Below are 56532 nucleotides of genomic sequence, written 5' to 3'. Positions count from 1 at the left end.
GGTGGGGTTGGAGATATTCGTCTGCTGTGTCTTCATGGAACCCATCGAAAGCAGTCCATAGATCAATTACAGCCACAAACGCAACTGATCTCCGAAGTTCCTGTTTAACACCCGGAGAGGTATCGGTCATTATTATTATACTCTCAAGTTGTTTCGCATTGATAGGTCTCGCAGGATTGGTTGTATGGTATCTTGTTACGAGATGTTCGACACAAGTAGATTAGAATAGTTGGGACTTGTCACAATGGGGACACTGTGTGACGCTCTTTGCCCCAAGAGCGGTCGCGCTCCCAGCCAGTGCGGCACCAACTCCAGCTCCTGTCGCACCTCCAGGAACCCATCCCGAGACCAGACCAAACCCACCTCCTACCTTCGCCCCGACCCCGGCAGCAGTAACAACAGCAGCCGCCTTTGCTTTCTTGTTCTTGTGTGGTGAAAATTCTGAACTACAATTGTTACACTCAATCTTAGTTTTTCCCATAGTACCAGATGATGGCAGATATTTATAAAATCTATGTAACATATTTGAATCAACAATTCTTGATTAGGTGACCCACCGGTACAACCTAAATAGAAGGAGAATATGTAGACAACATGGACATTCCTGGAACAGAAAAAGAGTACAAAAAAGAACTAACATCTATACTTTCTCAAAAATATAGCCCATCTGAGTTCGACATACAAAAATTCTCACACGTATCTCAAAAAACTCACAGTAAGATGCTCGGAACAAGATATGAATTTGTTGGGCTAATGGACGACCGTAGTATTACACCCGAATCACTCCAAGATTCATTGCCTGAATTTCAAAAAGAGGTCAAAAAACACCTTACTACGTGGCAATATACATCATTTCAGCCCTATTTAAATGTAGTAGGAGTCACTGATGAGATCACAACAGCCACCAGAGACTATCTCTCAGAGGGACCCCCAGAATCTCATATTGAATGCCCTTTTTCGATTTATGTTGTAGATGTGAAGTCTGGTGGATATCTTGAGTACAATTGGCAGAAGTTTTCCAGTGAAGGGGGTGATTTTAATGAATACATCATACAACCACTTGACTGAAGCTACTCCGTTCTATAAATTGGATTACTTGAACAGACATAGTAAGAGAATTTTCAACAAAATCATCGTTAGTATTTAATCAGAGTACAAATCAACATCATAGTATCCGTTCTCTAAGTCTATCTTCAAATCTAACGATAAATGACGTTCGTTCTCGTCTCAATGAAACAATTCACCGAGCCTTCAGTCAAGATGGAACCACTCTCGTTGAAGCTCTCCCTGCGATGGGAAAGAGCTACCACGCCGTCAAGTGGGCTGAAAGTACAGGGAATCCGCTGACGATCTTCACTTCTCGGCGAGAATTGTACGGACAGTACGAGAAGTGGTGTGGGGAACAAGGATTAGACTACCTCGTACTGCCGGCGTTTCAACATGAGTGCGAAACCATCGGAGAGGACTACCACATTGAGGGGAGAATTACTGAGCTGTATGAGTCCGGTATTTCGGGAGCAGAAATCCACCGAGAAGCACAACGGTACTTTGGCAGAGATCTCCCGTGTCAGCTTGACGGCCCCTGTAGGTACATGGAGAAGCGGGAGTTCAATCCCGAAGACTACGACGTCCTGATCGGCCACTACCTCCAAGCTCACAATAGAGACTATCTCGAAGACCGCTATGTCGCGATTGACGAGTTCCCTGGTGACTCTTACTTCTTTGAGCCGACTCATAACGACGCAACAAGAGCGGTGAGTAACTACCTGAAAAGTGAGGATGCTCTCCCATTCAAGAACTGGAAAGATCTCCATCGTCGGCATGATAACGAAGAACACGAGCAGGTTGTCTCCGAGTGGAAGGAGGAGTTGGGGTTCTATTCCCACCGGGATACACGGGTCGTCCTCCAACAGAGTCCACACTTCCATGCTCACGCGCCGCTCCTAACTCATGCTGCTATCAAGTTCGACCTCTTAGAGAACGAGTGGGAGTATGCCGAACTTGGTTCCGGTCGAGTGGCGGTCAGAAGTCCTGAAGACGAGTGGACTGTTCTGATTCCTCCGCCGTTCTACGCCGCAGAGAGTGTCGTCGCTCTGGATGGAACACCTACTGTCTCGAAGTGGCGAATGGCCCTTGGAGAGAACTGGATAGAACATGAAGAGGTCTTGGACTCGGAAGAGGAGAAGCGAGCATACCTCCAAGAAGTCCTTGAACTCGAAATCAAACAGACAGACGCTGGATCGAAGCCATATCAGAGTGGGTCTCACGTCAATGTCGACTCTGACGGCGCACTCTTAGAGAGTATCCATGAGGAGGAAGGCTCTCGGCCAGCTGTCATCACCTCCAAGCAAGCAAAGGAACAGTACGAATCGACTGGCGTACAAGAACACATTGAGGTCGCGGAACACTATGGGAACCTCAAAGGGAGTAACAAGTTCGCAGAAACACGGCTTGGGGTGATCATCGGTAGTCCCCACCCTCCGGAGGGGGAAGCAGTGATCCGTTGGGGAGCGATCGATGGTAAAGCGGTTTCACGAGAAGAGGACAAAGATGGAAACGTCAAGAAGGGTGTGAAGTTGAGCTTCGGAGACTTCGGTAACGCACTCTTCGCAGACGTCGTCGAGAAGGAAGTTCTACAGGCAATCATGCGCTTCGGCCGGACTCCAAGTGATGGGGAGAAAGGTGCGACAGTATATGTTCACACTTCGCGCTTGCCCTGGTGGGTGGAAGCTGACGAACGCTTGGAGGTCAGCACTTGGTCTAAGGGGATGGTCGAAGTTGTGAAAGCGATCCGCGACTCCGAGAAGTGGCCCGATGGTGAGTGGAAGAACGACGAGATCGCGGAGGAAACGTCAGTCGGAGATCGACAAGTGGGCGAGCTGATGAAGGAACTCGACGAAGAGGGATACGTCACTCATCGTCGCGGCGGCCGCGGGAACGCGTATCACTGGTCGAACCAGCGCCTCGATGAGTTCACGCGATACGGGCGCGTGGTGTAGTGTTTCCGAACTCTGACGTACTTAGACTATACGTGATACTTCGGAAAGATCGTTCACAGAGTAGTACCGCATTGAGTCGGCACTATTCTCTGCCGTAATTCGCGGCGAATTACTGATTACGACGCCACTCATCATAGTGTTCACGAGGGGCTTTGTGGACAGTACCTCGTCCAGGGGCCTTCGAGCCGTGATGAACATATGCGACATGACTCAGTTTGACTTCCACAGCGGGATCCCCACAGTACGGGCACTCATACACCGGCTCCTCGACAAGTTCCTCGGGAAAAATTCCTTCCCACTCTGCTGCCTTTCGACAGTCTCCACAGAGGTTTGAGCTGCTACCAAGGAGTACCGACCACTCTCCCGCAGAGATATTCTCGACTGGCTTGAGAGATTCTGCTGTCGATACGTTAACCCCATAATCGCACAGTGCTTCTCCGCCATCTACAATATGATCACGAGGGCTGGGGTTGAGAGCAGCCCCTTCTCGATAATAGACATGGAAGCCTTCGACTGGTGGGCATACCTCATCATCTGGGATCTGGTTCTCTTTCTGCTCATCCTCTACGAACTGTTCGGGGACAATCTCTCCCCGTACTGCGAACTTCCGACACGAGGTACAGAGGTCGGAATTGGAGTTGAGAAGTGATGACCACTCTTCATTCGAGATATCATCGAATGGCGTCAATGAACTGTCTTCGGGGACGTCAACCGAGTGAGAACAGATAGACCGGCCATCAGATACGACGTGGTTAGCACGGTCATCCTCTGTATCGCGGTAATAGACACAGTGATCAGCGGTCTGATCTAACCGGAGGAACATACCATTGATACGTGCTTCACCCACTTAATACCTATCAAATAAATTACTAAAGGATTAAAGAGGTCGTCTTAATTCATTGATTCTTACTCGCTTCCTGGGTGAACATTATATGATTCTGAATCGCAAGCGTTGCTCACGGATAGCTTCGCATTGAGTCGGCATATCCCCTTCCGTGTTCACTGTCGAGATCTCTATTATAGCACATAACTACCAGAATTATACAATATAACTTATTCTGATAGGTAGGCGGATGACACTCATATTGTGCTTCGTTCGCGGCCGGCAATTGTCTGAATACACCTTCCGCGTGAGTGAGTTCCATACAATCATCCGTAGTTACGCTCCTTTGAGTCGGAGTGCCGTTCGGAGCCATCTCACACGGCATACTGAAGCCGTGATAGCATTACTTAGTGACACCACACCGCTCGGCCTCGCGCGCGCTGCGGCACAGCACAGCAACAGCAGCGCCCGCACGCACACGCAATTACAGCACAGCACAACAACAGCTACCACTACAGCAACTGCTACAGTACTACTACCTCCCCTCAATGCGTTATAATATACAATTCATACTATTATAGCTAATAGTAAGGTGATTAGACTCACTACTTCTTCCCCCTCAATGCGTTGTAATTTGGAATTATAATAGACAAATACATACTCGTAGATTTGGCCGGTCAAGATCTTGCCAAGTGTAGCTCGCGAACGGGAGCCTGATAGCGAGAAAGTGTTCTATGTGTCAGTTCGATTTTACGGTGTCTGGTAGGCCCGCAGTTGGATTCCCCCGTGGTATGAATGGTTGTGTTCGTCACGGTGTGAAAACCGCTCCTGAGTAGTCTGAGAGCATCGACCCACAGACCAGCTGCCAGATATATTTAATATATCTTATGTGACGCACATCATACCAGATAATATAAGATAAGTTGGAACATTCGTCGATCTTCTGAGCGCGTTAATAAGTGACCGTCTCTCAGAGATTTTTGGTTTGAGGTGAGAAAATTTGGGTCAGTCAATGTGCCGGATCTTGTGGATATTGTGTCTCGGATAATGAGAGCGTATGGATGATATTAGATCAGCAGATTTTGTTAATAATAATGCCCGCCGACTACTTCAAACATCACCATCCCTCGGTGAATCAATATATAAAAACCCTTGGAATCGGGACGGAGTAGAGAGGCTGTAACGGCTATCCTGTAAGGGTATATAAATCCTTTACCATTAATAACAGTGGAGGAGGACAGAGGCGAATCCTTCTCCTGAATCTACTATGCGAGAAACTACTATCAGCGTCAGCCGTGCCGAAAAAGACGCACTCAATGAAGCACGACTTACGATGTACAATACCGACGAAATACCCTACGGAGCTGTAATTGACGAACTCGCTGGCCGGGTAATTGACGACAAGGAATAGCGGCAGCTGCTGAATTCTACATCTTATGTCGATTTCTAAATCTAACGAGCAGAATCCATATTGTATCGGTGAATCGGATAATGAACGATCTTGTACCTACTGGACCCAAAATGACCGTGACTATTTCATAGATCCAGACGGGGATATGCTGAATCTCTCACGGTTGACTGCCTACGCAGAATATGGCGAAAAAGTCCACGATGCTGAAGTCCATCATGAAATACCGGCTATCAAAGCAGACGTTCCTGAGTTCTTGGACCCCGTTCCTCTGAGAAAGCACAGACAATCTCACTCTGATCCTACGATAGTCGAGATCGACGGAATACCGCGACTTCGTGTTGACAGCTGATGGTAGCCGAGACGACTATGGCGGACACCACGAAACCGAACCTGGCGACCCGTCTAATCCAAATCACGCAGCTCGCCAAAAGCTACCACTCGCACCTCCATCGGTCAAGGTAGAACGACTACCAGACCCACTCACAGAGGACGGGGAGCCACTATCCATTGAGGAGGCACGAGAGGCGTACCTACGTACTCAACGAGCTTCATGGAACGCTACCGGCCGTACATCGAAGTACGAACGCCATCGGTATCATCTCTATCCAAGGATTCTCAGCGCCGATCGTCACTTCCAATCGGAGTACAAAGGGTTGACTACGGCGATGTTCTCGCGGCGGCTTTCACCTATCGACGAATCTGGAAATTGGCTCACTCCGTGGGAGTGTAACGAAATGCTACATGGAGGCAGCATTCATCGATCGGTTCGGGAAGCCGTTGACTACCAACTTGACGGGTTCTCGTACGAATGGGTCGCAGTTACAGCGCCGACTCAAAGTGCTGGTACTCCGCACGAACATCTCTACTTCTGGATTGACGATCCGGACAACGAGGTGACGACAGAGTACTTCGACACGGGACTTGAGAGACACTTGGATCACTGTGTTAATGCCTGCCAAAAACATCACCAGTATCGGACTGATGGATCAGGTGGAGCGATTACAGTCCAACGCTCCCCCGAAGTTGCCACAGAATATCCGGACAAGCTCGATAATATTCTCGAAGAGAGTTCGCCACGTCCGAATACGCTGGGAGCGCAGTATCTCGCCTCTCAGCTCGCTCATCTTTCTGTTGGAGACGTCTACGATGGGGGCAAAGAGAATCCACCAGAAGCTCTCCTCGACGGGGCGGCATTGTCATGGGCGAGTCCACGGAACTGGTTCCGAGCAAGTCGGGGAGTGCCGTCGTTGTAGAGTTTCCGTTGGGTAGGCCATAGTCATCTTGGTACATCTGCTGGATGAGAAACGTGCCATATGAACTGCCTCCAAGGTTCGATTTTGAAAGACGAGACGACTATGGACTGTTGCCAGGAATCGATATTCAGAGATCTCGGATGATATCTTCAGTCTGCGTGATTAGTCGATCTACCTCACTCAATGTGGGTTCATCTTCATCAGCGTGAGCACACTTGTTCCGTAATTTCCCTAAGTACTCAATTTGTCCGTGTTGTGTTTTTGAGATGGTGTCCGCCTCATACAAAGCATCGGCTAACGCTTTGATGCCGTAATCATATTCGTACTCAACGTCACGCCCAGTCACCTCACATTCTGTGAGTAAGTGTCGCTCAAGCGCGACACCTGTAACTACCCCCGCTGGCCGAATCAAGTCTCTTTCAAGCAACTGTTTTGCTTGGTGAATCTCCTCATTAGTAATTTCTGTAGAGATGCCTTTTCGCACACGGAGTTCCTCCGCGTCAATTTTCGGAGGGATAGAATTAAGCAGATTTTGTTGAGTTGTGAGATTCCTCCGTAGCGCTGTATTGTAGACTCCCAACCTTGTGAACTCACAATCATCAAATTGGATCACCGATGAGAGGGTGTTATATGCCTGAGCGAAGTCCGCTTCTCGTTTTGGGAGGTATGTTGAAACAAGCGTGAGTGCTTGGTTATACCAAATCTCGTATTCCTCCATGAGATCTTCAACTTGTACCCAATCCACTCGTTCTGTCTTGATTTTGCTACCAGAGGTACTGTCGTCGGCAATGTTGTATGCTTTAGTGGCGAATGAGTCAACTTGCTCACTAAGAGAACTGATTTCTGACTCAAGCCGCTCCCGATTCATGTTGCCACGCTATTGTTGTTGAACGTATATTACTGCCGCCCACCTACACTCGAAGATGGCAGTTCAACTCCTGGAGTTGTTTTCCGTGGGGTAGCTCATAGTCGTCTCTGCTGAGACAGAGTGAGAATTATTCTCTTCGTTAGCAATATTCCCCCTCCAAGGCTTGCTATTATCCAGCCAAATTATAAGCTACCCGTAAGGTTATATATCCATCATGTGTTGTCTGTGAGCGGATGGCACCCCAGACACAGACGATAACTGTTGACCGCGTCAGTAACAGCGGCAACGCCATCGCTCACCAGCAGCACGCTGGTAAGACCGTCCTCGTTCCTGCCGGAGAGGTCGGTGTAGAATACGACGTGCGGATGGTCGATCAGGGATCTCACTTCGAGGCCCAACTTGTCGACCGTACTGAGCAGACTCAACCCTCGCAACCGAGCATTAGTCCCGACACGAGTAACATCGGGAAGGGACGCGGGAAAGACTCTCACTCTCATACGATCCAGTCGTCGCCAGCTGGTGGGCGACTGCGTGGGATTCCTGGTGGGTCTGGGAAGGAGCAGCGTCGACGTATGTCTCAGCGGAAGAAGTAGGGAATGCGAGCGGAGCGATTATTTTTTGGATCATTTCTGACGCCGAGCTACAGCTGGAATATAAGTCACCTCAAAGGATTGGTTCTTCGACAAACCAACTCTCAAGGCTTCTGTCAAAGACAAAGATCGGTCTTTAATTCTTTATATAAATAAATTTATACTTCTGGAGATACTACGATCATACAGAAATGATTGCCGAAGCTGAACTCCCCGATCAAGTAGACCGAACTGATATAGATCTCACCGATTCAATACTGGGGTACGATATATTGATCGACGGGCACTGTGTTGGAGCCATCGAGGGAGTACCTGGCGACATACAGTATCTCATGGTAGAACCTCCACACCAAGGTAAGGGAGTAGCACGAGCTACACTCAATGCGTTCATTCATCGGAGTCAATTAGAGGGAGCCTCTGAGGTCACGACGAACAACGTGATCCATTCTGCGATGGAACACATCCTTGAGACCGAAGGGTTCGAGGAGCGAACCGACGAGATAGGTTGGGTGAAAGAAATCTGAGGACGACCAACCCTCAGCTCATTCGAACAGGTCCACCGATTCTGGATCGGTCACATGGGAGCCGGAATTAGCTGATACTTCTGAAGCGGGAGTGTATTCGTCATCGTACTGGCTCAGAACAGCATCATTTTGGGCGATAATCCTCTCGACGGTACGGACCATCGAGTCGATCTCGGAGGTCGATTGACTGTCCATCTGCCAGGTCTTTCTGAGGCGGCGGCCTCAAAGTACCGAAACTCCAACCCGCTCTGAGCTGTTATTCGAAATCGTCACGGGTTATCGGTTCGCCCGCTGTGAAATCTTTCCACGCATCAGGGTCTTGGAAGCCCATCATGTCGGTCATACTGACTCCGATACCCCCAACACCGAAGGCAAAAATCGGGGTTGAGTGTAAGTACGCTCCAAGGAGTGCGATACACGGAAACATAAGAACGCCCCCAGCAGTTGCTTTGACCTGTCGATTGCTCATTTCGTGTGGCGTTCGAAAGTCCACCTGAGTCGGGACCCTTAACCAATATCGAGAGAAGAACGTATTTCCTCCGAATATACGCCCAAATAGAAAATGCACCAACTCATGAACAAATAGACCGGCACCATAGAATCCAATCATGACGACCACATCTTGGATGAATCCGATATTCATAGGCCGCTTTCTACAACGAACTCTTCCGTCTAATACCCGGAGGGTGTTTCGGGGTAGACCTGCTGTTAAAACACTTCCAGGTAGTCTTCGATAACGTCTCTTTCGTCTTCAGTCAGTTCAAACAGGTCGTACACAGTTTCGTCTATCTCCGCTTCCAGCTCTTCGATACTCGTCTCTTCGACAGCCTGTCGATCGGCCTCCAGCGCCTCAATGAGTTGTTGGACCCCTTCGTTCGACCTTGGAATCGGAATTGTCTGTTCTTCTCTCTTCTTCATACTCCGACCGTCTACGGCAGCATGAACATACTGCGCTCGAAGCTTGCGTTCCTCACGATCTCCTTGATCCATGAGGGGGTCGGTGATCTCGTCGGAGCGACCAGCGGTAACGGCGAACCGGCCTTCTGTTCCTTTCTCCTGAATATCTGCGTTCACCGGATAACGTCGTGTCTGCCACTCATAGTCAATGTATCCGAGTTCGCCATCGAAATCGCCGAAATACGCTTCGGGGAACCGCTCTGTCTTGTTACTCAGATCGACGATTTCGATGATGTTCTCGACTTTCGACGAAATGTCATCAGACGTTTTAGTCTGATCAGAGGACAAATATGGTAATTTTTCGACAAACTGTGCGCGATATTCATACGCTCCGCTGATCTTGAGCGCCGCAATATGCTTGAAATAGAAATTAAGCGCTTTCGAGTTGAGTTGAGCTGCTAACACCGATGTCTGGTCCTCCAGGTGAGGCTCGGCCTGAATACCGTATCCGGTCTTGAAGTACCAACTCCCGGTCTCGTCGAACATGAACCGAGAATCCATAGAGATGGCGGGTGCTATTAATTTCAACCGCTCAAACCGTTCATGACTCTTCGGATACGTAAACCCATACCAGTCATCTCGCCCACGCATACGCCCTCCTTCCCGCGATTCGAGAGAATCACGATGGTCCTCAAAGTAATCCCATGTGAGAGGAAAGTTCTCACGCATCTCATCAGGATCGTATAGCTGTGCGTTTCGCTGATCTCCCTCTCCCTCGACGTAATATGGCAGAATAACGTGCTGACCAGACCAGTCACCACGCCACCGTCGAATATCGTTTCCTTGGAGCCAAGGACGCAGAAGATCCGTCTCGACTTCGTATGTCCGCTCCTCTCCAGATGGTTTGACTGTGACAGTACTACCACCATCTGAACTATCTATCCGATCAGCATCAACGGGGGTGACAACGTAGATCTTATTTGCTCCAGTTTGTGTCCCAGCGAACACTGAATCAACAACATCAGATATTCTCTGGTCGGCATTTCGTTCAAGCTTCTCGAAGATCTCCAGCTCATGCGGTGGCATCAGTGCCCAGTAATCATCTGCCGTGAGACGGTTCTGGGGGAAATCAAAAACATCCATATACTGGTCGCTATATCCCGCGTGTCCACGTTTCTCACTCACCAAGTCAATAACTTTCTCGTCAACCGCACGGCCAGATTCCTTGTCGATATTTGATTTTACTCGGATGCTGCGAATATCATTTTCACCCCTCAAGTCTGCTTTATCCTCTTCTTCCAGAATGAAGATGGCAGGACAATTCATAGCATCCTCAAAGACACCCGAATTGCGGAAATCGTACATCTCTTCGATTGACGTCCGCTCCAATATCTCCGCCCTCATTCCAGCACCGTAGTCCGTATGCATGAACTGGTTCGGGACGATGTATCCGAGCCGACCCCCATCGTCCAGAAGATCGATTCCTCGTTCGGTGAACAGACAATATAAATCATAATTTCCTATCGCGGAGTCATAGAGCTGATCAAGGTACTCTTTCTGCCGGTCAGGAAGGTTTTGAACGCGAACGTAAGGTGGGTTTCCGACGACATAATCGTAGTCCATGTAGTTCTTCACGACGAGTGCGAGGACAGTATCCTCGAACATTTTGAATAGCCGGCCATCACCGTGATCCTCCTGTAGATATCGAACGGTCGCGAGAATGTCGTTAACGTACGGCTCGAAGAACTCCTCGACGCCCTCGTACTCGCGAGTCGTGTAGCGATGGATTCCTTCTTCGAGTCCACCACCGTACTCCCACCAACTCTCCTGCATATGGAATTTCACCACGTCGAGTACGCCTTGTAGGGCTGCGTAGTACTCACCGAAGTTTCGAACACCGGCGTTCACTTTGGCCGTATCGTACTTCGGCATCCGCACTCGCTGGACGAGGAAACCGTCCTCAAGTTCGGAATCAGCTACCTCATCTTCATCGACCTCAATGGGTAGGGGCACGGGGATCTTCACGTCCTGACTGTCCTCCGTGATCGAGTCAAGCGTCATCTGCGTCTGCCCGTCATCCCCAAGATCGATTCCCGTTAGTTCGCGCTCGTTCCGCAAGGAGTCAGTTCGGAAAATCGGAAGCCGTCGTATAGTGAAGTTTTCAGTCTCTTGCTTCGCTTCCCGGTATTCAGGGAGGATAGCGACCATGAAGCGAATCTGCGCCATCAACACCGCGAACGGGTGAATGTCGAGTCCGACGATATGCGGTGTCGTACACAGTTCGGTGAGATGTTCTGACCAATCAGGATCGTCGTTGTACCGACGTACGTCCTCAAGATAACGATTAACCGCTTCGACGAGGAACGTCCCAGAACCGCACGATGGATCGATGAGACGCTCCTCTGATACGCCGACGTCGTACTCCACGCCGTCCATGATGTAGTCGATGACCGGCTGTGGCGTGTAGAACTCTCCAAGCGCCTGCCGGGTCTCGGGATCGAAGTACCGCTGGTAGAGATCGCCGAGCGGGTCGCCCTCGATCTCTGCGAAGTCGAACTTGAGGACCGCAAAGGAGACGTGAGCGATAGCGCGACTGAATCTCTCACGGGTTGCTGGACTTACCCTGCTAACCTCGCTTCCCTCCTTAGCCACGTCACGGAAGCGGTTATACGGGTTCTCGTGTTGACTCGCAGTTTGTTCGCCGTAGCCGTCCGTCCACCAGATGAAAATGTCGTCCTCGAACAGACTCTGGACGAGCTGATTCCGCATATCCTCGATCATCCCGTTCGCTGCGACGGGATATGCGTCAAGTTCGATGTTCCCGCTGAAACCACCGATTTCATCGAAGTACCGACGAAGGCCCTTGCTGTTCGGGAAGAAGTCGTGATCGTCGGTCGCCTTTGCCAGCAGTAGACGTGCCAGGAGAGCGTGACCGGACTCCAGACAGAACATGAAATCCCGGAGAGACTGGTTACCCTCAATGAACGGTTCCCACGAGTCGGGTGTCTCGTCTGGTTCGCTGGCGTAGCTTGCCTCCCAGAAGTCGTATGCTCCTTTCACGAACTTTGCCTCCTGTTCGTCACGGAGTTCAACGAGTAGGTCCATCATCGCCGTCACGAGATTAGCGAAGGGGCTGTCCTCCTCCAGCCGGAACGTCTCGAAGAAGTGTTCCTGTCCGAGTTGGCCGTCGAGTTCCACTTCGTCGAGACCGTCGAGGAAGACTGTAACACTCTCGGGATCGGTAATGTCCCACTCCGGTTTTCGGAGTGCTGCTTCGAGATCGGCGGCGTCGCTCTCTGTTGCGTCTTCGAGAGAGATCGTCAGAAGTCGAGAGTGTTCTTCCCGCCGATAGAGTCGGATTTCATTCCCGTTGGTGAGGACACCGTAGTCAGCTTTGAGTTCGTCTACGTAGTGGAACAGTTGCTCTTCGTGAGGACCGAGTTCACGACCGCTCGTTTTGAACTCGTAGACCGCTGTGACTGACTCGTTGCTGTCAAGAGTGACGTAATCCGGACGCCGGTTGTCGGGAAGCGTCCATTCGCTTCGGAGATCGTGTCCGGCTCCCTCGTATCCAAGGAGGGTGTAGAAGTTTTCATTGAGGAAGGTATTCTCCACGTCCTTTTCGCTCATATCCTCATTCAAGCGGGAGGAAATCCCATGGAGGGCGTCGAGAATCCCCGAGCTATCAGTCATATCACAGCCGACACATTCGGTAGTGAAAAGTGTTCACGACGCGATGCGAGGAGGAATCTTTCGGGACCGTTCGCCAGAAACAGAGATCGTTAGTTGGGCTGTTCTTTCTTCTGTTGTAACTCCTCCTTAATGCGTTCTAACACAGAGGAAGCATGACTTCGACCCTCAAGGTCTCGGTCCTTTGAGTCGACTATCTTCTCCATTTCATGCTCAAGGAAGACAAGCTGGCGGAGAGTGAGATCCATATAAAGAATAGGGACCGTAGGTTTATAAAAGACGGTGAGACTATTCCATATCGAACATCTCTCGCCGCAAGTCTCGCTTCTCAGATTCAGTCCGAGCGTCGTAGTGTTTGTCCAGCGTTGGGATGCTGACGTTCATCCGGTCGCTGATTAGCTCCTTCCGGTGTCCCTCATTGAGCCAATGGGTGATAGCCCCTCGTCGCATCGCGTGGGGCTTGTGAGATCCAGGACATTGCGCTGCCTTGTTGTACTCTTGGACAGCGACACACTCGGACTGTTCTCGATCGTGGGGACACTCTCCGGTGTAGTGACACGGACGGGTCAGTCGGCGGATGTGGGTCCGGAGATTAGACTTCGCCATGCGACCATGCTTTGAGGCGAAGAGAGGATTTCGACCGTAGTCGTCCTCCACTTCGATGTGGTTCATCCGCAGATAATCATCGAGAATTTCGCACACCCAATCGTGGAGATTTACTTCTCGTTCGGCCGGTGCCTTGTTTTTCTGCGGAGTACCTTCGTCGGGATCATGAGACACCTCAATGTATTTCTCTTCGGGATAGTAGTCGTCAACGTCTAACGACCGAGCGTTTCCGAGACGCATTCCCGTGTCCCACAGGAGAGCAAAGAGGGCGTGTCGAGTCGTGGCGTACTCAAAGTCGTCCAAGTATTCGAGAATCTGGTTCGCCGTCTCGGGGTCAATCTTCTCCGAGCGGACCTTCTCGTCGGGGTCGTTGAGGACCATGTTCTCGACAACCCACGAGTCGATCAGTCCCATCGAGTTACACCACTTGAGGAAGCTACGGAGTGAGCAAAGGTCGTTGTAGAGCGTCATTTCATTGACCCCACCTTCCTCTCGGCGGTGCTGCTTGAAGTCGGAGATGTGAAAGCCGTCTATATCGCAGATGTTGTCGAGGTCAATCTCCTCGCAGAAGTCGCGGAATATCCCAAGCGACGAGGCGTTGTTGTAGTGGGTCGACTCAGCCCACTCGGGCTTCTTGTCGGTGAGGAATCGTTCGATCGCGCGTTCCGGAGCCATCTGAGTTCGGGATTCGGACATGGTGGATACGAACCCCCCGATGGTGGCTTGGGAGAGTATGGGTAGCCGGATTCACACTCCTGCGGTGCTGCGCCGGAGTGCGTGTGAAACCGCACGACGGCGGGCAGGCCGGCGGTTCGAATCCGCCCCAACCCATACGTTCCCCGGTCGTTCTTGAAGGAGACAACCCTCGTCAGCTTATGCGATTTGGGGAGTGAATCTACTTTCGACCATAACAGGTCGGCGTGTTCGGGTCCATCACGGCCAGCGGTTACGACAACGTAAAATCGCCGGACGAGTAAAGCGACGAAGGTGTTACTCCTCGCTTTCGTACGGCTCACCGACCGCAGAGGGCGTCTGTGTGGAGCCCCAGACGGTGAGCACGAGAATCACGCCGGCGTACGGGAACAGGTTGACGAGTCGGTTTGGAACGTTGATACCGACCGTCTGTAACTGGATCTGGAGCATATCCAGTCCGCCGAACACGAGTGCCGCGACGGCTGCCCCGATGGGGTTGTAGTTCCCGAACAGGTAGGCGACGATGCCGATCCAGCCGCGGCCGCCGACCATCGTCTCGCCGGTCCCGGTGAACGATCCCGCTTGCGCGAGCAACACCGCACCGCCCAAGCCGGCCATCACGCCCGAGAATATCACCGCGGCGTACCGAACACGCGTGACGTCGATGCCGGCGGTGTCGAGCGCTTCCGGATTCTCGCCGGCCGCCTGGATCCAATACCCGTATTTCGTATCGTTGAGGAACTTCCACGCAGCGACGGCCAAGACGGCGGTGACCATCACCAGCGGCGACGTGTCGAAGAAGATCGGACCGAGCACCGGAATATCCGCGAGCACCGGCACGGTCAGGTCGTTGATGCTCTCGAGGCTCGGGCTGTTTCGGCTCTCCCAGACTAGGACCGCCATGAACGGACCGAATCCGAGACCGATGAACCAGAGCGCCAGCCCCGCGACGATCTGATCTGCTTCGTACCTGATCAGCAGGACGGCAAACAGGACGGCTAACACCAGACTGACCAGTACCGAAGCGAGGATCGCCAGCCAGACGTCGCTCTGGCCGGGGGATCCTCCGCTGATGATCCACATCATCGTCGCCGCGGTCGCTGCCCCGAAGATCATGAACCCCTCGACGCCGATGTTGAAGACGCCGCTTTTCTCCGCGTACAGCCCGCCGATCGCCGTGAGGGCGATCGGGGTCGCAGCCTGGAGCGAGCGCTCCACGAATCCGATCGTAACGATTTCCCAGAACGGCAGGTCCATCGCCACGGCTGCTATCGCCGCTCCAGCGACGAGAACGGCGATACCCGCGATTCCGAGGCTGTTTCTCTTGGCGTATTCGGCGAAGCTCATCACCGGTCACCCCCGAGACCGGTCCGCACGGCAGCCATGCGGAACAGCTCCGGCACGGCGACGAAGAGAATGACGAGTCCGATGACGCCGTCGATGAGCTGTACGGGAACGTCGGTGTAGATCCCGATGTGCGATCCGGCGGACTCGAGACCACCGAACAGCAAGCCGGCCGGAACGATGCCGAGCGGATTGTTCGCGGCGAGCAGACTCACAGCGATCGCGTCGAACCCGTACGTCCCGATGCCGCTCGGGTCGGTGTAGTACCCCTGAATCATAACTGCGAAGACCGCCCCGGCGATTCCCGCCACCATCCCGGAGAGGGTCATCGTCAGAACGACCGTCCGCTTGGCGCTGACGCCCGAGTACGTCGCCGCCGATTCTTGGTGGCCGCTCGTTACCATGTCGTACCCGAATCGGCTGCGTTCCATCACGATGTAGATGACCGCGACGGTCGCGAGCGCGATGGCTAACCCGACGACCGAGAATCCGGAACTGTCGAACACGACACTGGGAAAGGAGACGTACTCCGGAATCCGCTCCGTGTTCGGTGCCGCGTTCCCTTCACCGCGAAACGGGTTCTGGACCAACCACCCGACGACGCCGGTCGCGATGAAGTTCAGCATGATGGTGGTGATTATCACGTTCGCGTCCGCGTACGCCTTCAGCGCGCCGGGTAACGCACCGTACACGCCGCCCGCGAACGTTCCCGCAACGAAGCCGATCAGAATCAGTCCGGCGCCGCCGACGGTCCCTTCCGGTAACAGCGGCGCCGTCCAGATGATCGACATGACGGTCGCGATGCCGCCAACGACGAACTGCCCTTGGACGCCGATATTGAACACACCGGCTCGGAACGCGACCGCGACCGCGACGCCGGTCAGGATGAACAGCGTCGAGAACCGCAGCGTTCGTGCGATAGCCGACTCTCCGCCGACCGCTCCGTTGATCAGGCTGACAAGAAACTGGACCGGGTCGTAGCCGGCCGCCGCGACGATGGTAACGCCGATCAGCAGCGCCAACGCCGTCGAGGCGGTCGCGATCGCTAATCGCTCGACGACCGAGGCGCGCAGCATCCGTCCCGCCGCCCGATCGACGACGTCGCGGAGACGTCCCGACAGGCGGCTCACGAGTGAACACCACCGCTGGGTTCGCTGTCGCCGTCGTCGGTGCCGGCGTCGTGGCCGGCCATCAGCATCCCGAGCTCCTCTTCGGTCGTTTCCACCGGGTCGACCGCCCCCGCGAATTCGCCCTCGTACATCACCACGATCCGATCGGAGAGCTTCCGAATCTCGTCGAGCTTCGAGGAGACGACGAGGATCGCCATCCCCGCCTCACGCAGTTCCAGTAGCCGATCGTGGATGAACTCGATCGAACCGATGTCGACCCCTCGCGTCGGGTGGGACGCGATCATAACGTCCGGATCGTGTTCGATCTCCCGCCCGACGATGAACTTCTGCTGGTTCCCGCCCGACAGCGACTTCGCCTCGGAGCGTTCGTTCGGAGGCTGTACGTCGTACTCCCGGATGATGTCGCCGGCGTGGTCGTGGACGGTCTCCCAGTCGATCAGCCCGCTGTCGACGAACGGGTCGACGGTCTGGTTCCCGAGTAGCGCGTTCCGAACGAGAGTGTAGTCCTGTACGAGTCCCTCGGTCGTCCGATCTTCCGGAATGTACGCGATGCCGGCGTCGATACGCTGCCGGCGGTTCGTGTCGGTGATCTCCTCGCCGTTCAACCGTACGGACCCGGACTCGACGTCGCGGAGCCCGGTCAGCGCTTCGACCAGCTCTGTCTGACCGTTCCCCTGAACGCCGGCGACTCCGAGGATTTCCCCTTCCCGGACGGTGAGGTCGACGCCGCTGACCTGTTCGAGACCTCGGCTCCCCCGTACGTGGAGTTGCTCGACGTCAAGCACGGCGTCGCCTTCCGGTGACTCCCGAGGCGGGCGATCGAACTGGATCTCTCTCCCGACCATCATCCGCGCGAGTTCCGTTTCCGATGTCTCAGCGTCGTCGACCGTCCCGATGGCCGCTCCGTCTCGCAGCACGGTGATCTCGTCGGCCGCGCCGAGCGCCTCCCCCAGCTTATGCGTGATAAATATGAGCGAGTGGCCGGCGTCCGCGAGTTCCCCCATCAGGTCGAGCAGATCGCTGATCTCCTGTGGAGTGAGAACCGCGGTCGGCTCGTCGAGGATGAGGATATCCGCGCCGCGATAGAGGCTTTTCACGATCTCGACGCGCTGGCGGGCGCCCAGGTCGAGATCTCGAATCTTCGTGTCGAGGAACTCGTCGACGTGGAAGTCGTAGCGCGAGCAGATATCTTCGATATCCCGCCGGGCGGTCGCGGTATCGACGAACCCGTTATCGCTCGGCTCGTGGCCTAGAATGATGTTCTGTAGCACGGTCATCGTCTCTACGAGCTGGAAGTGCTGGTGGATCATGCCGACGCCCGCGTCCATCGCGTCTCGGGGCGATTCGAACGTTTTCGGCTCTCCGTCGATGTGGACCGTCCCCGCGTTCTTTTCGTAGAACCCGTAGAGGACGCTCATCAGCGTCGTCTTGCCGGAACCGTTCTCACCGAGGAGCGCGTGTATCGACCCCTTCTCCAAGGTGAAATCGACGTCGTCGTTCGCCACGACATCGCCGAACCGTTTCGTGATACCCTCCATGCGGACGGCGGGTGGCGTCTCCTTAGCTGTCATTGTCTTTTCGTAGTACGGTGATCATAAATGCCAACGAGCGACCGCGACGGCCTTAGTTACAGCCGGACGCGGAACACGGAACCTCGATATCGCCGCTCGTGATTCCGTCCTTCGCGTCCTGAATGTTCTGCGACACGGCATCGGGCATCTCGCCTTCGAACGCCTGCCCGATCACGAGGTCGACGCCCTCCTCGTCGAGACCGAGCGTGTTCGCGCCCGTGACGCTCTCGAAGTCGCCCTCGGCGACCGCCGAAGCGACCTCCTGGGTTCCCTCGTTGATGTACTTGACCGCGGAGCCGATGATGACGTCTTGGAACTCTTCGAGGGTCACGGACTGATCCGCGTCGACGCCGATCGCGAAGCGGTCGTTCTCTTGGGCAGACTCGAAGACGCCCTGTCCGGCCGCCGCTGCGGCGTGGTAGACGATGTCCGCGCCGTTGTCGTACTGCGAAGAGGCGATGCTGGCAGCGGTGTCCGTGTCGCTGTAATCGCCGATGTACCCGACGTCGACGGTGACGTCGGAGTTGACCCACTCCGCGCCGGCGACGTACGACCGCTCGAAGGCGTTGATGAGCGATCCGTCGACGCCGCCCACGAACCCGATGTGGGCGTTGCTCGGGTCGTTCGAGTTGCCTTCGTGAGAGAGTTCCTCGGTCGTCATCGTCCCGCCCAGGACGCCTGCGAGGTAGGACATCTCGTGGTTGGCCCACGTGTACCCGGCCACGTTGGGCTCGTCGACGTGCGCGTTGATGAGCATCCAGTTCTGGTCCGGATACTCCGCGGCGTTCTGCGTGAGGGCCTCGGTGTGGTTGTACGAGACCAGCACGATGAGGTCGTAGTCGCCGCTCTCGGCGAGGGTCGACTGCGTGGACTGGTAGTTCGACTGCTCGGTCTCCTCGACCTGATTGATCTCGATGTCGTACTCCTCCTGTGCGGTTTCGAGCCCGTCGACCGCCAAGTCGTTGAACGCGTTGTCGTCGAACCCGGCGGGACTGGAGACGATCGCGATATTCGTCGTCGATTCCGATCCGCCGTCGCCGCCGTCGCCGCCGAGACACCCGGAGAGAGCCGTTCCGGCAACGACGGTACCCCCGGTCGCGAGCATGGACCGACGACTGATCACGGGCTCACCGTGCGTATTCTCGGATCCATCAATATTTTTCATGTTGGACATGACACTCTCGCACTCGATGCTTCTACATTAAAAACCTATTTGTAAAAATATATTTTTACTGATGTTTTCTAAGGCCCTCCGGGTCTCGGTGAAATTGCGTGACGGGGAGGACGTCGAAACGGCAGCAGCCGCCGCGAGCGCCCGGCGCACCCGGTACCGCAGCGCCGGGCGGCGGGTTCGAATTCTCGCCAACCCGTACGGTCGCCCGCTGGCTTCGAAAGAGCCGAACCGCGAGCGGTCGGAGCGGTCGGCGCTGTTCCGGTCGTCGACGGCGCGGGTCACTCCATCGGCCGGTCGCTCAACACAAGAGGTAATTCGGTGGCACCGAGTGAGGGGGCATGGACGACACGCCGCTACACGAACGCATGAAAGCCTACGAGGCGTCGGCGAGAGAGGCGGCCAGGGCCGGGAAAAAGCGCGACCGGATAGCCGCGAACGTCGGGAAGCGACTGGCGGCGGCGGTGACCGACGCCGTCGAGCAGGACGGGGCGAACGTCGAGGTGACGGGGCGGTCGGGCGACGGGCACCGGTATCGGTTCACGGCGCGGCTCGATCGGGCGGCGCTCGTCGCCACGCTGACGGAGACGCTCCCCGACGGGTTCGTCGTCTCGCACGTCAACGACGACGGATCGCTCTCGATCGAGTGGACCGGCGCCGACCGGACCCCCTCGAAGCGCCAACACGGCGCGGTCCTGAAGGCCATCGTCGCCGAGGAGATGGTCTTAGACGACGACGGGCTGGTCGAGTCGGTTCCGACCCGCGATCGGGTGCTCGCGCGGGCGGTCGAACTGGGAATCGACGAGGACGACGCGACTTCGCGGCTGCGTCGGCTGGCGACGCTGGACGTCGTCGACCTCGACGACGGGTACGTCTACCCGGACGACAACTTCTCGCGGTACTGAACGCGACCCACGGCTCCCGCGGGGCCGCGGTGGCGCTCCCGCGGGCGACCGGTAAGACCCGTCCCCGCTCGGAACGTGATGATCTCGTAGTCTCCGTCGACCAGCGAGCGGATGCTCGAGTGACCGTCGTGCTCCGCGAGAGTAGCCAGCCCGGCGTCGGCGACGGCGTCCGCGACGCCGAACGCGCTCGAACAGTAGTCACAGACCTCGGCGTCGTCGCGGACGGCCCGAGGGAGCTCGTGGTAGTCGCTCTCCTCGTCTCGCGAGCCGGCCCTCACCAATCGCGCGACACCGGCGTCTCGCTCGCGTCGACGTTCTCCAGCAGCCACGCCGCGGCGTCGTCGAGCGCGTCGTCGTCGGTCGCGGTCACCTTCAGCCGGTTGTGGTCGGCCTCGCGGTCGGGGTAACAGCCGACGGCGACGTCGAAACGGTCCATCGCCTCCTTCAGCGCGGGGATGATGTTCGACTCCGGCTCGACGGTGTAGAGGAACCGCGAGCGCCGGTCGCCCGCGAACTCGTCGGCGACCGTCTCGAACGTCGCCTTCAGCTCGTCCGGGATCCCGGGCATGACGTACGCGTTCTCGACGACGCAGCCCGGCGCGAGCCCCGCTTCGGTCACCAGCGGGCGGCTCCCCTCGGGGACCGACGCCTCCGCCGCGACGTCGACGTCGAACTCGCGGTCGGGCACGCGCTCGCGGATCGCGGCCAGCCGGCGCTCGACCGATTCGCGCGTGAGCTCGGTCGGGGCCATCTCGCGGTCGAACGCGTCAGCGACCCCCTCCATCGTCACGTCGTCCGGGGTGCTGCCGATCCCGCCCGTGACGATCACGGCGTCGAAGTCGGCGGCGTACTCACGGACGCGCGCCGCGATCTCGGCCCTGTCGTCTGGGATCGAGAGGATCCGCGCCACGGCGACGCCGCGCTCGCTCAGCTCCGCGGCGAGCCAGTTGGCGTTGGTGTTCACCGTGTCGCCCGAGAGCAGTTCGTCCCCGACCGTGATCAGCGCGACCTCCATCGACCCGGCTTTCGGTCGGGCGACGGATGTACGTTTCCCGCCCCCGGTCTAATCCAAATTATAATGAGGTATCGGGGCCTCGGTCGGGAGGTGACACGCGACACCACGCGCCGCGCGGTCCTCGCGAGCGTCCTCGCCGCTGGGACAGCCGGGCTGGCGGCGAGCGACGCGGCCGACCTCCTCGACTCGTTCGCCCCGCTGTCGGGCCGGGCGTGGGACGCGGCCGACCGCTCGCTCCCCGAGACCGTCGAGAGCCCGCACGGGCCCGCGACCGTCGCCCGCGACGAGTTCGGCGTCCCGCAGGTCGAGGCGGACGCCGAGCCCGCGGCGTACTTCGCGGTCGGCTACTGCCAGGCGTTCGACCGGCTGTTCGCGATGGACCTCCAGCGCCGCGTCATGCGCGGCCGTCTCTCGGCGGTGATCGGCGAGGCGACGCTCGGCAGCGACGAGTTCAACGTCGCGATGGGGTTCGCCGACGCCGCGGAAGCGACCTGGGAGGTCGTCGCCGAGACGCGCGCCGGCCCCCTCGTGGAGGCGTTCGCCGACGGCGTCAACGCGGCGATGGACGACCTGCCGCTCCCGCTGGAGTTCGAGCTGATCGGCTACGAGCCCGAGCCGTGGACCCCCGTCGACTCGATGTTGATGGAAAAGCAGATCTCGTGGACGCTCACGGGGAGCTTCAGCGAACTGCGACGCGCGCTCGTCGCCGACCGCCTCGGCGCGGACCGCGCGGAGACGCTGTTTCCGACGCGGTACGACCACGACTACCCGATCCTCGACGGGACGGAGACGCGGCTCGGAGACTCGAGAAGCGGCGAACTGGCCCCAGGCGAACCCGTCTCGAACGGGTCGACCGACCCCGTCGACACCGCCGACTCCGTCGACGCCGCTGACCCCATCGACGCCGCTGACCCCATCGACGCCGCCCTGACCGACTGGCTCTCGGGCTTCGAGTCGCCGACGGGCGTCGGCTCGAACAGCTGGGTCGTCTCCGGCGAGCACACCGCGAGCGGGACGCCGATACTCGCGTACGACCCGCACCTCTCCCTCCAGGCGCCGCCGCTGTGGTACGAGCAGTCGGTCGACACCCCCGAGCGGTCGGTGCGGGGCGCGACGTTCTCCGGCGTCCCGTTCGTCATCGCCGGCGCGAACGACCGCGGCGCGTGGTCGTTCACAAACCTCGGCGCCGACGTCCTCGACTGCTACCGGTACGAGATCGACGACGCGGGCGACCGCTACCGCTACGAGGGCGAGTGGCGCGACTTCGAGACCGACGAGCGCGAGACGATCCCGGTCGCCGGCGGCGAGGACCGCGAGCTCCGCGTGCGCCGCACCGTTCACGGTCCCCTGATCGAGCGCGAGGGACGGACGGTCGGCGTCGCGTGGACGGGCCACACCGCGACGCGGACCACGGCCGCCATCGAGGCGTACGGGCGCAGCGAGGGGATCGACGACCTGCTGGCGGCGACGCGCGACTTCGACCTGCCGACGCAGAACCTCGTCTACGCCGACGCGGACGGCCGGACGCTTTACTTCGCGACCGGTCGGCTGCCGATCCGGCGTATCGACGGCGAGGTCGTCGACGGCGACCGGATCTTCGACGGCTCCGCGGGCGAGGGGGAGTGGCGGGGGTTCGAGCCGTTCGGCGAGTCCTCGTGGGAGGGGTTCGTCCCCTTCGAGGAGAAGCCGCACGCGATCGATCCCGACGCCCTCTCGACGGCCAACCAGCGCCCGATCGACGACCCGGTCCACTACGTCGGCGTCGACTACGCGACGCCGTACCGCGGGGCGCGGATCGCCGACCGGCTCGACGACGCGATCGGCGGGGGCGGCGACGCCGAGGCCGGCGGGGGCGACGACGCCGATGCCGGCGGGGAGGGACCGACCGACCCCGACTTCCACCGCGCGCTCCAAAACGACGTGCGCGACGGCCGCGCGGCCGAACTCGTCCCCGAGCTGGTCGAGGCGGTCCGCGACCGGCACGGCTTCAGGCCCGCTGTCATCGACGCCGCCAACGACCTCGACGACTGGGACTACCGGATGGAACGCGACTCGCGCGCCGCGCTGATCTTCGCCCGCTACCTCCCGAAATTCCGCGAGCGCGTCTTCGGGCCCGCGTTCTCGGACGCCGACCTCGGCGAGTCGTACTACCCGAACGACCGGACGCTCGCGCGGCTCCCCGACGACGACCCGCTCTTCGACGGGCGCTCGCGGGGCGACCTCGCGGTCGCGGCCCTCCAAGACGCGCTGGATGAGATCGGGGCGGCCGGCTCGGAGGACTGGGACCGGTACGGCGACTACAACACCACCCGCGCGATGGCGCACCCGCTGGGCGGCGAGGCGCCGTTCCTGAACTACGAGGAGCTGCCCGCGGACGGCTCGCCCGCGACGGTGAAGAACTACCGCGTCGAGTCCGCGATCGGGTCGAGCTGGCGGATGGCCGTGCGGCCGGGGACGGACGCGACCGCGGTCCTGCCGGGCGGCAACTCCGGCGACTACTTCTCGGCGCACTACGACGACCAGCTCCGGCGCTGGCTCGACAACGACCAGCGGCCGATGCCGCTCGGGGGCGGGAGCGACCCGGTGGTCCGGTTCGAGCCGTCAACGGAGGGGTCCCGATGAGCGACGCGTCGGAGTCGCCCGGGAATTCGGAGTCGAACGTGCCTTCGGAGTCGACCGCGCTCCGCGACCGCGTCAGGACCGAGCCGGGACCGCACGCGGTCGCGGTGGTCGCCGCGCTCGCCGCCGGCGTCGGGCTCGCGTCGCTCCACTGGCTCGGGCTGATCGCCGCGGGCGCGCTCGCCTCGCTTCCGGCGCCGACCCTGCGTCGGGGGGCGGGGTACGCCTTCGGCGCCGGCGTGGCCTGTCTCGCCGCGTTCGCGCTCTCGCTCGGGCCGGCGGCCGGGGCGGCGTCGGACATGTTCCCGGTCGTCTACGTCACGGTCGGCGCGGGGCTGGGGCTGCCGCTGTTCGGGTCGCTGGCGCGGGCCGCGGTGGCGTGAGGGTCAGTCGAGGCTCTTCAAGTCGGTCACCGTCTCGTCGGTCTCGACGTCGCCCGTGTTGCGCGTCTCGCTCGGCTCGAAGAGGACGATTTCGGCCTCGGGCTCGGCGACGGGCCGGTGTTCGGTCCCGCGCGGAACGATCGTGAACTCGCCCGCCTCCAGCACCGCGTCCGCCTCGTCGCGGAACTCGATCCGGAGTCGACCCGCGTTGACGAGGAACAGCTCGTCGGCCTCCGCGTGGCTGTGCCAGACGAACTCCCCGTCCGCCTTCGCGACCTTCACCGCCTGCCCGTTGAGCTCGCCCGCGAGCCGCGGCGACCACGTCTCGTCGAACGAGTCGAACGCCTCGGCGAGGGACACCTTCTCCATACCGACTGTCGGCGTCGGAGCGGTAAAATCGCTGCCCCCCGGGACCGGTACGAGCGACCGCGGCCGCAGCCGGCGGGGACGGCGAGGGGAGTATATACCGCTCCGGAGCGGCCCGGACGTCTCTGCCCTCCGCGATACCACTCATATAAGCGCTTACGAGGGGCCTCGACGTGCCGCGACGTATGGCAGCGACTCACGCGGACGAGGGGAGCGACCCGATCCGGGCGGCGCGGGCGAAGCTCCGGGTCGAGCGGCGTCGAGTCGTCGACGAGCGGGAGGCGTTCCGAGCGTTTCGCGGCCGGGTCTCCTCGATCCCGAACGAGAGCGGGCGCGTCGACCCGACGGACCCGGGCGCGGGCGGAGGATTCGCCGGCGCGGGCGGACCGGCCGGCGTCCGCGGCGCGATCGGGGGAGCGACCGGGGGAGCCGACGGTGCGGCGCCGCCCGGGTCTCGGCTCGTCGCGGTGCGGGACGCGTACCGCGCCACGGTGATGTCGGTCCCGCACTACGAGGCGGAGTACGACGACACCTACGAGCGGAGCGTCGCCGAGGAGTTCGGTCCCGAGCTCGCCTACGTGCTCACCCGCACGGACTGCTTCCACGAGGAGTACAAGCGCTCGTTGCTGTGCGCGGTCGAGACCGCCGTTCAGGAGCGCGAGGCGTTCCTCGACGCCGTGGAGTCGGAGATCGAGTCGGTCGAGCGCGCCGGGTCCCGCCTCGAACCGATCCGGACAGAGATCGGGGCGATCGAAGCGGAGATCGGCGGTGAAGGAGACGACTCGGCGGCCGCCGGGTTCGGCGCGCTCGACGCCTGCCGGACCCGGATCGGGGTCCTTCGCGACGACTGCGACCGGATCGCGGCCCGCCGCCAGCGCGTGCTCGCAGACCACGAGCGCCGGCTCGCGCTCGGCGACGAGCTCGACCTGCCGGGGTACTGCTACCAAGACCTCGACGTCACGTATCCGGTTCTCGCGGCCGTTGGTGCGGTCGGCGACCAGCTGGAGATGCTCAGGGAGCGGATCGAACGGGCCATGACGCGAGCTCGCTGATCAGTTGATTCGATCCGATGAAGTACACGCGGGCGGCCGCATTCCGGTCGTATCGTGGAGGAACTCCGACGATATTTATAAAAGAGGACGGGCCGGGAGTAGGCCTCCAAATCCCCAGTCGCTCGCTTATAAATAGTTGCTTGCGGAGCGGCGGCGAACACCGCCGAAGCCCCAGCCGCTCGTTTATAAATACTCGACCACGAACCGTTGGAACACACCTCCAAAGCCCCAGCCGCTCGGCTGTACGTGATCTCTCGCTCTGCGGTGACCGCCTCCAAAGCCCCAGCCGCTCGGCTGTACGTGATCTCTCGCTCTGCGGTGACCGCCTCCAAAGCCCCAGTCGCGAGGGCGGCGTACGCTCGCTGCGCCCCTCGCTCAGTCGCTGACGCTCCTTCGCTGCGGTGCTTGCGTCGCCTACGCCGCCCTCGCGACTGCCCCTTTGAGCCCCACCCCGCCCCGCACAGCACCGCACCTCACGCCTCCCCAGCCTCGCGGTTCGCGCTCTTCGAGCGCTCACCGCGTCCCTCGCGCGTGCGACTCGCGCCCTGACGGGCGCTCGTCGGCACGCGCCACCGAACTTCGTTTATAAATGATGTCGCAGCCAATCGGAGTTCAGGTATCGATCGAATCCCGCCCTCGGCCATCGTCGTGGGCTCGTACTCGACCCGGTAACACCCGTGTCCGCACCGATTCAAGTCCCTCCGGAGCGTATCTGGAAGTATGACAGACGAATCCGACTCCGCAGGCGCCGGAACCGAGGACGGCCCGACTCCCACCCCGGGAATCCACCACGTCACCTGCGTCGCGGGCGACCCGCAGCGCAACCTCGACTTCTGGGTCGAGACGCTCGGGCTCCGCCTCGTGAAGCGCTCGATCAACCAGGACGACCCCGGGACGTACCACTTCTTCTACGGGGACGCCGAGGGCACGCCCGGCACGAGCATGACGTTCTTCCCGTGGACGGACCTGCCGGAGGGCGAGGTCGGCGCCGGGCAGGTCTCCCGCACCGCGTTCCGCGTGCCCGAGGGGAGCCTCGACTACTGGGAGGGGCGGTTCGACGAGCGCGGCGTCGACTACGACGCCCGCGAGGAGCGCTTCGGCGAGACGGTCCTCCCCTTCCGCGACCCCGACGGGCTCCCGGTCGAGCTGGTCGAAGTCGAGATCCCGGACGACGACCCGACGACCGCGTGGACCGCGCACGTCCCCGAGTCGGCCGCGATCCGCGGCTTCCACTCCGTGACGCTGTGGCTCGACGACGCCAAGCGGACCGAGCGGCTCCTCGAAACGATGGGGCTGGCCGAGACCGAGTCCGCGGCCGACGCCGCGACCGGCAACGACCGGACTCGCTTCGCCGCGGGCGGCGCCGTGGGGAAGTACGTGGACGTCGTCGAAACTGATCGGCAGGGAAGCTCGGGGCGCGGCACGGTCCACCACGTCGCGTTCCAGACGCCGACGGACGCCGACCAGTCCGGGATGCGCGACGCGGTCGCGTCGATGGGCCTCCGCCCGACCGAACAGATCGACCGCCACTGGTTCCGGTCCGTCTACTTCCGGGAGTTCGCGGGCGTCCTCTTCGAGCTCGCCACCGCCGACCCGGGGTACGCGAGCGACGAGCCCCTCGACGCGCTCGGGGACCGGCTGGTGTTGCCCGGGCGGTTCGAGGACCGACGCGAGGAGATCGAATCCGGCCTCGCCGACGTGACCGTCCCAGGGACCGACACAGAGTTTGCGGCGAACCGCGCCGACTGAACCGCGCCGACTGAACCGCGCCGACTGAACCGCGCCCCGGCGCGCCGCGACGAGCCTCCCGCGGTCGCCGACCGCGCCGACCGCCACGGACCGATCCTTCTAATCGCGCGCGGCCGAACCATCTCGCATGACAGAGGACCTCGGCACGCCGGTGCTGGACAACCACCTCCACCTCGACCCGCGGCACGGCCGCGGGATCGAGGCCGTCGAGGAGTTCGCGCGGCTCGGCGGCACCCACCTGCTCGTGGTGAACAAGCCCTCGTGGCTGCTCGGCGTCGAGCCGGACGAGCCGGCCGACTTCCGGGCCGTCTTCGAGGAGACGCTGGAGACCGTCGCGGCCGCGACGGACGCGCTCCCGGGTCGCGCGTGGCCCGTCCTGGGCGTTCATCCGGGGCTGATCAGTCGGCTCGTCGACGAGCGCGACTTCTCGCCCGACGAGGCCCGCGACCTCATGCGCGGCGGGCTGGAGGTCGCGAGCGAGTACGTCGCCGACGGGGACGCGCTCGCGCTGAAGTCCGGGCGGCCCCACTACGACGTGAGCGACGCGGTCTGGGACGCGTCGAACGCGGTGACGCGGCGCGCGTTCGAGCTGGGCGCCGACGTCGACTGCGCGGTCCAGCTCCACACCGAGGCCACCGAGGACCTGACCGACCTCGCCGCGGTCGCCGAGGATGTCGGCCTCGACCCCTCGCGCGTCGTCAAACACTACGCGGCAGGCGAGCTGGCGGGCGTCACCCCGAGCGTGATGAGCGACAAGGAGCGGCTGGAGCGCGCGGCCGAGGCCGGCGAGCCGTTCCTGATGGAGACGGACTTCGTCGACGACCCGGAACGACCGGGGATGGTGCTCGGACCGAAGACCGTCCCGCGGCGGGTGCGCTGGCTGTTGGAGGGGGAACACGACGAGGCGGTCCGGCGGGCGCACGTCGAGACCCCCCGCGCGGTGTACGGAATCGACACCGAGGCGACGCTCGAACGAGAGGTCTGATTCCGGGATTCTCACGCGTGAGACGCTATCTCGGGCGGCGATCGATAGGAAAGGCATTTGAGTAGTCCGGGCGACGTACGGGACATGACCGACGACGACGCCGTTGAAACGTTCTATACCGACGAACGCTGGCAGAACTGGCTCGACAGGCTGGCCGAAGAGGAACTCGACCCCGAGAACGAGGACTCCGCGCGGCTCCTCTTGAACCTCCAGGACGACGCCGCCATCGCCGTGGTGAAGGTGCTCGCCGCGTTCGACGAGGACCGCATCGACGAGGAGCGCGCCGTCGAGGAGGTCCGCGACATCCGCGAGATCGTCCTCGCAGACGTCGAGTTCGACGACGAGGACAAGGTGATGCTGATCGACGGCGTCCAGACCTCGCTGGTCCCCGTCTTCTACGCGGCCGAGGAGTACGTCGTCGGCGGCGTCGTCGACGGCGACGTGAGCGAGTTCGTGCGCGCGGCCGCCGAGGCCGAGGAGGGCGACGACCTCGACGCCGCGCTCGGCTACGTCGTCCAGGCCGGCACGCGCGTCATCGACGGCGAGGCGCTCGACATCGAGCTCGTCGAGGACCTCGAGTACGGCCTCGTCTCCGAGTGGGTCAACGGGCTCGACTCCCTCCAGTCGGCCATCGAGGACCCGGAAGTCGTCGAAGAAGAAGACTGAGCGGGGTCGGCGGACCCGCTCCCGTCGGGTCGACCGTGGTGAAGTGTTTTCAGCGCACGTAGCGTCCGTTCCGTATGGTGACTCTCGCGGCCGGACTGGCGATCGCGCTGCTCGTCGTCTGGACGGCCAGCTCGTTCGTCCCGCTGGTGCCGGGCGGCGTCCTCGCGGCGCTGACCGTCGTCGGCTACGCGTACACCACCGGGTTCGCGGCACCGAGCCCCGCCGTGGTGGTCGCGCTCGTCGTCGTCTCGCTGCTGGCCTCCGCCGCGGACGTCGCGTCGGGGATGGTCTCCGGGAAGCTCGGCGGCGCGTCGACCCGGACCGTCGTCGTCGGGACGCTGGTGGGAATCGCCCTCCTGATCCCGCTCGGCCCGATCGGGCTCGTCGTCGGACTTGGCGGCACCGTCTTTCTCGCCGCGCTGAACGAACGCGACGGCGACACGCGCGAGGCCGCTCGACGGGCGGCCTACGCGGTGGTCGGCGCGCTCGCCAGCGCGTTCGTCCAGGCCGTCCTGCTCGCCGGCGTCACGGTCGCGTTCGCGCTGGCGGTCCTGTGAGGCGACCGGGAACGCGCCGCTCGGGCTCCCTCCTCACGCCGCCACGGAGAACAGCAGCAGGTTGTGCGCGGCCGGGCCGAGCCCCATCGCCGCGACGAAGCCGAGGAGGAGGTACCCCTCCGCCGGCTCCTCGCGGACGTAGGCCGCGAACAGCCACACGACCGCGCTCGCGACGGCGAGCTTCACGAGGAGGAACAGCCCCCCCTCGCCGATCACCGGGAGCGACGGCAGTCCGCCGATCTCCAGCAGGATCCGCGAGAGCGGCGTGCGCTCGCCGAATCCGAGCTGGGTGGTCCCCACCGCGGTTGAGACCCCGTCGAGCGCGTGCCCGAACACCGCGAGGGCGCCGACGGAACCGGTGACCGCGGCCTCGGGCCGGAAGCGAGTCAGGCCGACCCAGGCGGCGGCCGCGATCGGAATCGCGAGCGCGAGCGCGACCGCCGACCAGCGCGCGCCGATCGGCGAGAGGCCGGTAGCGACCGCGAGGGCGACGACGGGGACGAGCAGGAGGACGCCGGCGGCCGCGAGCGTCGCCGCGACGCGGTCCGGGCGCGCGGCGTCGGCGGCGAGCCACGCCGCGCCGGCGAGCGTCCCCACCGTGAGGTAGACGGTCGGCGAGCCGGCGAACGGCGCGAGCGAGGACGGGAGCGCGTCGACGACGTAGAGGACGTGGGCCGCGGAGCCGAGCGCCATCCACGGGGCGAGCGCGAGCACGCGGCGGGCGGTCACCCGCGGTCGCCGGCGCCGGAGCGCGGCGACGACCGCGCCGGTCGCGAGCAGGACGACGAGGAGGTGGGGGAGGGGAGGAAGCGTCGTGCCCGCCGGGAGGAGGCCGCCGACCATCAGACCGACAGAACGGGTTGGCTCGCGTACAGGAGGACGTACTCCGCGGCCTTCCCCAACACCTCGCCGGGGTCGCCGGAGACCGGCTCGCGCGGGACGACGATGAAGTCGGACTCAAGCTCCTCGGCCGTGTCGAGGACGACGCTCCCGGGGTGAACCGTCTTCACCGACGTGGAGAAGCCGTAGGCGATGGAGTTGCTGTGGGGGACTCCGGCGGCCTCCGCGCGGCGCGCGACGGAGTCGGTGAACGCCTCGGAGTCGTCCGCAACCTCGCTCTCGTCGACCACGCCGTGGTCGATGGCGCGGACGACCTCCTCGTCGAGGACGTACAGCGCGTGGACGCTCGCGCCGTACTCGCTCGCGACCGCGATGGCGTAATCGACCGCCTCGTGCGACTCCTCGCTGCCGTCGACGGGCACGAGGACGAGGTCGATGTCGAGATCGGTCATACCCGACCACTCGGCGGGGGAGGTCAAAAAGCCCGCCCCATCGCCGCGGTCCGCGACCGGAAACCGACGGCGGCGACCGCGGCACGTGCCGCCCGGCTGCCCCGATCGTGGCCGACTCAGTATCCGGACAGTTCCCGCTGACCGACCTCACGGCGCTCGGCCGGCGGGACGTTCGTCGCGACGATCTCGTCGACCGCGTCGCGGTTGTCGGCGTCGCTGTTGATCGCGCGGGTCGCGCCCTCGCGGTCGACGCGGAAGCCCGCCTCGGCGTATGCGTCGTACATCACGCCGCTGTTCGAGAGCACGACCCACACCCCGGCGTCGTCGAGCTCGCCGGCGACGTCGAGCAGCCGGCGCTGGTCCTCGCGGTCGAACCCGGCGGCGCTGTACTCGTTGAAGCTCGCGGTCGCGCTCATCGGCTCGTAGGGCGGGTCGAAGTAGACGAGGTCGCCGGGCTCGGCGGCGTCGAGGACGTACGCGAAGTCCTCGTTGCGGACCTCCGCGTCGGCGAGCAGGTCGCTCGCCCGACGGACCCGGTCGCGCTGGACCCAGTCGGGGTCGGCGTACCGACCGATCGGGACGTTGAACCCGCCGTCCGCGTTCTCGCGGTAGAGCCCGTTGTAGCAGGTCCGGTTGAGGTAGAGGAGGAGGGCGGCCTCCTCCAGCGGGTCGAACTCCCCCTCGTACGGCCGGCGGTTGAACCGCGCGCGCTGCTGGTAGTAGTAGGCCTCCACGTCCCGACCGCGCGCCGTCTCCTCGGCGTACGGGAGGTCCGGGTCGGGATCGCTCTCGGGATCGTCGAACGCGGCCAGCCGCGAGAGCAGCTCGTCGGGGCGGTCGCGGACCTGCTCGTAGAAGTTCACGAGCCGCGGGTTGGCGTCGTTGACCGTCGCGCGGGCGGGTTCGAGGTCGAAGAAGACGGCCCCGCCGCCGACGAACGGCTCGTGGTACCGGCCGAACGCCGACGGGAACCGGGCGTACAGCTCGTCGAGCAGCTGCCGCTTCCCGCCGGCCCACTTCAGGATCGGCTCGGCCATGGCTGTCGGGTGTCGCCCGCGCCCGGGGATAAACGTCCCGGGCCGCGTCCGCGATGATCGGCCTCCGGGCCGCGTCCGCTCGGCCGGCCGCGACGGTCGGTCGACCGCGCCGGTCAGTCGTCCGAGGGCTCGACGTCCGGCATCGGGAGGTCGTCGACGTGGCCCGCGGCCTCCTCGAAGTTCGGGCCGGGCCTGATGGTGCCGGCCTCGCGGTCCCACTCGATGTAGCCGGCCTCCTCTAAGGCCGGAAGGTGCGTCTCGCGGAGCTCGGCGGCGATCTCGTCGGCCCGCCCGCGAACACGCAGATCCGCGACCGTCTCGACGGTGCCGTCGGCGAGGCCGGCGACCACGCGTCTGCGCTCCGGCGCCGAAACGACGACCGTTGGGTCGGTGGTGGGAGTGTCGAGTGTCATCGTGTGTATCTGTCCGTATCTACGAGAAGAGTCGAAGCGAAATAAAAGCACCGCCGGGCCGCGTCTCGGGACCGTCCCCCTCCGCCCGGGTGAGCGGATTCGACTCCGGGGGCGCGAGCGCGGTCCGCGGCGGGCGACTCCCTGCGACCGGGGCTTCGACGCCGTCACCGATATTAACTCACAGATTTTTGAGAGGTGTACTAATGAGTAGCATGGTACAGCTTACACCGCATGAACAACCGTTTCAGTTGTTTTACGTACATGGTCCGTGGTACCGTTTCTCAAAACATATTTGAGAAGTGAAATGTTTTAGTCGGCGGAGCGCGTACGGTGAGATATGTACCAAGGTTCCATCACCTCGGCGGAGGCGCACCGGCCGATCGGCTCCGAGTCGCCGCCGGGCAGTCGCTCGCCGCTGGGAACGCTCGCGTTCCTCGCGCTCATCCTCGCACCGTTCGTCGCGCTCGCGTACCCCGTCGCGACCGTCGCGCTGCTGACCGGCACCGTCGCGCTCGCCGTCCTCTCGCGGTCGGTCCTTCGGACTCTGCGCCGGCGCAGCGGGCGCGTCCAGACGCTCACGCTCCCCGGTCTGGGGACCGTCGAGTACCGCATCACGACGAACTAAGCGCTCCGGCCGCGGATCGGTCCGCTCTCGAATCGCTCTTTCAGAAAAGACTCGTTCCCCCGGCAGCGACGCCGCGGTCGACCGCGGCGGCGCCCCCTGTTTTCAAATACCGTACGCGACGCGCTCGCCGACGTCGAGCCCGTTCGCGATCGCGGCGTGGAGCCGCCCCTCGCCGGCGACCCAGTCGCCGAGCAGGTACAGCCCCGCGTCGCGCGCCGAATCGACCGGCCCGCGGTCGACGCCGCCCTCGGGCAGCGCGTAGCGCCACCCCTGATGGTCGGTCCAGGCGGGGTCGGCCAGCCGCTCGTCGCCGACGATCTCGGCGACGTGGTCGGCGAGCGCGGCGACGTTCTCCGCCGGGTCGTCGTCGTACTTCGCGTCGGACCACGCGTCGTTCGCCTGGACGACGAGCAGCGTCTCGCCGTCCGGGACGTGGCCGGCCTTACACTCCTCGCGGGAGATCCAGCCGACCGCGTGCTCCTTGTCGGTGTTGACGAGCGCGTAGTAGGGGACGTCGAGCGCGAACGGGTAGCGGAGGACCGCGGTCCAGACGCTGCGGTACTCGACCGCGCCGACCGCCTCGACGAGCGTCTCGCGGAGCGGGTCGTCCCACTCGGCGGTCCGGAGCAGCTCGGCCGTCTGCGGGGCCGGCGGATTTAGGAGAAGGACGTCGAACGGGCCGTGGGTGGCGCCGTCGGCGTCGTCGAGTTCCCATGTATTCTCGGGCTCGACCCGTCGAACCGTCTCGACGCGGGTCCGTCGGTGGACGGTCGCGTCGGTGCGGCTGAACAGGCGCTTGGCGATCTGGGTGAGGCCCCGCCGGTAGCTCCACTTGTGTTCGTCGGCGTCGCGGCCGGGGGACACCGCCCCGTCGGCCTCGAAGGTGTACACCGGGTCCGTCACGTCGACGAGCCCCTCGTCGTCGAGCGTCTCGGTTATCAGTTCGACGACGCGGTCGTCGTCGCTCTTCAGGTAGTTCGCCCCGTAGTCGTACGTGAGGTCGTCGTGGCGGCGAGTCGCGGCTCGCCCGCAGAGCCCGCCGGACTTCTCCAGCACGGTCACGTCCGCGTCGGGTACGGTGCCGTCGACCACGAACGCCGCCGCGGCCGCCCCCGCGCCCGCGCCGACGATGCCTACGTCAGTCACACCGATCGTTGGGGTTCGACCCACTTAACCGGTCGTCTCGCGGCCGCTAGCAGCGACACGCGCGGCGGCGAGTGAAAGGCGGTCAGTCGTCGGCGCCGACGACCAGCACGGGCGCGGACGCGCCCCGCTGGACCCGGGTGGGAACCGTCTCGGGGTGGACGAGCCGGTCGAGGCCCGTGCGGCGGGCCGAGCCGACCACGATCAGGTCCACGTCGTGGGCGTCGGCGAAGTCGAGGACCTCCTCGTGGGGCGTGCCGTACCGGAACCGCTCCGCCACGTCGACGCCGACCGCCTCGCCGCGGGCCGCGGCGTCCTCGACGAGCGCCTCGCCGGTGCGTTCGCGGCGCTCGACGACCATGTCCCAGCCCTCGGCCGTGTCGACGACGTACAGCGCGTCGACCGTCGCGCCGTGGGCGGCGGCGACGTCCAGTCCCGCGTCGACCGCGGCGCGGCCGGCCTCGTCGTCGCCGGTGACGACGAGCACACGATCGAAGACGGAGCCGACGCGGTCGCCGTCCGCGGCGAAGCTCTCTGCGGGCTCCGCGGCCGCAGTCGAACCGTCGGACCCTGCGGTCGCGGTCGGATCGGCGGCGTCGGCAGCATCGGTGGCGTCGGTGGAGTCGGTGTCGATTTCGGCGGACATGTGTGGGAGGCCTCGCCCGTTTGCGGAGGGCAGTTGTGTTCGCCTCACCCTTCGAGCGGACGCCATTTAACGATTTTCGACAGTATAGACGATTATCATTATCTATACGGTCGTACTCCGGAATATAGTACAATATTCTATCATCTATCCCGATATTTCTTCATAAACGTCTATTCAGCTGAACGGCGAATTCGAGAACTATCGGACGCTTCGGCCCGAGACCGATCGAGGAGCGTGTCGCCGCGGCGGTTACTGCTGGCCACTCGGTTCGGTTGACGGTGCCACTGGCTACCGAGGAGTCGTGCTCGGCTGGAGTCGTTCGCGAGCACCCCGAGTGTGGCTTGGCGCAACAGTTCTTCACAGTGGGTGCCGATACATTAACCATGACCGACGAATTCGACGTCCCAACCGAGCCGCGGGCTGCGGTCGACGCGCTGGCGACCCACTTAATTGCGACCGCAGATCGCCCGGTACCGCCAGCGACGAACCGATGGCTCGGAGAGGCCGAAGCCGTCGCCCGCGATGCCACCAGTGACGATCTTGACGCGCAAACCAGACGGAAACGGGTTCGCCAAGTTGCCACACTGCTCGAGTCGGCCGACGAAACGGACGACACCGTCGCTGACCGTCACATCGAAGCGGCGATCGCGTGCTGTCGAGTCGTTCTCGCTACAGAGTGACGGTGATCCCGTTCGTGCGGAGTAGCCCTCTTGCCACATAGTAAATTCTATCAATTAGAGAAACCAAATTAAACCTCGTAGAGTTATTCTCTTTCGTTAAAGAAACCTGTATAGGTTACAAATGTGTGTTTTAGCGCATCACACTTATATTCGTAGTCTCTGAAGAATACGTTGATGAGTTCACAACAAGACGATCTCAAGGAGACGAACACCGAGGCCCGATTCGAGTTCAAGAAGGAGGAGAACTCCGCGTTCAAAAGCGAGAAGGGCCTCACCGAGGAGACGGTCCGCGTCATCTCGGAGGATAAAGACGAACCGGAGTGGATGCTGGAGCGCCGCCTGCGCGCGCTCGAGCAGTTCCAGGAGATGCCGATGCCGACCGACTGGCCCGGCCAGCCGGACCTCTCGGAGGTCGACGTCGACGAGATCATTCCCTACATTCGGCCGGACGTCGACGTCCGCGCCGGCGTCGACGACTGGACGGAGCTCCCGGACGACATCAAGGACACCTTCGACAAGCTGGGCATTCCGGAGGCCGAGAAGAACGCGCTCTCGGGCGTCGGCGCGCAGTACGAATCGGAGGTCGTCTACCAGAACATGCAAGAGCGGTGGGAGGAGAAGGGCGTCATCTTCTGTAACATGGACGAGGCCGTCCAAGAGCACGAGGAGCTCGTCCGCGAGCACTTCATGACGAACTGCGTCCCCCCGAGCGACAACAAGTTCGCGGCGCTTCACGGTGCCATCTGGTCCGGCGGTTCGTTCGTCTACGTCCCCGAGAACACTACGGTCGACATGCCGGTCCAGGCGTACTTCCGGATGAACTCCGAGGGGATGGGCCAGTTCGAGCACACGCTCATCATCGCCGAAGAAGGCTCGGAGGTTCACTACATCGAGGGCTGTTCCGCCCCGAAGTACTCGAAGTTCAATCTTCACTGTGGTGGTGTCGAAGTCTTCGTCGACGAGGACGCGCACGTTCAGTACTCGACCGTCCAGAACTGGTCGAAGAACACGTACAACCTGAACACGAAGCGCGCCATCGCCGAGAAGGGCGGGCGCATGGAGTGGATTTCGGGGTCGATGGGCTCGAAGGCGACGATGCTGTACCCCTCGACGATCCTGAAGGGCCGCGGCGCCTCCGACAACCACATCACCATCGCCTTCGCGGGCGAGGGCCAGGACATCGACACCGGCGCGAAGGNGCCTCCGACAACCACATCACCATCGCCTTCGCGGGCGAGGGCCAGGACATCGACACCGGCGCGAAGGTGTACCACAACGCGCCGGACACCAAGTCCACCGTCGAGTCGAAGTCGATCGCGAAAGATGGCGGCCGCACGAACTACCGCGGCCTCGTCCACATCGCGGACGGCGCGGAGAACTCCTCGACGGCCGTGGAGTGCGACGCGCTGATGTTCGACAACGAGTCGACGTCGGACACGATGCCGTACATGGAGATCAACGAGTCGAAGGTCGACGTCGCCCACGAGGCGACCGTCGGCAAGATCGGCGACGAGGACATCTTCTACCTCCAGTCGCGCGGGCTTGACGACGACGACGCCAAGCAGATGATCGTCTCGGGGTTCATCGAGCCGATCACGGAGGAGCTGCCAATCGAGTACGCCGTCGAGCTGAACCGGCTCGTCGAGCTCGAGATGGAGGGCTCGCTCGGGTGATTTGATGCCGGAATGTGCACACTGTGGAGCACACGTCTCACAACAATTTGTGACCGTGTTCGGGTTAGACGGTGGTGACGTAGTCGCCTGTCCGGCGTGTTCCGGTCGGGCACACATCGCAGAGACGATCGTGGATCGGTACTAGTCGGGGACCATGGAACACTGCTTTGCGTGCGAAACCGATTACGGGTACCTCGGAACGGCCCCGCACGAAGGGTCCTGTCCAGCCTGCGGCTCGACTACTGTCACCCCAGCAGGTGACCTCAGCGTCGCCGACACGACGACGTGGGAGAGTGCGAACGGGCTCTCAACGATCCACGTGACGGCGACCGACGACCGGTCGCGTCTCTTTGAATTCGTGATTGCGGCGCGGCGAGGACGAGGGAAGCTCGTCTGTCTCGCGATCGATGGGGTGACCGTACCCACCGAGACGGTGTGGTCGGTTCCATCTGCCGTCGCGACGAGAGTTACCGCGCAGGGCATCAGAATCAGCGACTCGATGCCGGCTCAAGAGCCGTGATGGAAGTATAGACGACACACGGTCGGCTGCGCCTGTTCTGCCCCGATCACGAGAGTGAGTACGACGAGGGGCGCAGGCCGGATCTGCCCCCGGTAGAGACGCGCCGCGGCGGACCTCGACGCGCTCTGCGCGTCGCCGGCCGTCGGGAGCATTTCGGCCACGGGTCCACGGGGCAAGTACGGCTCCAACGACGCGTTTTAATCGATCAGTCCGAAGAGTACCAGTACGAGCGCGAGCGACGCGACGGACCGGCTCCGCACTGCGATCGAGGCACACGACATGACACCGAACACTACCACGCGGTCGACGAACGACAATGGGTAACGACGAATCGGACGCCTCGGCCGCCGAGACCGACGGAACAAGCGACGATGGGCCGGCCGGCGGCGTCGACTACGCCGCGCGCGCGGCCGACGTCCTCGGCTTCTCGCGGTGGTGGCAGATCGCCGCCGCGGCCGGGATGATGGCCGCGGTGAGCCCGTACCAGTACGTCTGGTCGTCCATTTCGCCGGCGCTCTCGGAGGGGCTCGACATCGCGCTGCCGGCGCTCGGCGCAGTGTTCTCGTTTTACGTCGTGTTCCAGTCCCTCTCGCAGTTCCCCGCGGGCAAGTGGCGGGACAGCCGCGGACCGGGCGCGCTCACGTTCCTCGCCGCGGTGCTGGCCGGCGGCGGGTACATCGGCCTCGCGTACGCGACGAGCCTCTGGCAGCTGTACCTCCTCTACTCGCTCGGCGCGGTCGGCGTCGGTATCGTCTACACGGTCGCGGTCAACACCGCGGTCAAGTGGTTCCCGGACCGGACGGGGCTGACGACCGGCGTCGGGACGATGGCGTTCGCCGCCGGGAGCGCCCTCGTCGTCCCGTACGTCCGCGCGAACGCGACCGTGGCGGCGTACAGCGACGTGCTCCGAAACATCGGGATCGGCATCCTGGTCGTCACGCTCGTCGGCTCGTTCCTCCTCCGGGACCCGCCGGAGGACTGGCTGGATCGGAAAGACGGTGACGACGACGACGAGGGGCTCGCGGCGTCGATCCGGGGCCGCAACTACTCGACGCGCGAGATGCTCTCGACGTGGCAGTTCTGGCTGCTGTACGCGATGTTCATCGCGATGGCGAGCGCCGACCTGCTCGTCATCGCGAACGTGGTCCGGTTCGCGGAGAACTTCGGGCTCGCGGCGTTGATCGCCACGCTCTCCGCGACCCTGCTGCCCGTCGCCGCGGGCGTCTCGCGGCTGATCCTCGGCGAGGCGACCGACCGCTTCGACCGCAAGCGCGTGATGGCCGGGTCGTTCCTCCTCGCCGGCCTGTTCCGGATCGGTCTCGTCGGCGCCGGGGAGGCGAGCAACGGGGCGGTCTTCGTCGCGTTCGTCCTCGGGGCGATGTTCTTCTCCTCGCCGCTGTACGTGTTCTTCCCCTCGCTCTTGGCCGATTACTACGGCGCGGCCAACTCCTCCGGCAACTACGCGGTCCTGTACACCGCGAAGGTCGGCGGCGGCGTCTTCTCCGGCGTCGTCGCCGGCTACCTCGTCGCGTCGACGGGGTGGAACGCCACCTTCGTCCTCGGCGGCGGGCTGGCGGTCGCGGCGGGGCTGGCGACCTTCGTCCTCCGCCCGCCGAGCGGCTCGGGGCTGGAGTCGCCCGAGGCGTCACGGGAGCGTCCCAACTAAGGCGTAGAACGGGTCCCCACCCGGGCGTTCCGCGATCCGGTCGGTGACCGCGAACCCGCCCGCGTCGAGGTACCGCTCGACGAGGTCAGCCCGCTCGGCCATCGAGGCGGCCCGCCACGCGCGGACCGCCTTCGTCGGGAACATGCGGTTCGAGAAGCTGACGACGACGGTGCCGCCGGGGGCCAGAACGCGGGCGAACTCGGCGAACGTGGGCCCCGGGAACTGGAGGTACTGGACCGACAGCGCACAGCAGACGACGTCGAACGAGCCGTCGGCGAACGGCAGCGACTGGTCGGCGTTGAGGTCGCTGACGACGAACTCGTCGAGGCGGTCGTTGGCGGCCAGCTCCGCCTCGTTGAGCCCGTGGCCGACGACGCGGGCGTATTCGACGTCGGGCAGGTGCGACACCCAGCTGCTCATCGCGTCGAGGACGCGGTCGCCGGGCTCGGTCACCGAGGCGTACAGCTCGGTCAGCCGCGCGAGGAACGCGTCGTCCGCGTGGGTGACGAACCGCGGCTCGGCGTAGAACGTCTCGTCGGGGCGGTCGTCGCGCTTGCGGCGGTCGCGGTCCGAGAGGACGGTCGGCACGATATCGGAACGCGGAGCGCGGGACAAAAGAGCGCGTCGCCCCCACCGGACGGCTTTTTACCGCGGGGATTTTACCATTTGGTAATGGACTCCACCACCGCCGCCGACCGCGGCCTCCACCCGGCGCCCCGCTCCGAGGTCTTTCGAGATCAGGGGAAGTTCCGCACGCGGTTCAACTTCCCCGGGCGGAACCTCCCGGACCACGACGACCACGGGTACGGCCCGCTCTCGACGGTCGTCGAGTCGTTCATGGACCCCGGCACGCTGATCCGGATGCACCAGCACCGCGACGAGGAGATCGTCTCGTGGGTGCCCGCGGGCGTGATGCGCCACGACGACCGCGTGGGCAACGAGCTCGTCACCGACTCGGAACACCTCCTCGTGATGAACGCCGGGTCCGGGTTCTGGCACGCCGAGGAGACGCTGGCGGACGACCCGCCGCTTCGGATGCTCCAGATCTTCGTCCGCCCACAGGAGATCGGGTTGGAGCCCGGGATCCAGCACGGCCCGCTGCCCGAGCCCGAGCCGAACGAGTGGCGTCGCGTGTTCGCCCCTGCGGGCGCAGACCACCCGTTCACCGTGCGCAACGCGGTGGACTGCTACGACGTCCGCCTCGACGCGGACGCGGGCGCGACGCTCCCCGAGATCGAGGGTCGCGACGCCTACGTGTACGTGTTCGAGGGGACCGCCGCGGTCGACGGCGCCGACCTCGCCGAGACGGAGAGCGCACTGTGGACCGGCGACGGCGCCCCGCCGACCGTGACCGCGGGCGACGAGGGCGCGACCGTCGTCGCCTACCTCGTCGACCCGGACGCGCCCGTGACGCGGCAGGGAACGATCGGGCGGTAGGGGACAGCGGGGGGACGTGCGCCACCCCCGGACGCGATACAGTATTTAAATGACCAGGAGCGACGGCGACGATTGTTTATAAACGAGCTGCGGTGGCGCGCGCCTCCGAGTGGCCGCCGTCGGCGGCCACGAGGAGCGCGTGCGAGGGAGTCAGTCGGCCGGAGCGCAGCGGAGGCCGACTGACGAGGCTGGGGAGGTGTGAGGTGCGGTCGCCGTGCGGTATGGGGCGGGGCTCAAAGGGGCAGTCACGAGGGCGGCGCAGGCGACGCAAGCACCGCAGGGAGCGAACGAAGTGAGCGACCGAGGCGCGCAGCAAGCGTGCGCCGCCCTCGTGGCTGGGGCTTTGGCGGTGTCCGCCATCGCTCCGTCAGTAGCGGCTCATAACTGAGCAGCGAGGGCTTTTAAGAAGTTCACAGCAGAGCCGTTGTCCACTTATAAACGATCTGCCGAGACGGCTGACACAGATTATAAACCCGAGTAAGGTCGGAAAGGCTCAACTCCCGGCCCGCCAAACCCCGAGCCATGCGCACCCCGCTCGCGGCCGCCGGGCTCGTCGCGCTCGGCGTCCTCCTGATGGCGAACCCCCTGTTCCTCCCCGTCTCGGTCGGCGAGCCGAACCCCGCCTACACGCACACGGTTCAGCCGGTGGGCGAGGGGTCGGTCGCCGGCATCGGGTCGCCGGCGACCGACACCGCGAACGGCTCCAACGCCTCGGCCGCGGTCGTCGCGTACGCCGACCTCGCGCCCGAAGTCCGAGAGGCGTTCGACCGGGCCCGCGACGCGCCGGAGGGCGGGTTCGGCGTCGAGGACCCGGACGAGCGCGTCGACTCGCTGTCGTACCCGACGGAGCCGACGCTCGGGGACGGGCTGCTGATCGTCGAGCGCGACGGCGAGCCCTACGAGTTCTGGACCCGGACCGTCGAGCGCGAGCCGGGCGCCGTCGTCGCGCAGCGGGTCTTCCTCCAGCCGGTCGCGTTCCTCGTCGGCTTCCTCGCGGTCGTCGCCGGCGCCGCGGTCGGGCTCCGGGAGCGGCTCGCCGGAGAGGAGTGACGGTGCCGATTTCGGCGCGACGGCGACCCGCCGCACCGCGACGGCGACCCGCCGCACCGCGACGGCGACCCGCCACACCGCGGCCTCACTGCCGCGACGTCGACGCCGGCTGCCCCACGGGCTTCGGCGCGTCGCCGGCCTCGATCGCCCGGCGGGTCGACTCGCCGATCTCGACGAGGTGACAGAGGGGGTTGCCGGGGTAGACGACCGGGTTCTCCAAGAGACCGATGAGGAGGCCGGTGAAGGGGGCCTCGATGCCGACCGCGTCCTCCTTGAACGGGTTGGTGATCGTCGCGATGCGTTGGCCCTCGCGGACGAGCGACCCGCTCTCGAAGTGGGTGTCGACGATGCCGCCGGAGTCGGCGCGCAGCCACGTCTTCTCGCCCGCGCCGGCGACGATCGTGCGCCAGCCGGGCCAGCGCACCGTGTCGGTCTCCAGCAGGCCGTACTCCGCGAAGACGGAGCGGACGCCCGCGAGCGCGTCGTCGATCAGCGGGCGCTGGAACCGGTGGGCCTCCCCCATCTCGATCGTGATCGTGGGGATCCCGGCGTCGGTCGCCTCGCCGCGGAGGGTGCCGCCCGGGCCGTCGCTGTCGATTATCACCTTCGAGCCGAACGCCATCGCGAGCCGGTGGACCGCCTCGTCGGTCATGTCCGCGCGGACGTGAAGCATGTTCGTCCGGCCGCGGGTGGAGGTGTGGAAGTCGAGCCCGAAGTCGCACGGCGCGATGAAGTTCTCGTAGATCTGATGGGCCATCCGCTTCGAACTGGTCGACCCCGGCTTCCCGGGGAACGACCGGTTCAGGTCGCGGTCGTACACCGGGAGGTACCGCTGTTGCGCGAGGAAGCCGGGGACGTTGAGGACGGGGAGACAGACGAGGGTGCCGGCCAGCCGCGAGAGGTCCCACTCGTGGGCGACCTCGCGGACGACCTCGATCCCGTTCAGCTCGTCGCCGTGGGCGGCCGCGGTGAGGAACGCGGTCGGCCCGTCGCGCTCGCCGTTGACGATGGTGACCGGGATCCGCACCGGGTCGCCGAGGTACGTCTCGCTGATCCCGTAGCGGATGTTCTGCGTCTCGCCGGGCGGCACCGCCCCGCCGTTGTACGTGAACGCCCGGTCGTCGCTCATGCCAAAGCGGAGCGCGGGGCCGGGTATATATATGGCGGCCCGGAGATTCGGGGGGCGACCGCCGAACCGATCGGCGCGTCTTTTAGGACGGCCCGCGCAGGAGCAGGTATGAGTTCGGACTCCGTTCGGGTGGGAGTGTTGTCGCTGCACAACAGCAAGGAGACGAAGGCGATCTGCAACGCGGTCGAGGACCTCGGCCACGAGCCCGTGTGGCTCCGCGAGGAGAACGCGGCGGTCAGCGTCGAGGACGGCGACGTCTCCGTCGAGCCCGCGGTCGACGTGATCGCGAACCGGCTCCTCCTCTCGAACACAGACCAGCCCGCGGAGCTTTTGGGGCTGGCGACGACGTTCGAGCGCATCCGACCGATGCTGAACGAGCCGGACGCGGTGCTCGCGTCGATCCACAAGTTCGCGACGGCGGCGACGCTCGCCGACTGGAACATCCGCGTGCCCGACGCGCTGCTCGCGCTCTCGAACGACCGCCTCAACGAGGGCCGCGAGCGGTTCGGCGACGTGGGCGTGTACAAGACCGCGATCGGGACCCACGGCGGCGGGACGTGGAAGGTCGACCTGACCGAGCGCGTGAACCCGAAGGTGGGGAACCGGCAGGCGTTCCTCCAGCAGCTGATCGACCGCGACGACGAGAAGCACCGCGACCTGCGGGTGTACGTCGTCGGCGACGAGATCGTCGGCTCGATGTACCGCTACGCGCCCGAGGGCGACTGGCGCACCAACGTCGCGCTCGGCGGCGCGGTCGAGGACGCGACCGACGACATGCCCCAGGAGGCCGCCGACACCGCCCTCTACGCGGCCGAGGTGATGGGGCTCGACTACGCCGGCGTCGACCTCGTCGAGGGGTACGACGGCTGGTACGTCCTCGAGGTGAACCCGACCGCCGGCTTCAAGGGCCTCTTCGAGGCGACCGGCACGAGCCCCGCCCCGCACATCGCGAAGCTCGCGATCGAGACGGTCGGCGGCGAGGTGGACGACGAGGCGGTCGAGCGCGTCGCCGCGACGCTCGACGACTCGCGGCCCTCCTGTGCGCCCGCGCCGAAGCCGAGCTCGACCGAGCAGCCAGACATCGGCTACATCGAGGAGGTCGTCGTCACCGGCACCTCCGGCTCGACGCAGGCGCTCGCGAAGTCGGACACGGGCGCGACCCGGACGAGCATCGACACCCAGCTGGCCGCCGAGATCGGCGCCGGCCCGATCAAGAGCATGACGCGCGTCAAGTCGGGCAGCATGAAGGGCGGGAAGGCCCGCCCCGTGGTCGACCTCGTCATCGGTATCGGGGGCAACCAGCACACCGTCACCGCGAGCGTCGAGGACCGCGGGCACATGGAGTACCCCCTGCTCCTCGGCCGCGACATCCTCACCGACTACCGGGTCGACGTGCGCCGACGTGCCGACACCGACGAAACGGAGCGCGACGAGGCGGGCGAGATCCTCGAAGAAGAGGAGTAGCGAGGACAGAAACTGACTCGGAATCACCTCGGTGGCGCGTGCCTGCGAGCGGCCGCCCTCGGCGGCCGCGAGAAGCACGCGCGAGGGAGTCGGTGGTCCGGAGCGCAGCGGAGGACCACCGACGAGGCTGGGGAGGTGTGAGGTGCGGTGCCGTGCGGGGCGGGATTCGAAGGGGCAGCCGCGAGGCGGGGCGCAGGCGACGTAAGCACTGAAGGGAGCGAGCAACGCGAGCGACCGAAGCGCGCAGCGAGCGTGCGCCCGCCTCGCGGCTGGGGCTTCGGCGGTGTCCGCCGTTGATCAGTAGGCGCGTACGTATCGCCGAGCGACTGGCACTCGGACAACGCTCACGAGCGATCCATACCCAACCGATTACGACTCGTATTCGGCCCAGATATACCGCGTGCCGTAGCTCCGGTAGGGGCGCCACGCCTCGCCGATCTCGCGCATCTCCGCGCGCGACAGCTCTTCGCCGCTGTGGTACACCTGCTCGATCCCCTTCCGGACCGCGAGGTCGCCGAGCGGGAGCACGTCCTCGCGGCCGAGCGCGAAGATCAAGAACATCCGCGCGGTCCACTCGCCCACCCCACGAATCTCAGTCAGGCGGTCGGCGACGGCCTCGTCGCTCACGCCGGCCAGCCCTTCCCGGGTGAAGTCGCGCTCGTCGTCGCGGAACGCGGTCGCGACGTTGCGCAGGTACTCGACCTTCGTGCCGCTGAGTCCGGGCTCGCGCAACGCATCTTCGTCGGCCGCGAGGACGCGGTCGGGCGTCGGCTCGCCGCCCAGCACGTCCAGGAACCGCTCGCGGATCGCGTTCGCGGAGGCGGTCGAGAGCTGCTGGTTCACGATCGAGGTACAGAGCCGACCGAACTCGTCGTCCGCGGGCGCGACGTCGAGCGGGCCGTGTCGGTCGACCAGCGCCGCCATCGTGGGATCCTCGCGAAGCGTCGCCGCGACGTCGTCGTCCATGTCCGGGAGACGGGACCGCACGCACGAGTACGTTCGGTTCCGTTCCCCGACGCGGGGCGATCCGGCGTAGCCTGCCCTAATAAACTTACAGTACGTTTCGCGTTTGGAAGATGAAAACGTTCAACCATGACGGTTCCGACCGTTCGGGTATGCAGCTCGAAGACGTTCAGCGCGTGGCAGTGCTCGGTGCCGGAAACATGGGGCACGGCATCGCGGAAGTGGCGGCGCTCGCCGGCTACGACGTGTCGCTCCGCGACATTAACGACGAGCTCGTCCAGAACGGATACGACCAGATCGAGTGGTCGCTCGGCAAGCTCGCCGAGAAGGACCGGATCGGCGACGACGAGGCCGACGCGGCGCTCGACCGCGTCGACGCGTTCGTCGACCTCGAGGACGCGCTCGACGGCGCCGACGTGGTCGTCGAGGTCGTTCCCGAGAAGATGGCGATCAAGAAGGACGTGTACGACGAGGTCGTCGAGTACGCGCCCGACGAGGCCGTCTTCGTCACCAACACCTCCAGCCTCTCCATCACCGAGCTCTCCGAGGTCACCGACCGCCCCGAGCGCTTCTGCGGCATGCACTTCTTCAACCCGCCGGTGCGGATGGACCTCGTCGAGGTCATCTCCGGGAAGCACACCTCGGAAGAGACCCTCGAACTGATCGAGGGGCTCGCGGAGTCGATGGGGAAGACCCCGGTCCGCGTCCGGAAGGACAGCCCGGGCTTCATCGTCAACCGTATCCTCGTCCCGCTGATGAACGAGGCGGCGTGGATCGTCGAGTCCGGCGACGCGACGATGGAGGCGGTCGACTCCACGACGAAGTTCGACATGGGCCTGCCGATGGGCTCGTTCGAGCTCGCCGACCAGGTCGGCGTCGACGTGGGGTACCACGTGTTGGAGTACATGCACGAGGTCCTCGGCGACGCCTACCGCCCTTGCCCCCTGCTCGGCGAGAAGGTCGAGGCGGAAAACCTCGGCAAGAAGACCGGGAAGGGCTTCTACGACTACGAGGACGGCGACGGCGCCCAGATACCCAGCGACGCGATCGACGCCGACGTCCGCCGCCGCCTGCTCGCGGTGATGGCCAACGAGACGGCCGGCCTCATCGGCAACGACGTGGCCGACGCCGACGACATCGACGAGGCCGTCAAGCTCGGCGCCGGCTTCCCCGACGGCCCGGCCAAGCTCGCGGACGAGGAGGGGCTCGACACGCTCGTCGAGACGCTCGACGCGCTCGCCGAGGAGACCGGCGAGGCGCGCTACGAGGCGACCGACTACCTCCGTGAGGCCGCCGAATCCGGCGGGTTCCGGGGCGCCGCGGGCGACGCGAGCGACGCCGAGGGCGGCCCCGACTACGAGGTGCTGAACGTGGAGGTCGACGGCCGAGTCGGCCACGTCGAGATCGACCGCCCGCACCGGATGAACACCATCAGCGGCGAGGTGCTCGACGAGCTCGCCGAGGCGATCGACCGGCTCGACGCCGACGACGAGGTCCGGGCGATCCTCCTGTCCGGCGCCGGCGACCGCGCCTTCTCCGCGGGCGCGGACGTCCAGAGCATGGCCGCCGGCGGCGCCGACCCGATCCACGCCGTCGAGCTCTCCCGACAGGGACAGCAGACGTTCGGCAAGTTCGAGGAGTCGGACAAGCCCGTGGTCGCCGCCATCGACGGCTACTGCCTCGGCGGCGGGATGGAGCTCGCGACCGCGGCGGACATGCGGATCGCCTCGGAGCGCTCCGAGCTCGGCCAGCCCGAGCTCGACCTCGGCCTGCTCCCGGGGTGGGGCGGCACGCAGCGCCTCGCCCGGATCGTCGGCGAGGGGCGCGCGAAGGAGATCATCCTCACCGCCGACCGCTACGACGCCGAGACGATGGCCGACTACGACTTCGTCAACGAGGTCGTCCCCGACGACGAGCTCGACGAGCGGGCCCGCGAGCTGGCCGAGCAGCTGGCCGGCGGCCCGCCGATCGCACAGAAGTACACGAAGCGCGCGATCCACGCCGGGCGGACGGACAACGAGGCCGGCCTGGAGGTCGAGGCGATGGGCTTCGGCCACGTGATGAACACCGACGACCTCATGGAGGGGGTCACGGCGTTCATGGGCGACGGCGAGCCCGAGTTCGAAGGGAAGTGAACGAATAGCGGTCCGCGGCGGCTCACTCGGCCAGCCGCGCCGCGAAGAGCGTCCAGCGCGCGTCGTCGCCCTCGGCGAGCGAGTCGCCGACGGTCCGCTCGCGCTCGACGACGAACCCGGCGTTCCGGAGCTGCGTCCGCGTCGCTTCGGCGCCGGCGATGTGCCACTACATCTCGACGCCGGTGTCGAGCCAGTCGGGGTTCGCGCCGGTCCACTCTTCCGGGCCCTCCGAACAGAGCAGCCGACCGCCCGCTCCGAGTACGCGGGCGAACTCGTCGACGACGGACTGGTGTTCCGCCGCCGGGACGTGGATGAGCGAGTGGAACGCCGTCACCGCGTCGAAGGCGCCGTCGCGGAACGGGAGGGCGGCGATGTCGCCCTGTGCGAGCGCCGCGTTCGGGACGCGCTCGGCAGCCAGATCCAACTGCGTCCGCGAGATGTCGGTCCCCACCGCGGTCGCCGACGCGCTCAGGTCGGCGAGGACAGGCGTCCCCTGTCCACAGCCCGCGTCGAGGACGCGCGCGGCCGCCGGCAGCGACTCGCGGAACTCGGCGAGCACCGTGCGCCCGGTGCCGTCCTCGACGCGGTCGGCGGCGTACGCCGCCGCGATCCGGTCGTATCCGCGGCGGACGGCGTCTTTCTCGACCATGCGAGACCCGTTCCGCGACGCGCCTGTTCAACGCTTCGGTCGCCGAGACAGTGCGGGCGAGCCCGGCCCGGAGCCGCCTACAGGGGCGTGTCGGCCGCCGCGGCCACCTGCCTGCCGACGCTCCCGACGAGGTACGCGACGGCGGCGACGAAGAGCACGATACCGACGGCGTCAGAGACGCCGGGGAGCGCGGACTCGACGAAGTCCGGCAGCGTCGTCGCCCCCGACAGCGGGAGCAGGAGGACGGCGACGCCTCGACGGAGGGACCGCTTCACGGTTGGCGCTGCCATGGCGTCGGCGAACGGAACGCGGAGAATAAAGTGAGTGTCGGTCGGCGGCCGGCGCGCTTAGACGTACCCCTCTTCGACGAGCAGTTCGCCGTTGAGCAGGGAGGCGCCCGCCGCGCCGCGGATCGTGTTGTGCGCGAGGCAGTTGTACTTCGCGCCGGCGTCCGTCGTCTGGACGCCGCCGGCGACGATTCCCATCCCGTCCGCGTACGTGCGGTCGAGGCGGGGCTGCGGGCGTTCGGGCTCGTCGTCGCCGAACACCTTGATCAGCTGGTCGGGCGAGCTCGGGAGGTCGCCGGCGCCCTCGAACGAGCGCATCGCCTCGCGGAGGTCCGCCGGCGATGGGTCGTCGGCGAACTCGGCGAAGACGTTCTCCAGGTGGCCGTCGAGCGTGGGGATCCGGTTACAGGAGGCGGCCACGTCGGCGTCGTGGAGCGCGACCTCGGCGCCGTCGAACTCGCCGAGCAGCTTGCGCGACTCCGTCTCCATCTTCTCCTCCTCGCCGCCGATGTGCGGGATGGCGTTGTCGATGATCTCCATCGAGGTGACGCCGGAGTAGCCGGCGCCCGAGACCGCCTGAAGCGTCGAGACGCGGACGCTCTCCAGGCCGAACTCGTCGATCGCCGCGAGCGTCGGCACCATCGTGATCGTCGAGCAGTTCGGGTTCTTCACGAGGGCGCCGTCCCAGCCCCGCTCGTCGCGCTGGACCTCGATCAGGTCGAGGTGGTCGGGGTTGATCTCCGGGATGGTGAGCGGCACGTCCGCCGCCATCCGGTCGTTCGAGGAGTTCGAGGAGACGACGTACCCCTCCTCCAGGAAGGCCGGCTCGACCTCGGCCGCGACGCCCGAGGGGAGCGAGGAGAAGAGGAGGTCGACGTCGTCGCCCGCGATGCCCGCGGGCGTCGTCTCCGCGACCTCCATCCCGGCCACGTCCGCCGGGATGGGCGTGTCGACGCGCCACTTGGCCGCCTCGCGGTACGTCTCGCCCGCGCTCTCCGAGCTCGCCGTGACCGCGGCGAGGTCGAACGTCGGGTGGTCGTCGAGCAACTGGATGAATCGCTGGCCCACGGCGCCCGTCGCGCCGAGGATGCCGACTCGGACAGACATTGCGCGTGGGTCCGTGACAGGGACGTAAGTGCGTTCGGATAGGCGTCGATACCGCCGGTCGCGGTCCGGTCGCGCTCGCGGGCCGGTGCGGTCCGGTCGCGCTCGCGGGCCGGTGCGGTCCGGTCGCGCTCGCGGGCCGGTGCGGTCCCGTCGCGGTCGTGCGTTCTCCGTCGCTCGGTGATCCCTTTTAAATATGGGTGCGTGGTACTCGCACGCTATGTCCGAGTTCGGAGCGCTCTCGATCGTCCCGCCGCTGCTCGCAATCGCGCTGGCGATCCTCACCCGCAAGGCGATCCTCTCGCTGTTCCTCGGCATCTGGTCGGGGGCCGTGATCTACACGGGCGGGCTCGGGATCGTCCAGACGTTCGACTGGATCGTGGCGGCGATCATCGCCGACGACGGGTTCCAAGCGACGATCCTCGTGTTCACGCTGCTGCTCGGCTCCGGCGTGGCGCTGGTGTGGAACCTCGGCGGGACGTACGCGATCCGCGACTGGGCGATCGAGCGCCTCGACACGCAGCGCAAGGCGGGGCTGGCGGCGTGGGTGCTCGGGATCGTCCTCTTCTTCGACGACTACGCCAACACCGCAATCGTCGGCTCGGCGATGAAGGACGTCTCCGACCAGCTCCGGATCTCCCGCGAGAAGCTCTCGTACATCGTCGACTCCACCGCCGCCCCCGTCGCCACGCTCGGGATCTCCTCGTGGGTCGCGTTCCAGCTGTCGCTGATCGAGGAGGGGTACGCGGAGGCGGGCGTCGCCGCGGCGAACCGGCCCAGCACCTTCGAGGTGTTCCTCTCCTCTATCCCGTTCAACATGTACGCGATCCTCGCGATCGCGATGGTCGCCATCGTGGTGCTGTGGGGCCGCGACTACGGCGAGATGCTGACGGCCGAACACCGGTCGTGGACGACCGGGCGGGTCACCCGCGAGGGCGCGGAGCCGATGCAGGACGTGGCCGGCGAACTGGGGGAGCCGCCGGCGTCGACGCCGCGGCTGATCAACTTCTTCGCGCCGGTCGGCGTCCTGATCGTCGTCACGGTCGCGACCGCGTTCTGGTCCGGCGGCTTCGCGCCGACCGGCTTCCTGTCGGACCTCCTGGCGGCCCAGTTCGGGAGCGCGGGCGACCGCCTGTGGAACGCGGTCATCAACGCGGACTTCGCGACCGCGCTGATGATCGGCGCCTTCGGCATGGTGTTGTCCGGGTTCGTCCTCGGAAAGGTCTACCGGGTCTTCGGCTTCGGCGACGCGACTGAGTACACCGTTGACGGGTTCGGGATCATGCTCACCGCGGTGTCGATCCTCGTGCTGGCGTGGGGGATCGGCGAGGTCATCTCCGCGTTGGAGACGGGCCAGTACGTCGCCGAGGCGACGGTCGGAACGGTCCCACAGGCCGTCCTCCCGGCGCTCGTGATGGTCGTCGCCGGGTTCATCGCCTTCTCGACCGGGACCTCTTGGGGGACGATGGGGATCATGACGCCCATCGCGGTCCCCATCGCCTGGGAGGTCACCGGGGGCGGCGCGGAGGGGCACACCCTCGTCGCGGTGATGGTCGGCGTCATCTTCTCCGGAGCCATCTTCGGCGACCACAGCTCGCCTATCTCCGACACGACGGTGCTGTCCGCGACGTTCACCGGCGCGGACCTCATCGACCACGTCCGCACGCAGATCTACTACGCGGTCACCGTGGGGCTCGTCTCGGTGGCGCTGCTGCTCGTGTGGGGCTTCCTCGGGATCACGCCGTTCGTGCTGCTCCCGGTCGGGGTCGTGATACTCGTCGCGCTCGTCTACCTGCTCTCCGAGTTCGACGCCAATCGACGCGGGATCGACCCCGTCTCCGTGTCGGAACCGCAGGAGCCGGAAGCGGACACGATCAGCGTCGGTGGCAGCGAAAAACGGGAGTGACGGTCTCCCAGCGGTCCTTTTAACCGCTCCGGGCGGCTACCGTCGAGCGCGCGCCATTAGTCCCCGCCCGAGTACTCCCCGATGGGAGCGATGACAGCGCGGAGAACCCAGGCGCGCTACATCGGTCGCTGACGCGACCCGCCCGTCGCCGCGCAGGCGACCGCCCGCCACGAGGGTTTCCCGGTCGACGCGGCACGCCGCCGGAGATGAGACCGGTCGTTAGTGTCGCGGGCGACACCGACGCAACGGAGAGCGACCGCCATCGCTCACTCCGAGTCGCGCAGCACTAAGGGGCCGATGGCGAGCGTGCGCTTCGCGAGGGTGAGGACGCGGAGCAGGTAGGAGACGAAAAGCGAGAACGGGAGGAGCGCGACCGCGAACGCGCCCCCGACGGCGAGCGTCACGTGGTCGACGCCGAGGGTGCGACCCGGGAACGTCCCTGCGTCGACCGCCGTGAGCATGAGGCCCGCGACGACCAGCGCCGGCACCGCGGCGTACAGGATGAGCCGCGAGAGGTCGATCAGCGCCCACTGGAAGTACAACGTCTTGACGTGCTCGCGGGCGGGCCCGAACAGCGACACGGTCGCTTTCAGCTCCCCGAGGCGTCCCCGTTCGTCGTCGGTGAGCGCCTCGTCGTGGTCGGCGGCGATGCGCTCGATCTGTCCGATCTTCGGGCCGTAGTCGAAGTTGAGCGCGGCGAAGACGACGTCGAAGGAGCCGAACTCGGCGCCGTCGAGCTGGCCGCGAACCGCGTCGGCGTTCTCGGTGAGTCCCGTCACGAGGTCGTCGACCTCCGATCGGAGCGCGTCCCGGCGCGACCCGTCGGCGTCGTCTCCCTCGTCGTCCACCGAGTCGCGGAGGTCTTGGGCGTGCCCCGCCGCGGCGCCGAGGATCGCGTCGAGGAACGCGGCCGGGTCCGTGGGCGTCGGCCCGTCGGTCAGGTCCGCGATGTCGTCCCGGACCGCGAGCGTGTCGTCCATGCGCTCCCGCTGGTCGCCGAGCGGGCCGTTCTCCTGCGTGAGCACGAGCTGTCCGATCGTGACGACGAGGGTCGCCCCGGTGACGATCGCCGTGATCATCGACGCGAACAGCGTCTCGATCGGGTCGCTCGCGCCGACCTTCGTCGCGAGCGACGGCGAGAGCGCGACCGCGACGGCGACGAACGCGACGAAGACGGCGAACGTCAGGACCGCCGCGACGACGAGCCGGTTCGCGCGCAACAGCAGCCAGAGCTTCACCCGGTTCTCGCCGGCGCGCTCGCGCATCGTGTCGGCGGTGTCCGCGCTGCTGTCGGCGTCGGGAGCGTCGTCCGTGCCCGACGTCGCCCCCGCCGGACCGGTCATCGCCGCCCGACGCACGCCGCGAGTTCGTCGGCGTCGCGCTCGGGACCGATCGCTCGACCGCCGAGTCCGCCCTCGAACCCCTCCTCAAACGCGGTGCCGTGGCGATCGGGACACCCGTCGAGAGCGCTGAGAAATCCGGCCTCTACCGCGGCGTCGGCCCGAATCGTGTCCCGTCGGTTCAGACGCCTGTGGGGTTCGGTCATACTCCGAGGGATCACCTCCCATCGGAATAAAACTCGCCCGTGAGCGGAGCGGCGGCCGGCCGCGTCGACGCCGAAGAGAGCCCGTATCGGCGGCGTTCGAGCGTGCGTGCCGCGAGCTCGCCGCCGCGTGCGCCGAGTGAGCGCGCCACAAGTCACAACCCGCGGCTCCCCGAAAGAGAGGTATGCCGACAGACGCCGACCTCGACGTCACCCTCGCCCGCAACGCCACGGTCCTCGCGACCGTGGACGAGACGTCCTTCCTCGTCGATCCGCTGTTCGCCTCGCAGGGCGCGCTGCCCCCGATCGATAACACTCCGAACGACCGGAACAACCCGCTCGTCTCGATGCCCGAGGTCGATCTCACGCACGACGCGGTGGTCGTCACCCACCGCCACCCGGACCACTTCGACGAGGCGGCGGCAGCGGAGCTCGACGCGGACGTGCCGCTGTTCTGCCAGCCGGCCGAAGAGGACGCGTTCGTCGAGGACGGCTTCACCGACGTGCGACCGGTCGAGGAGACGGCCTCGTTCGACGGCGTCACGCTCCGCCGGACGCCCGGCCGCCACGGACACGGGGAGTTGGCCGAGCAGATGGGCCCCGTCTCCGGGTTCGTCTTCGAGGGCGCCGAGACGCTGTACCTCGCCGGCGACACGGTCTGGTACGAGCCCGTCGCGGAGACGCTCGCGCGGTTCGAGCCCGACGCGGTCGTCCTCAACGGCGGCGCGGCGCGGTTCAACGAGGGCGAGCCGATCACGATGGGCGTCGACGACGTGACCGCCGTGCGCGAGGCCACCGACGCCGCGGTCGCCGTGGTCCACATGGAGGCGATCAACCACTGCCTGCTCTCGCGCGAGGAGCTTCGGGCGGAGACCGAGGACGTGCTGGTCCCGGAGGACGGCGAGCGGATCGAGTTCTAATCGGTTCGTCGTCACGTTTCGCGAAAAGGTCCGGGTGCGAGAATCGAACCTCAGTCGCTCCGCTCGCGTTCGCTCGCTTCGCTCCCTGTTTCGTTTCTCTGCGGAGCCTCGCGGCTCGCGGTGTCGCTCGCCGCGAAAAGGTCCGGGTGCGAGAATCGAACCCGAGCGAGACTCGCTCCGCTCGTCTCGCATGATTCAATCTCGCCTTCCGGACTTTTCGCTCCTCACTCCGTTCGTCGGAAAAGGTCCGGGTGCGAGAATCGAACCCGCGTCTCAGCCTCCACAAGGCTGAAGGATAGTCCACTACCCTAACCCGGACACGCGTCGCAAAGTACCCCGCTTCGGTAAATAACGGTTACGACTCCCGGACGGGCGTGGCATCGAGTGGCGTCCGGGACGGAGCGTCCGGCCGACGGGTCGCGCGCTGCTCCGATCACCGCGCCGCTTTTTACGATCCGCGGCGTATCGGAGCGTAACTGTGGCCTTCACCGACAAGATCTACGTGAAAAACCACCGGCAGCTCGCCTCCCAGCTGGAGGCGAACATCCCGAAGGGGGCGTTCGCCGGCGCCACCCTCGACCTGCTTTTCACCGGCGACGGCCTCTCGAAGCTCGACGAGACGACCCGCGACCGCGTCCTCGACTTCGCCGAGGACTTCCTCGACTGCGACTGCGACTCGAACCCCTACTGCGGCCATCCCGAGGAGAAGTTCATGCGCTACGTCCTCGAACTGCGCGCCGAGGGGCTCGGCCCGCAGGCCATCGTCGACGTGATGACCGACGATTACATGGTGTACGCCTACACCGGCGACGTGCTCTCGTTCCTCGACGACTCGGTCCGGAAGCTGGAGGCGATCGAGACGCTCGCGGACGTCGACGGCAACGGAGAGATGTCCGAGCGGGCGCGGAAGGCGAAACGGGAGCTGTCCGGGTGACATCCTCCTCGCCGTAAACGGAGAGGCTTCCCGTATCGCAGGTGGGATATTTGCTGGTCTACGACACGACCTGTTCTCTCGTGTGAAACGTCCCGCTCTCGCGGTCGAACAAGTATGTCGATGGCTGTGCCACACAGCCGTTACTCCTATCCTCGCCGTGAGGACTCGGAGTTATCTTCTGACGCATATTCTCCGCCCCGTTACTATCTGCGTTGGCTACCAACTCGCACGACGAACAGACGTACAGGCCACGTTCGACACGGTTCGATTTCGTGTCGTCTCCACATCGTGAACACGTTTTCGAGGTGTTCCACTCGTTCTCTTTCAGTACCTCTACACCCCGCATCTCGCCTTTGTATTCGAGGTACTGGTAGATGCGGTCGAACGCCCACGAGTGGAGCTTCTTGTTCCCGGTCTTGCCCCAGTCTGACGCTCGCACGTCTTCAGGCCAGCTCACCGCGAGCGTGCCAACACCGCGTTCGACACACTCCGCGATGATGGCGTCCGTCAACGTGTGATAGTAATGTGTCTCACGTTTGGAGAGTTTTCGACGTGCCCACATCGACTGCTCTGACGGGCCACTCTCTCCCTCGGTGTCGTACTCAGCTCTGGTGAAGTAGTGTTTGTCTTCTTTGAGCGAGTTACCGGGGTACAACACGTATTCGTCGGGGAACGCGACTGTGGCGATGTTTGTGATGCCGAGGTCGATCCCTGCGATGCCGTCGCCTGCTGTGTCGGCAGATTCGAGCTCGACGTCACAGACGAAGTGGAGTTCCCACTCGTCACCGTTCCAGACGGCACGAACGTTCTGTACGCTGTTGACTTCCGAGAGATCAACATCTGGTCGGGTCTGGTACTCACAAAGCAGGAAGTCTGAGAAGTGTTTTTTCAGATTCGAGCCTTTCGAGAGTCGGACCCGGTCGTTCTCAGGATCGTGTTTGAATCCGTCTTCTTTGAACGTGACCGTGGAACGTGGCCGGGTGTTACCGTGTTTGCGGTAGCCGGGCGGATTCGCCTCATCGAACTTGTGTCGCAGATCGAACCAAGACTGGAAAGCGTCAGAAAGTTCTTCGATGACTTTCTGACTGGATTGTGCGTTCAAGTCTTTCCAGCACGGCTGGTTCTTCATGTACGATTTCAGCGCTCCTGAATCGGGGATCTCGCCGGTTGCGTCCCAGATACGATCGGCTGTCCATCGTGCGACGTTCCAGATTTTGGAGGCGGAATCTCCGAGCGAATCAAGACCATCGCAGACCTGTTGGTGGTTCTTGATGGAACCAACGTAGGTGCGTGTGGCCTTAATCGCCATACATAGCCTATGTAAATACACTTACTTAACGGTGTGGATGAGCGTGGAATATCCAGCCTGCAATCGGTGAGAGATTGTGTCAACGCTGTCGGATTCACTCTCGGCGTAAACGCCGGGATTCTCTCCTCGTAGAAAGATAG

The 56532-nt window shown here is 63.9% G+C and carries 50 protein-coding genes, 1 tRNA gene and 3 pseudogenes (1 of these 54 only partly in view); 24 read left to right on the top strand and 30 right to left on the bottom strand.

Going from position 1 to position 56532, the window contains the following annotated elements; all coding sequences use genetic code 11:
- On the bottom strand, nucleotides 1–130 hold the beginning of the coding sequence (locus C470_RS15830) for a hypothetical protein (RefSeq protein WP_152418681.1). It extends 191 nt beyond the left edge of the window; 130 of the gene's 321 nt are visible here — the first part of the coding sequence; its start codon is at nucleotides 128–130; its stop codon lies beyond the left edge, outside the window.
- A gap of 464 nt (nucleotides 131–594) precedes the next feature.
- On the opposite strand from C470_RS15830, the gene C470_RS15825 reads away from it, so the two are divergent.
- Together C470_RS15825 and C470_RS15820 are read left to right on the top strand one after the other, a co-directional pair.
- The gene (locus C470_RS15825; RefSeq protein ID WP_152418680.1) at nucleotides 595–1068 is read left to right on the top strand and encodes a hypothetical protein; all 474 of its coding nucleotides are present in this window, start codon (nucleotides 595–597) and stop codon (nucleotides 1066–1068) included.
- Nucleotides 1069–1292: 224 nt separating this feature from the next.
- Nucleotides 1293–2999 (top strand): hypothetical protein, encoded by a 1707-nt coding sequence (locus tag C470_RS15820; RefSeq protein WP_152418679.1) that lies wholly within the window; start codon nucleotides 1293–1295, stop codon nucleotides 2997–2999.
- Nucleotides 3000–3108: 109 nt separating this feature from the next.
- Here the strand turns inward: C470_RS15820 and C470_RS15815 are convergent, their stop codons facing one another.
- Nucleotides 3109–3822, bottom strand: a complete 714-nt coding sequence (locus C470_RS15815) for a hypothetical protein (RefSeq protein WP_152418678.1) — start codon at nucleotides 3820–3822, stop codon at nucleotides 3109–3111.
- A 1746-nt stretch (nucleotides 3823–5568) separates the two neighbouring features.
- Here C470_RS15815 and C470_RS16490 point away from each other — a divergent pair.
- The gene (locus C470_RS16490) at nucleotides 5569–6486 is read left to right on the top strand and encodes a hypothetical protein (RefSeq protein WP_152418677.1); all 918 of its coding nucleotides are present in this window, start codon (nucleotides 5569–5571) and stop codon (nucleotides 6484–6486) included.
- Nucleotides 6487–6613: 127 nt separating this feature from the next.
- Here C470_RS16490 and C470_RS15805 read toward each other — a convergent pair whose 3' ends face one another.
- Entirely contained in the window at nucleotides 6614–7354 is a 741-nt protein-coding gene (locus C470_RS15805; RefSeq protein ID WP_152418676.1) for a hypothetical protein, read from the bottom strand.
- A gap of 781 nt (nucleotides 7355–8135) precedes the next feature.
- Here C470_RS15805 and C470_RS15800 point away from each other — a divergent pair.
- Nucleotides 8136–8468 (top strand): GNAT family N-acetyltransferase, encoded by a 333-nt coding sequence (locus tag C470_RS15800; RefSeq protein ID WP_152418675.1) that lies wholly within the window; start codon nucleotides 8136–8138, stop codon nucleotides 8466–8468.
- An 18-nt stretch (nucleotides 8469–8486) separates the two neighbouring features.
- Here the strand turns inward: C470_RS15800 and C470_RS15965 are convergent, their stop codons facing one another.
- The 8 genes from C470_RS15965 to C470_RS13660 form a co-directional block, all read right to left on the bottom strand.
- Nucleotides 8487–8663 carry a hypothetical protein gene (locus C470_RS15965; protein ID WP_160162947.1) on the bottom strand — a complete coding sequence of 59 codons (177 nt, stop codon included), beginning with the start codon at nucleotides 8661–8663 and terminating at the stop codon, nucleotides 8487–8489.
- 513 nt (nucleotides 8664–9176) lie between these two features.
- Nucleotides 9177–13058, bottom strand: a complete 3882-nt coding sequence (locus tag C470_RS13685) for an Eco57I restriction-modification methylase domain-containing protein (RefSeq protein WP_008367969.1) — start codon at nucleotides 13056–13058, stop codon at nucleotides 9177–9179.
- 89 nt (nucleotides 13059–13147) lie between these two features.
- Nucleotides 13148–13303 carry a hypothetical protein gene (locus tag C470_RS15960; protein ID WP_160162946.1) on the bottom strand — a complete coding sequence of 52 codons (156 nt, stop codon included), beginning with the start codon at nucleotides 13301–13303 and terminating at the stop codon, nucleotides 13148–13150.
- A 40-nt stretch (nucleotides 13304–13343) separates the two neighbouring features.
- Nucleotides 13344–14357, bottom strand: coding sequence for a tyrosine-type recombinase/integrase (locus tag C470_RS13680; protein WP_049908750.1), 1014 nt, complete (start codon nucleotides 14355–14357; stop codon nucleotides 13344–13346).
- Nucleotides 14358–14651: 294 nt separating this feature from the next.
- Complete coding sequence (locus C470_RS13675) at nucleotides 14652–15701, bottom strand: ABC transporter permease (protein ID WP_007345929.1); 1050 nt, start codon at nucleotides 15699–15701, stop codon at nucleotides 14652–14654.
- A complete protein-coding gene (locus C470_RS13670) occupies nucleotides 15701–16774 on the bottom strand; it encodes an ABC transporter permease subunit (protein WP_049908789.1) in 1074 nt (357 codons plus the stop codon). Before C470_RS13670 ends, C470_RS13675 begins: the two co-directional genes overlap by 1 nt.
- Nucleotides 16775–16824: 50 nt before the next feature.
- The gene (locus tag C470_RS13665) at nucleotides 16825–18366 is read right to left on the bottom strand and encodes an ABC transporter ATP-binding protein (protein WP_008367963.1); all 1542 of its coding nucleotides are present in this window, start codon (nucleotides 18364–18366) and stop codon (nucleotides 16825–16827) included.
- A gap of 85 nt (nucleotides 18367–18451) precedes the next feature.
- The gene (locus C470_RS13660) at nucleotides 18452–19504 is read right to left on the bottom strand and encodes a BMP family lipoprotein (RefSeq protein WP_007345926.1); all 1053 of its coding nucleotides are present in this window, start codon (nucleotides 19502–19504) and stop codon (nucleotides 18452–18454) included.
- 407 nt (nucleotides 19505–19911) lie between these two features.
- Here C470_RS13660 and C470_RS13655 point away from each other — a divergent pair, with 407 nt between their 5' ends.
- Nucleotides 19912–20475, top strand: coding sequence for a hypothetical protein (locus C470_RS13655; protein WP_007345925.1), 564 nt, complete (start codon nucleotides 19912–19914; stop codon nucleotides 20473–20475).
- Between the two features lie 71 nt (nucleotides 20476–20546).
- On the opposite strand, the pseudogene C470_RS16485 reads toward C470_RS13655, so the two are convergent.
- Nucleotides 20547–20735 (bottom strand): annotated as a pseudogene (locus C470_RS16485) (hypothetical protein); the annotation flags it as partial.
- A gap of 14 nt (nucleotides 20736–20749) precedes the next feature.
- On the bottom strand, nucleotides 20750–21490 hold the full coding sequence (locus C470_RS13645; protein WP_008367959.1) for a competence/damage-inducible protein A: 741 nt from the start codon (nucleotides 21488–21490) through the stop codon (nucleotides 20750–20752).
- 90 nt (nucleotides 21491–21580) lie between these two features.
- Here C470_RS13645 and C470_RS13640 point away from each other — a divergent pair, with 90 nt between their 5' ends.
- Both C470_RS13640 and C470_RS13635 read left to right on the top strand, forming a co-directional pair.
- Entirely contained in the window at nucleotides 21581–24112 is a 2532-nt protein-coding gene (locus C470_RS13640) for a penicillin acylase family protein (RefSeq protein WP_008367956.1), read from the top strand.
- Nucleotides 24109–24492 carry a hypothetical protein gene (locus C470_RS13635; RefSeq protein WP_008367954.1) on the top strand — a complete coding sequence of 128 codons (384 nt, stop codon included), beginning with the start codon at nucleotides 24109–24111 and terminating at the stop codon, nucleotides 24490–24492. Before C470_RS13640 ends, C470_RS13635 begins: the two co-directional genes overlap by 4 nt.
- A 3-nt stretch (nucleotides 24493–24495) precedes the next feature.
- Here the strand turns inward: C470_RS13635 and C470_RS13630 are convergent, their stop codons facing one another.
- Nucleotides 24496–24861: a cupin domain-containing protein gene (locus tag C470_RS13630; RefSeq protein ID WP_008367952.1), complete on the bottom strand. Its 366-nt coding sequence runs from the start codon at nucleotides 24859–24861 to the stop codon at nucleotides 24496–24498.
- 182 nt (nucleotides 24862–25043) lie between these two features.
- Between C470_RS13630 and C470_RS13625 the strand changes: the two genes are divergently transcribed.
- The 5 genes from C470_RS13625 to C470_RS13605 all read left to right on the top strand — a co-directional run bounded on the left by C470_RS13625 (nucleotide 25044) and on the right by C470_RS13605 (nucleotide 29867).
- Nucleotides 25044–25910, top strand: a complete 867-nt coding sequence (locus C470_RS13625; protein ID WP_008367951.1) for a DUF7260 family protein — start codon at nucleotides 25044–25046, stop codon at nucleotides 25908–25910.
- Nucleotides 25911–26630: 720 nt separating this feature from the next.
- On the top strand, nucleotides 26631–27659 hold the full coding sequence (locus C470_RS13620) for a ring-cleaving dioxygenase (RefSeq protein WP_008367949.1): 1029 nt from the start codon (nucleotides 26631–26633) through the stop codon (nucleotides 27657–27659).
- Nucleotides 27660–27786: 127 nt separating this feature from the next.
- Nucleotides 27787–28644 (top strand): TatD family hydrolase, encoded by an 858-nt coding sequence (locus C470_RS13615; RefSeq protein WP_007997058.1) that lies wholly within the window; start codon nucleotides 27787–27789, stop codon nucleotides 28642–28644.
- A gap of 84 nt (nucleotides 28645–28728) precedes the next feature.
- Nucleotides 28729–29310, top strand: a complete 582-nt coding sequence (locus C470_RS13610) for a DUF2150 family protein (protein WP_004595207.1) — start codon at nucleotides 28729–28731, stop codon at nucleotides 29308–29310.
- 74 nt (nucleotides 29311–29384) lie between these two features.
- The gene (locus tag C470_RS13605; RefSeq protein ID WP_008367946.1) at nucleotides 29385–29867 is read left to right on the top strand and encodes a DUF456 family protein; all 483 of its coding nucleotides are present in this window, start codon (nucleotides 29385–29387) and stop codon (nucleotides 29865–29867) included.
- Between the two features lie 33 nt (nucleotides 29868–29900).
- Here the strand turns inward: C470_RS13605 and C470_RS13600 are convergent, their stop codons facing one another.
- From C470_RS13600 to C470_RS13585, 4 genes are all read right to left on the bottom strand, one after another.
- Nucleotides 29901–30710: a DUF63 family protein gene (locus C470_RS13600; RefSeq protein WP_008367944.1), complete on the bottom strand. Its 810-nt coding sequence runs from the start codon at nucleotides 30708–30710 to the stop codon at nucleotides 29901–29903.
- Complete coding sequence (locus C470_RS13595; RefSeq protein ID WP_004595210.1) at nucleotides 30710–31159, bottom strand: universal stress protein; 450 nt, start codon at nucleotides 31157–31159, stop codon at nucleotides 30710–30712. The genes C470_RS13600 and C470_RS13595 overlap by 1 nt, the downstream gene beginning before the upstream one ends.
- A gap of 116 nt (nucleotides 31160–31275) precedes the next feature.
- The gene (locus C470_RS13590) at nucleotides 31276–32196 is read right to left on the bottom strand and encodes a DNA adenine methylase (protein WP_008367942.1); all 921 of its coding nucleotides are present in this window, start codon (nucleotides 32194–32196) and stop codon (nucleotides 31276–31278) included.
- Between the two features lie 113 nt (nucleotides 32197–32309).
- Nucleotides 32310–32609 (bottom strand): DUF7344 domain-containing protein, encoded by a 300-nt coding sequence (locus tag C470_RS13585; RefSeq protein WP_007997051.1) that lies wholly within the window; start codon nucleotides 32607–32609, stop codon nucleotides 32310–32312.
- Between the two features lie 337 nt (nucleotides 32610–32946).
- Here C470_RS13585 and C470_RS13580 point away from each other — a divergent pair, with 337 nt between their 5' ends.
- Nucleotides 32947–33234: a hypothetical protein gene (locus tag C470_RS13580; protein ID WP_004595213.1), complete on the top strand. Its 288-nt coding sequence runs from the start codon at nucleotides 32947–32949 to the stop codon at nucleotides 33232–33234.
- Nucleotides 33235–33336: 102 nt separating this feature from the next.
- Here the strand turns inward: C470_RS13580 and C470_RS13575 are convergent, their stop codons facing one another.
- The gene (locus tag C470_RS13575) at nucleotides 33337–34380 is read right to left on the bottom strand and encodes an NAD(P)/FAD-dependent oxidoreductase (protein ID WP_008367939.1); all 1044 of its coding nucleotides are present in this window, start codon (nucleotides 34378–34380) and stop codon (nucleotides 33337–33339) included.
- A gap of 82 nt (nucleotides 34381–34462) precedes the next feature.
- Nucleotides 34463–35023, bottom strand: a complete 561-nt coding sequence (locus tag C470_RS13570; protein WP_008367937.1) for a universal stress protein — start codon at nucleotides 35021–35023, stop codon at nucleotides 34463–34465.
- Between the two features lie 383 nt (nucleotides 35024–35406).
- On the opposite strand from C470_RS13570, the gene C470_RS13565 reads away from it, so the two are divergent.
- The 4 genes and pseudogenes from C470_RS13565 to C470_RS13555 all read left to right on the top strand — a co-directional run bounded on the left by C470_RS13565 (nucleotide 35407) and on the right by C470_RS13555 (nucleotide 39562).
- The gene (locus tag C470_RS13565) at nucleotides 35407–35703 is read left to right on the top strand and encodes a hypothetical protein (RefSeq protein ID WP_049908748.1); all 297 of its coding nucleotides are present in this window, start codon (nucleotides 35407–35409) and stop codon (nucleotides 35701–35703) included.
- A 174-nt stretch (nucleotides 35704–35877) separates the two neighbouring features.
- Nucleotides 35878–37376: pseudogene (sufB, locus tag C470_RS13560) on the top strand (Fe-S cluster assembly protein SufB).
- Nucleotides 37377–37380: 4 nt separating this feature from the next.
- The gene (locus C470_RS16525; RefSeq protein WP_432508932.1) at nucleotides 37381–37521 is read left to right on the top strand and encodes a DUF7563 family protein; all 141 of its coding nucleotides are present in this window, start codon (nucleotides 37381–37383) and stop codon (nucleotides 37519–37521) included.
- Nucleotides 37522–38212: 691 nt separating this feature from the next.
- Nucleotides 38213–39562: an OFA family MFS transporter gene (locus C470_RS13555; protein WP_008367933.1), complete on the top strand. Its 1350-nt coding sequence runs from the start codon at nucleotides 38213–38215 to the stop codon at nucleotides 39560–39562.
- Here C470_RS13555 and C470_RS13550 read toward each other — a convergent pair.
- The gene (locus C470_RS13550; RefSeq protein ID WP_004595217.1) at nucleotides 39542–40150 is read right to left on the bottom strand and encodes a class I SAM-dependent methyltransferase; all 609 of its coding nucleotides are present in this window, start codon (nucleotides 40148–40150) and stop codon (nucleotides 39542–39544) included. The two genes, C470_RS13555 and C470_RS13550, sit on opposite strands and share 21 nt — an antisense overlap.
- A gap of 84 nt (nucleotides 40151–40234) precedes the next feature.
- On the opposite strand from C470_RS13550, the gene C470_RS13545 reads away from it, so the two are divergent.
- Both C470_RS13545 and C470_RS13540 read left to right on the top strand, forming a co-directional pair.
- Nucleotides 40235–40999 carry a pirin family protein gene (locus C470_RS13545; RefSeq protein ID WP_008367931.1) on the top strand — a complete coding sequence of 255 codons (765 nt, stop codon included), beginning with the start codon at nucleotides 40235–40237 and terminating at the stop codon, nucleotides 40997–40999.
- A 522-nt stretch (nucleotides 41000–41521) separates the two neighbouring features.
- Nucleotides 41522–42049, top strand: coding sequence for a hypothetical protein (locus C470_RS13540; RefSeq protein WP_008367929.1), 528 nt, complete (start codon nucleotides 41522–41524; stop codon nucleotides 42047–42049).
- A gap of 85 nt (nucleotides 42050–42134) precedes the next feature.
- Here C470_RS13540 and C470_RS13535 read toward each other — a convergent pair whose 3' ends face one another.
- Entirely contained in the window at nucleotides 42135–43178 is a 1044-nt protein-coding gene (locus C470_RS13535) for a succinylglutamate desuccinylase/aspartoacylase family protein (RefSeq protein ID WP_008367927.1), read from the bottom strand.
- A 108-nt stretch (nucleotides 43179–43286) separates the two neighbouring features.
- On the opposite strand from C470_RS13535, the gene C470_RS13530 reads away from it, so the two are divergent.
- Nucleotides 43287–44642 carry a putative ATP-dependent zinc protease gene (locus tag C470_RS13530; protein WP_193365842.1) on the top strand — a complete coding sequence of 452 codons (1356 nt, stop codon included), beginning with the start codon at nucleotides 43287–43289 and terminating at the stop codon, nucleotides 44640–44642.
- 369 nt (nucleotides 44643–45011) lie between these two features.
- Here the strand turns inward: C470_RS13530 and C470_RS13525 are convergent, their stop codons facing one another.
- Nucleotides 45012–45608: a DNA-3-methyladenine glycosylase family protein gene (locus C470_RS13525; protein WP_008367925.1), complete on the bottom strand. Its 597-nt coding sequence runs from the start codon at nucleotides 45606–45608 to the stop codon at nucleotides 45012–45014.
- Between the two features lie 149 nt (nucleotides 45609–45757).
- Here C470_RS13525 and C470_RS13520 point away from each other — a divergent pair, with 149 nt between their 5' ends.
- Entirely contained in the window at nucleotides 45758–47740 is a 1983-nt protein-coding gene (locus tag C470_RS13520; protein ID WP_008367923.1) for a 3-hydroxyacyl-CoA dehydrogenase/enoyl-CoA hydratase family protein, read from the top strand.
- Nucleotides 47741–47762: 22 nt separating this feature from the next.
- Here the strand turns inward: C470_RS13520 and C470_RS13515 are convergent.
- The 3 genes and pseudogenes from C470_RS13515 to asd form a co-directional block, all read right to left on the bottom strand.
- Nucleotides 47763–48389, bottom strand: a pseudogene (locus tag C470_RS13515) (class I SAM-dependent methyltransferase).
- Between the two features lie 77 nt (nucleotides 48390–48466).
- Complete coding sequence (locus C470_RS13510; RefSeq protein ID WP_008367919.1) at nucleotides 48467–48679, bottom strand: hypothetical protein; 213 nt, start codon at nucleotides 48677–48679, stop codon at nucleotides 48467–48469.
- A 57-nt stretch (nucleotides 48680–48736) separates the two neighbouring features.
- The gene (asd, locus tag C470_RS13505) at nucleotides 48737–49783 is read right to left on the bottom strand and encodes an aspartate-semialdehyde dehydrogenase (protein ID WP_008367918.1); all 1047 of its coding nucleotides are present in this window, start codon (nucleotides 49781–49783) and stop codon (nucleotides 48737–48739) included.
- 217 nt (nucleotides 49784–50000) lie between these two features.
- Between asd and C470_RS13500 the strand changes: the two genes are divergently transcribed.
- On the top strand, nucleotides 50001–51686 hold the full coding sequence (locus C470_RS13500; RefSeq protein WP_008367916.1) for a Na+/H+ antiporter NhaC family protein: 1686 nt from the start codon (nucleotides 50001–50003) through the stop codon (nucleotides 51684–51686).
- 266 nt (nucleotides 51687–51952) lie between these two features.
- On the opposite strand, the gene C470_RS13495 is transcribed toward C470_RS13500, so the two are convergent.
- Both C470_RS13495 and C470_RS13490 read right to left on the bottom strand, forming a co-directional pair.
- A complete protein-coding gene (locus C470_RS13495; protein WP_008367914.1) occupies nucleotides 51953–53029 on the bottom strand; it encodes a hypothetical protein in 1077 nt (358 codons plus the stop codon).
- Nucleotides 53026–53232, bottom strand: a complete 207-nt coding sequence (locus C470_RS13490) for a hypothetical protein (RefSeq protein WP_008367913.1) — start codon at nucleotides 53230–53232, stop codon at nucleotides 53026–53028. The genes C470_RS13495 and C470_RS13490 overlap by 4 nt, the downstream gene beginning before the upstream one ends.
- Before the next feature lie 182 nt (nucleotides 53233–53414).
- On the opposite strand from C470_RS13490, the gene C470_RS13485 reads away from it, so the two are divergent.
- Nucleotides 53415–54149 (top strand): MBL fold metallo-hydrolase, encoded by a 735-nt coding sequence (locus C470_RS13485; RefSeq protein WP_008367910.1) that lies wholly within the window; start codon nucleotides 53415–53417, stop codon nucleotides 54147–54149.
- A 245-nt stretch (nucleotides 54150–54394) separates the two neighbouring features.
- Here C470_RS13485 and C470_RS13480 read toward each other — a convergent pair.
- Nucleotides 54395–54467: transfer RNA gene (locus tag C470_RS13480), tRNA-His, on the bottom strand.
- A 160-nt stretch (nucleotides 54468–54627) separates the two neighbouring features.
- Between C470_RS13480 and C470_RS13475 the strand changes: the two genes are divergently transcribed.
- Entirely contained in the window at nucleotides 54628–55083 is a 456-nt protein-coding gene (locus tag C470_RS13475; protein ID WP_004595233.1) for a DUF5814 domain-containing protein, read from the top strand.
- Nucleotides 55084–55141: 58 nt separating this feature from the next.
- On the opposite strand, the gene C470_RS15410 is transcribed toward C470_RS13475, so the two are convergent.
- Nucleotides 55142–56392, bottom strand: a complete 1251-nt coding sequence (locus tag C470_RS15410) for an RNA-guided endonuclease InsQ/TnpB family protein (RefSeq protein WP_008367909.1) — start codon at nucleotides 56390–56392, stop codon at nucleotides 55142–55144.
- Between the last annotated feature and the right edge of the window lie 140 nt (nucleotides 56393–56532).

It is taken from the genome of Halorubrum distributum JCM 13561, from assembly GCF_000337395.1.
Classification (GTDB): Archaea; Halobacteriota; Halobacteria; order Halobacteriales; family Haloferacaceae; genus Halorubrum; species Halorubrum distributum.
This window is presented reverse-complemented; position numbering and strand designations above follow the sequence as displayed.

Excerpts from the sequence above, each read along its gene's own strand:
- C470_RS13630 (WP_008367952.1), bottom strand. The coding sequence starts at position 24,861 with ATGGAGAAGGTGTCCCTCGCCGAGGCGTTCGACTCGTTCGACGAGACG.
- C470_RS13545 (WP_008367931.1), top strand. The coding sequence starts at position 40,235 with ATGGACTCCACCACCGCCGCCGACCGCGGCCTCCACCCGGCGCCCCGC.
- C470_RS13670 (WP_049908789.1), bottom strand. The coding sequence starts at position 16,774 with ATGCTGCGCGCCTCGGTCGTCGAGCGATTAGCGATCGCGACCGCCTCG.
- C470_RS13685 (WP_008367969.1), bottom strand. The coding sequence starts at position 13,058 with ATGACTGATAGCTCGGGGATTCTCGACGCCCTCCATGGGATTTCCTCC.
- C470_RS15815 (WP_152418678.1), bottom strand. The coding sequence starts at position 3,822 with ATGTTCCTCCGGTTAGATCAGACCGCTGATCACTGTGTCTATTACCGC.
- C470_RS13660 (WP_007345926.1), bottom strand. The coding sequence starts at position 19,504 with ATGCTCGCGACCGGGGGTACCGTCGTTGCCGGAACGGCTCTCTCCGGG.
- C470_RS13485 (WP_008367910.1), top strand. The coding sequence starts at position 53,415 with ATGCCGACAGACGCCGACCTCGACGTCACCCTCGCCCGCAACGCCACG.
- C470_RS13680 (WP_049908750.1), bottom strand. The coding sequence starts at position 14,357 with ATGTCCGAATCCCGAACTCAGATGGCTCCGGAACGCGCGATCGAACGA.
- C470_RS13645 (WP_008367959.1), bottom strand. The coding sequence starts at position 21,490 with ATGGAGGTCGCGCTGATCACGGTCGGGGACGAACTGCTCTCGGGCGAC.
- C470_RS13615 (WP_007997058.1), top strand. The coding sequence starts at position 27,787 with ATGACAGAGGACCTCGGCACGCCGGTGCTGGACAACCACCTCCACCTC.
- C470_RS15825 (WP_152418680.1), top strand. The coding sequence starts at position 595 with ATGGACATTCCTGGAACAGAAAAAGAGTACAAAAAAGAACTAACATCT.
- C470_RS13600 (WP_008367944.1), bottom strand. The coding sequence starts at position 30,710 with ATGGTCGGCGGCCTCCTCCCGGCGGGCACGACGCTTCCTCCCCTCCCC.
- C470_RS15800 (WP_152418675.1), top strand. The coding sequence starts at position 8,136 with ATGATTGCCGAAGCTGAACTCCCCGATCAAGTAGACCGAACTGATATA.
- C470_RS13610 (WP_004595207.1), top strand. The coding sequence starts at position 28,729 with ATGACCGACGACGACGCCGTTGAAACGTTCTATACCGACGAACGCTGG.
- C470_RS15820 (WP_152418679.1), top strand. The coding sequence starts at position 1,293 with ATGGGAAAGAGCTACCACGCCGTCAAGTGGGCTGAAAGTACAGGGAAT.
- C470_RS13530 (WP_193365842.1), top strand. The coding sequence starts at position 43,287 with ATGAGTTCGGACTCCGTTCGGGTGGGAGTGTTGTCGCTGCACAACAGC.
- C470_RS13665 (WP_008367963.1), bottom strand. The coding sequence starts at position 18,366 with ATGGAGGGTATCACGAAACGGTTCGGCGATGTCGTGGCGAACGACGAC.
- C470_RS13490 (WP_008367913.1), bottom strand. The coding sequence starts at position 53,232 with ATGACCGAACCCCACAGGCGTCTGAACCGACGGGACACGATTCGGGCC.
- C470_RS13520 (WP_008367923.1), top strand. The coding sequence starts at position 45,758 with ATGCAGCTCGAAGACGTTCAGCGCGTGGCAGTGCTCGGTGCCGGAAAC.
- C470_RS16525 (WP_432508932.1), top strand. The coding sequence starts at position 37,381 with ATGCCGGAATGTGCACACTGTGGAGCACACGTCTCACAACAATTTGTG.
- C470_RS13625 (WP_008367951.1), top strand. The coding sequence starts at position 25,044 with ATGGCAGCGACTCACGCGGACGAGGGGAGCGACCCGATCCGGGCGGCG.
- C470_RS13580 (WP_004595213.1), top strand. The coding sequence starts at position 32,947 with ATGTACCAAGGTTCCATCACCTCGGCGGAGGCGCACCGGCCGATCGGC.
- C470_RS13590 (WP_008367942.1), bottom strand. The coding sequence starts at position 32,196 with ATGGCCGAGCCGATCCTGAAGTGGGCCGGCGGGAAGCGGCAGCTGCTC.
- C470_RS15965 (WP_160162947.1), bottom strand. The coding sequence starts at position 8,663 with ATGGACAGTCAATCGACCTCCGAGATCGACTCGATGGTCCGTACCGTC.
- C470_RS13525 (WP_008367925.1), bottom strand. The coding sequence starts at position 45,608 with ATGGACGACGACGTCGCGGCGACGCTTCGCGAGGATCCCACGATGGCG.
- C470_RS13495 (WP_008367914.1), bottom strand. The coding sequence starts at position 53,029 with ATGACCGGTCCGGCGGGGGCGACGTCGGGCACGGACGACGCTCCCGAC.
- C470_RS13635 (WP_008367954.1), top strand. The coding sequence starts at position 24,109 with ATGAGCGACGCGTCGGAGTCGCCCGGGAATTCGGAGTCGAACGTGCCT.
- C470_RS13500 (WP_008367916.1), top strand. The coding sequence starts at position 50,001 with ATGTCCGAGTTCGGAGCGCTCTCGATCGTCCCGCCGCTGCTCGCAATC.
- asd (WP_008367918.1), bottom strand. The coding sequence starts at position 49,783 with ATGTCTGTCCGAGTCGGCATCCTCGGCGCGACGGGCGCCGTGGGCCAG.
- C470_RS13540 (WP_008367929.1), top strand. The coding sequence starts at position 41,522 with ATGCGCACCCCGCTCGCGGCCGCCGGGCTCGTCGCGCTCGGCGTCCTC.
- C470_RS13655 (WP_007345925.1), top strand. The coding sequence starts at position 19,912 with ATGGACGACACGCCGCTACACGAACGCATGAAAGCCTACGAGGCGTCG.
- C470_RS13510 (WP_008367919.1), bottom strand. The coding sequence starts at position 48,679 with ATGGCAGCGCCAACCGTGAAGCGGTCCCTCCGTCGAGGCGTCGCCGTC.
- C470_RS15960 (WP_160162946.1), bottom strand. The coding sequence starts at position 13,303 with ATGGATCTCACTCTCCGCCAGCTTGTCTTCCTTGAGCATGAAATGGAG.
- C470_RS13675 (WP_007345929.1), bottom strand. The coding sequence starts at position 15,701 with ATGAGCTTCGCCGAATACGCCAAGAGAAACAGCCTCGGAATCGCGGGT.
- C470_RS13570 (WP_008367937.1), bottom strand. The coding sequence starts at position 35,023 with ATGTCCGCCGAAATCGACACCGACTCCACCGACGCCACCGATGCTGCC.
- C470_RS13605 (WP_008367946.1), top strand. The coding sequence starts at position 29,385 with ATGGTGACTCTCGCGGCCGGACTGGCGATCGCGCTGCTCGTCGTCTGG.
- C470_RS15410 (WP_008367909.1), bottom strand. The coding sequence starts at position 56,392 with ATGGCGATTAAGGCCACACGCACCTACGTTGGTTCCATCAAGAACCAC.
- C470_RS13565 (WP_049908748.1), top strand. The coding sequence starts at position 35,407 with ATGACCGACGAATTCGACGTCCCAACCGAGCCGCGGGCTGCGGTCGAC.
- C470_RS13595 (WP_004595210.1), bottom strand. The coding sequence starts at position 31,159 with ATGACCGATCTCGACATCGACCTCGTCCTCGTGCCCGTCGACGGCAGC.
- C470_RS15805 (WP_152418676.1), bottom strand. The coding sequence starts at position 7,354 with ATGAATCGGGAGCGGCTTGAGTCAGAAATCAGTTCTCTTAGTGAGCAA.
- C470_RS13535 (WP_008367927.1), bottom strand. The coding sequence starts at position 43,178 with ATGAGCGACGACCGGGCGTTCACGTACAACGGCGGGGCGGTGCCGCCC.
- C470_RS13585 (WP_007997051.1), bottom strand. The coding sequence starts at position 32,609 with ATGACACTCGACACTCCCACCACCGACCCAACGGTCGTCGTTTCGGCG.
- C470_RS13620 (WP_008367949.1), top strand. The coding sequence starts at position 26,631 with ATGACAGACGAATCCGACTCCGCAGGCGCCGGAACCGAGGACGGCCCG.
- C470_RS13555 (WP_008367933.1), top strand. The coding sequence starts at position 38,213 with ATGGGTAACGACGAATCGGACGCCTCGGCCGCCGAGACCGACGGAACA.